Below are 57,671 nucleotides of genomic sequence, written 5' to 3'. Positions count from 1 at the left end.
GTTGGTTTGCCGTGAGATCAGCTTGTAAACGTGCTTGTTTGAGTGCAATACCAGCGACTGCAAGATCAGCATTTTTGGCAATGACTTGATCGACTAAGGCATTCAACTGTGCATCATTAAATAGTGTCCACCATTGGTCAGACCACTGTTCGGCAGTTAAACCATTTGACGTATTTTGATATGCAAAACTTGTCGGCACAGTGGTAGTCGGTGCTTGATAGGGCGTTTTTACTGTTGCGACACAGCCAGTAAATAAAATAGGCAGAATGATCAATGCACTAAGCTTTGGGAGTGCTTTGACTTGGAAAGTGTTCAACATAAAATTCAACCTTATTTATTCACGAGCAAGCGCATTGACAGGATCAAGCTGTGCGGCATTTTTCGCAGGGAGATAACCAAAAATAATCCCGATCATACTTGAGCAGACAAAGGCGGCGATCATCGAGGTGCTTGAATATGCCATTTGGAATGAGTCGCCTGCGATTTTATTAATGATCTGTCCGATGCCAAGTGCCATGAGTACACCCAAGATCCCACCCAAGATACAGACCAGAATCGCTTCGATGAGGAATTGTTGCAAAATATCACCTTGTCTTGCGCCAACTGCCATGCGGACACCAATCTCTTGAGTACGTTCAGTGACGGAAACGAGCATAATATTCATCACGCCAATACCGCCGACGATCAAAGAAATCACGGCAATGGACGACACGAGGAGCGTCATGGTTTGCGTGGTTTGTTCAATGGTTTCACGGATACTGTCAGAGTTCTGCGTAAATACATCTTCTGCACCGTGACGTTGTACGATCAATTTTAAGATGGCATTTTCCGCCGCAGCACTCGAATATTCGTCTTTGACACGGACAATGATGCTACGGACATTGGATTGTCCCATAAAACGACTAAGTACGGTCGAATACGGTAGGTAGACATTTAAGCTATCACTATTACCAAAGCTACTTTTCTCTTTGTCTAAAACGCCAATCACACGGCTCGGCACACTACCAAGTAAGATCACTTGACCAATCGGATCAGTACCATCACTAAAGAACGTGTCTTTGGTATTTTGATCAATGATCACATCTTGACTCATTTGCGTGGTACTACGTTCATCAAACGCCTGACCACTGGCAAAGGTTAAACCTTTGACATCGAAATAGCTTGCACCCACGCCATTGACCGTTGCTGAGGCTTCCGTTTCTTTAAAACGTGCAGTCACGGAGGTATTGACACTCGGACTCACCGCTTCGACATAAGGTTGTTCGGACAGTGCTGTTGCATCATCTGGGACAAGGGTTTTATTGGAGGCGGTTCGAGAGTTATCACCGAATCCCCGACCTTGATAGACGGTAATGGTATTGGTACCCAAACTGCTGATGTTTTCTAAAATTTGCTTTTGTGAACCATTACCGAGGGCAACGACGGATACCACCGAAGCAATACCGATGATAATACCAAGCATGGTTAAGAATGTACGCATACGATGCGCATTCATGGCGATCAGTGCCATGCGGAATGCTTCACCAAGACGATCTAAGAATGAACGTAGTGGCGAAGATTTCTTTTTCTTTTCACGAACTAAGGTTTGACGTTCAGTGATCGGTTGTTCATCGTCTTGATAAGTTGGCTCATTCGGTTGGTCGGAAATAATTTTTCCGTCACTGATTTCGATAATTCGTGTAGCGTTTTTCGCAACATTAATATCATGGGTGACTAAAATAACCGTGTGACCTTTGGCATTTAGCTCACGCAAAATACGCATCACTTCGAAGCCACTATTCTTATCCAATGCGCCTGTTGGTTCATCGGCGAGGATCACATCACCGCCATTCATCAAGGCACGAGCGATGGACACACGTTGCTGTTGACCACCAGATAATTGGCTAGGACGATGATCAAGACGTTCACCGAGCCCAAGTTCACTGAGAATCTTTGATGAGCGTTCGTGGCGTTCAGTCGGATTGACCCCCGCATAGACCGCAGGGACTTCGACGTTACCTGTTGCTGTCAAATCACCAAGCAGATGATAGCGCTGAAAAATAAAACCAAAATATTCACGACGAAGCTGTGCCAATTGATCAGGTTCAAGCTGACCAGTTTCTTGACCATTGACCTTATAGCTACCTGAGGTTGGTTTATCCAAGCAACCTAAGATATTCATCAAGGTAGATTTGCCTGAACCTGACTGACCAATAATGGCAACCAATTCGCCTGCATAGATTTTCAGATCAATGCTTTTGAGAATCTGTACCGAAGTTTCGCCTGCGGGAAATTCACGGATCAGATTGTTGACCTCAAGTAGAGGTTGTTGATTCTGACTCATGGATTACATTCTCATTGGACCACGGTTGTTACGTTTTGCAGCGTCATTCGAAGTATCTGCGCTGTCTGAGATCACCACCTCATCACCTTCTTTTAAGCCTTTGAGCACTTGTGCGGTGACACGGTTATTCAATCCGACCAGTACAGGGGTTGGCTTTGCAGTGCCGTCAGCTTGTAAGACACGTACCATTGCACGAGTCGCTTTGCCTTGATCAATGAGGGCTTGTTCAGCAGCGGTTAACTGTAATGTTGTCGGACGATTTGAGCCTTTGCCATCTTTACCAGTGTTTGAACCAGCGTCTTTTTGACTTGATGCAGATTGTTTATTAGTTGATGATGAAGTTTTGCTGCCAGAAGATTTTGTTTCAATCGCTGAAGATGGGATAGTCAGCACATTTTTAGCTTGATCAATAATGATAGACACCTGTGCAGTCATGTCGATACGCAATTTCCCATCTTCATTCGGAACATCGAAAAGTGCATTGTAGTAGATTGCTTCACTTGAGCTAGAACTTGAACTGCTTGAAGAATCATCGCTGATCGACTCAGGAGCAGGCTCAATCTGACGTAGTGTTGCGTAGTATTTTTTCTCGCTATCACCGAGTGTGGTGAAATAGACAGATTGACCTTTTTCCACTTTCATCACGTCGGCTTCAGAAATTTCTGCATTCACGGTCATGGTGTCAAGTTTTGCCAATTTGACAATGGTTGGTGCACTTTGATTGGCATTGACCGTTTGACCTTCTTCAGTCACGATTGCCACCACTGTGCCGTCCATCGGTGCAATAATGCGGGTATAGCCTAATTCTTCTTGTGCAGTTGCTAAGGTTAAGCGAGATTGTTCAATCTGCGCATTGAGTGCAACGATCTCCGCTTGAGCTGTTTTATAGCTTGCCAATGCAGATTCAAGCTCGGCTTTTGAAGTAGCATCTTGCGCATACATATTCTTTTGACGGTTATATTCTGCTTGCACTTGAGCTAAGGTCGCTTGTCGAACAGCCAGTTGCGCTTGTTGATTTTTGATACTCGCCTGTGCAGTTTGGATTTCGTTTTCTTGGGTCACCGAGTTGATTTGTGCGATCAATTGCCCTTGTTTGACTTCATCACCAAGCTCGACATACATTTTTTTCAGCTGACCAGACGCCTGTGCACCGACGCTGACGATTTTGGTTGCTTCGAGTAAGCCAGTTGCGATCACACTATTTTCAATATCGCCACGCTCGACTTGTGCGGTGATATAGCTTGGAAGCTCTTCTTTTGGTTTTAAAAGCCACCATGCCAATAAGGCAATGAATAAAATGGCAATAATCGTAAAAATAATCTTGGAGCGTTTGGACTTGGCAGGCATGATGAAACAGTCTAAATGAGAATATTTGCATCAGTATATGTTTGAATTAAGGATAAAACATGAATATTTATATTAAATTATCGTAACTTATCATGAGCTTATTTAGTAAAGTTTAACAATTTAAGTAATGCAAAAATAATCTTAATGTTCAAAAATCTTTTTACCACTCAGCGCACAAACCAATTGTAATAATAAATCATCAGGATTTTCATCGCCCAAACCCTTAATCGCTTGATCGGTGCGCAGTAATAAATCTGACCATGTTAATAGTTGTTGTGGTGTAAAACGTCGTAGCGCATTTTGGTAAAGTGACAGCTTATTTTTCCAAATGCCGAGTTGCAGTGCATTTTGCGGTTGTTCAAACAGTTGCAAGATCAAACGCATTTCTTTTTGTAATACCCAAAAAATCAATGGTGAAGCTTCGCCTGATTCAATGAGAAAATTCAGAATTTTTACCGCTTGTGCCAAATCACCTTTTAAGCAGGCATCGCCCAGATCAAAGGTGCTAAAGCGAGATTGATCCTGTACGCTTTGTTCAAGCTCGGGAATGTCAATTTGTGCAAGGTCAGAAAAGCTATCGGCTAATTCAAGCAGAGTATTGCGAGCAGAAAGTAAATTATTTTCATGATTAAAAATCAGCCATTGCCAAGCTTGCGTCGTCAGTCGAATACCGATTTTTTCTGCTTCAATTTGTAAGATGCGTTGTTGTTGCTGTGCGCCATAAGCACTTAGCGCAACCACAGCAGCATTGGCTTCGATGGCTTGAAAAAATGCAGATTTTAGGCTTTGACTTTCTTGCTTGGGAAAGACGATCAGCAAGAAATTATCCATCGGATCTTGTAGATAGCTTTTTAACAGTTTTAAGCTTTGCGCATCAGGTTTGATGTTGCCATGCACTTCGATGGCAAGCTGACTAGAGAATAACGATAAACTATTTAGCGCAGCAAAAACCTGCTTCCAATCTTGCACATTTTGCAATTCAAAACGTTGACGTTCGATGCCTTGTGATTGCCAATGTTCTCGAAATGCTGATAGCAGGTTTTGCTCAAGCAAAGGTTCGCCACCATGCACAAGCCAAGCACCTTGCGCCTCAGTAACACGGCTCAAAGCTTGTTGATAGTCGAGTTTCATCTAGGCAAAATCAAAATTAAATGAATGAATTATTCAGGTGCTTGATCAAGCACAGCCGTCGGCAAGCGATTGGTGTGCAACTGACGGATGATCTGTTGAGCGATATCTTCATTCATGACTTTGATAAAGAATTGCTCTTCTTGACGCTCGGTGTTGACAGTCGCAATATCATATTGATACGTGCGCTGTGAGATGACTGTGCGAGGTGCAGTCAGTGGCTCGCCTTGCATATTTTCGATTTGAAAAGTTGCAGACATGTGCAATTGAACTTCGGTGAGTTTGCCACGGAACTGACGACGCTTGAGTTCGTAATCGGTCACCTTGAGGCGAGTCAAAGCATGTGTTTGGTTGACCTGTGCGCCAAGATTACTGAGATAAACTTTTAATGGTTTTTCCAAATCTTGTGCATTTTCAGGCAACGTCAATTGTACCGACTGGTATTGCGTCGGTAGGGCTTTAATCTGTGCGCCACGGAGTTGAAAACCACAGCCGACAAAACTCGCACTTAATCCTAAGCTTAGAACAATGATTGCAAAACGTCGAATCAAGTGCATTATTTTTTCCTTATTCATTCATTAAAAATGATCATTCAAATCGTTAATTTATACGACATGATTTAAACCACAGCTTTAAACTACAAGGTTGACCAATTTATTTGGCACCACAATTTCTTTCTTGGTTGGGCCTGTTAAGAATTGTTGAACCTCAGGCAATGCCTTAGCTTGTGCAAGGAGATCCACTTTGGCAATGTCTACAGCAACTTCCAATTTACCACGCAGTTTACCATTGACTTGTACAACGATGGTTTGCGTATTGCGAGTCAATGCCGAAGCATCGACTTCAGGGAATGATGTCGCCGTGAGATCAATCTCAAACTGTGCTAACAACGTCTGGCTCAAATGTGGTGCAAATGGTGCAAGCATGGTGAGTAAGCTGATGATTGCCTCACGTTGTACAGCAGCATCGCTGTCATCTTTGGCCTCAAACTTGGTGATGCTGTTAAGTAATTCCATCTGTGCGGCAATGGCAGTATTAAAAGCATGACGACGTTCGATATCATCACCGACTTTGGCAATTGTTTCATGCACTTTACGACGTAAATCTTGCGCATCTTTAGAAAGATTTGCACCATCAATGTCTTTAGATGTATTACCTTTTTCCAAGAAGGTCGTGGTTAAACGCCACACTCGTTTTAAGAAACGGTTTGCGCCTTCTACACCTGCATCCGACCATTCTAAAGATTGATCAGGCGGTGCGGCAAACATCATAAATACACGTGCAGTATCAGCGCCATATTGATCAATAATCGACTGTGGATCGACACCGTTGTTTTTAGATTTGGACATTTTTTCTTGTCCACCAATTACCACGGCTTTACCATCGCCTTTATATGTTGCAGCGGTGATGCGACTTTTTTCATCACGCTCAAGCTCAACATCGGCAGGGTTAAACCATGTTTTCTTGCCACTGGCATCTTCACGGTAGAAGGTATCCGCCAAGACCATGCCTTGTGTTAATAGATTGGTAAATGGTTCGTTACCTTGCACTACGCCTTCGTCGCGCATCAGTTTGTGGAAGAAGCGCGCATATAAAAGATGCAAAATCGCATGTTCCACACCACCGATATATTGATTGACTGGCAACCATGATGCAGCGGCTTCAGGTTTGATCATGCCATCGGTGTAGTCAGGTGAAGCATACCGTGCGTAATACCATGAAGATTCGACAAACGTATCTAAGGTGTCAGTTTCACGTTTTGCATCTGTGCCACAGCTTGGGCAGGTAGTTTGATAAAACTCAGGCATTTTCGCCAATGGATTACCCGAACCATCAGGCACCACATCGGTCGGCAATACCACTGGTAACTGATCTTCAGGCACAGGCACTTGACCGCAAGACGCACAGTTGATCATTGGAATTGGACAACCCCAATAACGCTGACGTGATACGCCCCAATCTCGCAGACGGAATTGCACTTTTTTCAAAGCTTGACCTTGCGGTTCGAGCTTAGCAATTAACGCATCAAACGCTTCTTGGAAAGTTAAGCCATCAAATTCACCAGAATTGATCAATGTGCCATTTTTCGAGCCATACCATTCTTGCCATTGTGTGGTGTCAAAGTCGGCATCATCTGCGCCTTTGGCATCAATCACTTGTTTAATCGGTAAATTAAATTTATTGGCAAATTCAAAGTCACGCTCATCATGCGCAGGCACAGCCATCACAGCCCCTGAGCCGTAAGTCATTAACACATAGTTGGCAATCCACACTTCGACTTGCTCGCCAGTTACAGGATGCTTGACGAATAAGCCTGTCGGCTTGCCTTTTTTCTCGGCGGTAGCAAGATCGGCTTCGGCAACTGAACCATGACGACATTCTTCAATAAATGACACTAGTTCAGGACGAAGCTCAGCCGCTTTTTTCGCCAAAGGATGATCGGCAGCAACTGCTACATAAGTCACACCCATCAAGGTATCAGGACGAGTAGTGTAAACGGTTAAGCCATCAGCATAGATCGACGGATCAGCGGATGGGAATGTGATTTCCATACCTTCCGAGCGACCAATCCAGTTGCGTTGCATGGTCAAGACTTGCTGAGGCCAACCGTCTTGTAATTGGTCTAAATCGTCCAAAAGCTCTTGCGCATAGTCGGTGATGCGGAAGTAATACATTGGAATATCACGCTTTTCCACCAAGGCACCCGAACGCCAACCACGACCATCCTCCACTTGCTCATTGGCAAGTACAGTTTGATCAACAGGATCCCAGTTCACGGTTGAGAGCTTGCGGTAAATCAAACCTTTTTTATAAAGTTGAACAAAGAGCCATTGTTCCCAACGGTAATATTCAGGTGTACAAGTGGCAATCTCACGATCCCAATCCACAGATAAGCCAAGACTTTTGAGTTGATTACGCATGTAGTCAATATTTTCAAAAGTCCACTTCGCAGGGGCAACTTGATGGGCGATCGCTGCATTTTCCGCAGGCAAACCAAACGCATCCCAACCCATTGGTTGCAGTACCGTTTCACCTTTCAAACGATAAAAACGACTGATCACATCGCCAATGGTGTAATTGCGCACATGACCCATATGCAGTTTGCCACTTGGATATGGGAACATCGAGAGGATGTAGCGATGCTTGCCTTCGACTTGGTCGGCAACCTTAAAGACTTGGCGTGTTGCCCAGTCCTGTTGAATCTGTGGTTCAATGGTATTGGCTTGGTATTCAGCCTGAATCGGCGTAGAAGACATCATGGTCATGGCGTTAAATTAACTCAAAAACTCTAAATTCGCTGAGTGATAAAATAAGGGAAATTAATGTTGCACAGCATAGCGCAAATTGAAAAAAAAAGCGCAAATTTCGTGGATTGATTTGCGTAATTTCGGTGCTTTGATGGCATTTGTGGGGCAATTTATAACAAGTTGCGACCCGTATTTAAGATTTGTTCTTGTCCGCGTGTTGGGTCTTCACCAACTTGAGGTAATGTGATGCGCTCATTTGATTGTGATGGCGCACTATTGCTAGACGGTGGTACTTTTGGTAGGGTTTGATTCGTAGCGGCATCAGCTGCTGCTTCGGCCTCTTTTGCAGCTTGATTCGCATTGTTCGCAGCTTGAGTATTTTCTTGTGCGTTGCTTGCTTGAGGTGGTGGCGTGAGGTTACGACCACTCGGCGTATCATTGTAGGTGTTAATATTGCCTAGTTTTTTTGCATTTTTGGGTGGTGGTGTAGTGGTGTAGTGTGTTGAGCCGTTAGCATCGATCCATTTGTAAAATTTTTGCGCCTGAGCGATTTGCGGTGCGGTACTTGCAAGAGTTGTTGCAAGTAAGACTAGGCTTGTTTTCATCTTGATATTCATGTGTTTTTTAGCAATCAAAAAATTTGTATTTAAGAACATTTTGAGCTCCATGCGCTGTCTATTATCGACGATATAAGAGGACAGATATTTTCTTATCTTAAATCTAAATAGCATATTTGTGTGAAAAATTAACCAAAATGCAAATCAACTCATCACAAAATCTAGGCGCTAGAAAGATACTTTTGACGACGAAATGATGTTCCTGATAGAGGAAGCACCTTTTTGAAAAAAAGCTTTGAATAAAACACATAGAAAACTTGACTTTCAGGGCAATAGCATCAAAAATGCTCGCTTTAGTTTATGTATATTTATTCGATCACCCTTCGAATCCATATCATAGCCGTGATAAGCCTCTGAAACTCTAGACGAGCAGGGCGTCGAACTCGATCTTCTTCCACCCGAAGCGATCTTGTCATTGTTGGAAAAGTAGTCCATGCAATGTGTATTTTTACATCACGGTTAAGCTAATCCCATATCAGGCGACAATTTTATGTCGCCCGAATATTTTATGAATATTTGTTTTTTTAAATTTGATGTAGTCGATGCACGTATTTTTGGGATGAGAAGTTTCTCGAATATCTAAATACGTACGTGAGTACTGCATCCAGAAAGTCTAGGGTGAATACGTTGGAACTTTTATCAGGTGGTGAAATGCTCGTTCGCGCTTTGGCGGACGAAGGTGTTGAACACGTTTTTGGTTATCCGGGCGGCGCAGTTTTACATATTTATGATGCGCTTTTTCAGCAGGACAAGATTGAGCACTATCTCGTGCGTCACGAGCAAGCAGCAGGGCATATGGCCGATGCATATTCTCGTGTCACAGGGAAAACAGGTGTCGTCCTCGTCACAAGTGGTCCTGGTGCAACAAATACGGTCACACCGATTGCGACTGCCTATATGGATTCGATTCCAATGGTGATTTTATCTGGTCAGGTGGCAACCCACTTGATCGGTGAAGACGCATTCCAAGAAACGGACATGGTCGGTATCTCTCGTCCGATCGTGAAGCATAGTTTCCAAGTGCGTCATGCCAGTGAAATTCCCGCCATTATCAAAAAAGCATTTTATATCGCTGCCTCTGGTCGTCCAGGTCCAGTCGTTGTTGATATTCCAAAAGATGCAACCAATCCTGCTGAGAAATTTGCATACGAATATCCTGAAAAAGTGAAGATGCGTTCGTATCAACCACCAACACGTGGTCACTCAGGTCAGATTCGTAAGGCGATTGATGAGTTACTCACTGCAAAACGCCCTGTGATCTATACAGGTGGTGGCGTTGTACAAGGTAATGCATCTGAATATTTGACAGAAATTGCACATATTTTGAATTTCCCAGTGACCAATACATTGATGGGGCTTGGTGGCTTCCCGGGTGATGATCCGCAATTTGTCGGTATGCTAGGGATGCATGGTTGCTATGAAGCAAACATGGCGATGCACAATGCCGATGTGATTTTTGCGATTGGCGCACGTTTTGATGATCGTGTGACTAATAACCCTGCAAAATTCTGCCCGAATGCACGTGTCATTCATATTGATGTTGATCCTGCAACGATTTCAAAAACCATAACTGCGCAGATTCCAATCGTTGGTGCAGTCGAGCCTGTGCTTCAAGAAATGTTGGCACAAATGAAACAACTTAATGTGTCAAAACCAAATCCTGAAGCGATTGCTGAATGGTGGAAGCAGATTGACGGCTGGCGTGCTGTACACGGTTTACGCTACAAAGAAGCAACCGATAACAGCATGAAACCACAGCAAGTGATTGAAGCTTTGTATAAAGTCACGCATGGTGATGCGATCATTACTTCAGATGTGGGTCAGCACCAAATGTTTGCTGCTTTGTATTACAAATACAAGCACCCACGTCAATGGATCAACTCAGGTGGTCTAGGTACGATGGGTGTTGGTCTACCGTATGCGATGGCTTCAAAATTGGCTTTCCCAGACAAGCAAGTGGTCTGCGTGACAGGTGAAGCATCGATTCAGATGTGTATCCAAGAGCTGTCGACCTGTAAGCAATATGGGATGAATGTCAAAATCTTATGCTTGAATAACCGTGCATTAGGTATGGTGAAGCAGTGGCAAGACATGAACTACGAAGGTCGTCACTCAAGCTCGTATGTGGATTCATTGCCAGATTTTCCAAAGCTGATGGAAGCATACGGTCATGTTGGTATTCAAATCGACCATGCTGATGAGCTTGAAGCGAAGCTTGAAGAAGCGATGGCGATCAATGATAAGTGTGTATTTATCAATGTCATGGTCGATCGTTCAGAGCACGTTTATCCAATGTTGGTTGCAGGTCAGTCGATGCGTGATATGTGGTTATCAAAAGGGGAGCGTACCTAATGCGACATATTATTTCCGTACTCATTGAAAATGAGGCAGGTGCGCTATCACGTCTAGTTGGTTTGTTCAGCCAACGTGGTTATAACATCGAAACATTAAATGTTGCACCGACTGATGATGAAACCTTATCTCGTTTGACTTTGACGACTTATGGTGATGAGCACAAGATTGAGCAAATCACCAAGCAACTCAACAAATTGGTTGAAGTGGTGAAAGTAGTTGATCTATCCGATGGTGCGCATATCGAGCGTGAATTGATGTTGATCAAAGTGCGTGCACTAGGTGCATCTCGTGCCGAGATCAAACGTACAGCGGATATTTTCCGTGCGCAAATCGTTGATGTGACGCCGAATACCTATGTCATTCAAATCGCAGGTGCAACTGATAAGCTCGATGGTTTTATCGACGCATTGTCTGAAAATACCATCTTGGAAGTGGTGCGTTCGGGCGTTTCTGGTATTGCACGTGGTGAAAAAGTTTTAAGTATTTAACTCAATCCCCCCGAAGTTGAACGCATTGAAAGCGTATTCGGGGAGATTTTAAAAAAAGCATTTTAGCGGAGAACACAAATGCAAATTTTTTATGATAAAGACTGTGATTTATCAATTATCCAATCTAAGAAAGTTGCCATCGTTGGTTATGGTTCACAAGGTCATGCACACGCATTGAACTTGAAAGACTCAGGTGTTGACGTGACTGTTGGTCTACGTGCAGGTTCTGCATCGTGGAAAAAAGCTGAAAACTCAGGTCTTAAAGTTGCTGAAGTGCCAGAAGCTGTTGCACAAGCTGACTTGGTCATGATTTTGACTCCAGATGAGTTCCAATCTCAACTTTATCGTGATGTGATCGAGCCGAACATCAAAGAAGGCGCAACTTTAGCATTTGCGCATGGTTTCTCTGTACTTTATAACCAAGTTGTACCTCGTGCTGATCTTGACGTGATCATGGTTGCACCAAAAGCACCGGGTCATACAGTACGTTCTGAATACCAACGTGGTTCAGGTGTACCTGATTTGATCGCGATTCACCAAGATGCGTCTGGTAATGCACGTAATGTTGCATTGTCTTATGCTTCAGGTGTTGGTGGTGGTCGTACTGGTATCATCGAAACTTCATTCCGTGAAGAAACTGAAACGGACCTATTTGGTGAGCAAGCAGTGCTTTGTGGTGGTGCTGTAGAACTTGTAAAAATGGGCTTTGAAACTTTGGTTGAAGCGGGTTATGCACCAGAAATGGCTTATTTCGAATGCTTGCACGAGTTGAAATTGATCGTTGACTTGATGTTCGAAGGCGGTATCGCTGACATGAACTATTCAGTATCTAACAATGCTGAGTATGGCGAATATGTAACTGGCGTTGAAGTTATCAATGAACAATCTCGTGAAGCAATGCGTAATGCGCTTAAGCGTATCCAATCTGGTGAATATGCGAAGATGTTCATCCAAGAAGGTGCATTGAACTACCCATCTATGACTGCTCGTCGTCGTCAAAATGCGGCGCACGGTATCGAAGTGACTGGCGGTAAGTTGCGTGCAATGATGCCTTGGATCCAAGCAAACAAAATCGTAGACAAAGAAAAGAACTAAGTTACGCGCCTTAAGAAAAGTAAAGCAGTGCTTTACTTTTCTTTCGTACCTTGGATTCAAGCAAACAAAATCGTGGACAAAGAAAAGAACTAAGGGTGCGTTACGTGCCTTAAAAAATGGGAAAGCAGTGCTTTCCCATTTTTTTTTCGTGCCTTGGATTCAAGCGAACAAAATCGTAGACAAAGAAAAGAACTAAGTTTTAGTATACTCTTTCAAGAGCCCTTGTTTTTACAAGGGCTTTTTTAGCGCTGTGTGCGAGAAATCACTCAAATTGACCTAAATTTGTAAACTGAAGTCTAAAAAGTCATAAAAAGTAATGAGTGGGCTAGAGAGAATCTCTTTATCGTGCTATAACGCAAAATATAGGGGTTTTTAAAATTAAAATGTGAGCAATGCAACATGCATGCTGATTATAATGTCTTGCTGGTTTTATTGTCGATTGCGGTGGCGATCGGGGTAAGCTTTGCTGCTTTTAGCGTTGAAAATTTATCGTATTATAAAAAAAATACGCATCTCGTCGTACCAATCAATATCGCAACAGGCATGATTTTTGGCTTGGCGATTTGGCTCATGCACTTTGTCGGTATGTTGGCGTGTCATTTGCCACATGGTTATCGCTTTGATGTGACCTATACCACGTTGTCTTATGTCATCGCCGCCTTTGTTTCGATGTTTGCACTTTGGCTAAATACGCTCTCTAGCCTTCCTGTATCACGTGTGATTTTGGGTGCAGTGTTTATGGGGTTAGGCATTTCTGCAATGCATTATACAGGTATGGCTGGACTGATTTTTGAACAGCATGCCATGATTTATCAGCCGATGATTGTGTTGCTTTCTATTGCGATTGCGATTCTCGGCGCAGGGGTTACTTTTTATTTATCACATCGTTTTAAATCGACGTCTTCTTACCATATTTCATCGAGAATTTTCGTCGCTGTGATGATGGGCTTGAGTATTGCGGCAATGCATTACACAGGCATGGCAAGTGTGTATTTTGTTAGTGTCGATCAGGTGGAGCAGTATGAATTATTTCAATCCAATCATGCTTATTTCGTCTTGGGGATGCTATTTTTATTGGTTTTGGTGATTATTGTCGGTGCAAGCTTTTCATTGTTTGAAAAACAAATTGCGCTCAAGAAACAAGATGTGGATCGCCTGAATGTTGAGATTGTGAATTTAAATACCCACGATCAATTGACGCAATTGCCAAATCGATTGTTTGTTGAAAATCGTATCGGTGAAATATTGCAGCAACATCGTGCTGATAACCAGCAACTTGCCTTTTTGTATATTGATCTCGATCGGTTTCGGATGATCAATGAAATCTATGGGCACAAAATGGCAGATCAGCTCTTTATCGAGGTGGTAAAACGGGTGAAGCAAACCTTGTGGCGTAATGTCAGGTTGGCACGCTTTGGTAGTGATGAGTTGGTGATGATGGTGTCCAATGCGACGGGTGAGGAAGCCAAAGCTTTAGCCAAACAGGTGAATGCTAAGATTAAGCGCAACTATCGAATTGGTGATCAAACCATTGCACTGTCTGCAAGTATCGGGGTTGCGATGTTTCCTGAGCACGGCAATAGTTTTAAAGAACTGGTGATGAATGCCAATCTTGCGATGTTGCAAGCCAAGGCACAGGGTCGTAATGGATTTTACTATTTTGATGAAAACTTGGAAGCACAGCGTGTACGCCAAGAATATAATCTCATCAATGATTTAACGACTGCGATCACACATGATCAACTGGTTTTACATTATCAGCCAAAATACAACGCCAATTTGCAATGCTGTGGCGTGGAAGCGTTAATCCGTTGGCAACATCCCAAGCTTGGATTACTGATACCATATCAGTTTATTGATCTTGCGGAGAAGTCGGGTCTGATTGTGTCCATTGGCCATTGGGTACTTGAGCAAGCTTGTAAGCAAATTCAACTTTGGCAGACATCAGACTTTCCGTTAGTACCGATTGCGATAAATTTTTCTGCATCGCAGTTTGAGCATGATGAGTTGTTCGAAGTATTGGATGAGTTATTAGAAAAATACCAAATCAATGCCAAGTATCTCATCATTGAAGTGACTGAAACCACCGCCATGCGCAATGTGAAGCTGTGCGTACAAAAATTTGAGCGACTCAGACAGATTGGTTTGCAGATTGCAATTGATGATTTTGGTACGGGTTATTCGAGCTTTTCATATCTCAAAGATTTGCCGATCGATGAGTTGAAAATTGATAAAGTCTTTGTCAGTCATCTTGATGGTGAAAATAAAAAAGATGAAATTATCCTTGCAAGTATTATCAATCTTGCTTCACAGCTCGGGTTGATTGTCACTGCTGAAGGTGTAGAAACAGAGCAACAAGCGGAAATTTTAATTCGACTGGGCTGTCATCAGTTGCAGGGTTACTATTTTGCCAAGCCAATGCCGATTGAAGACTTGGCGCATTCGAAGTTTGATTTGCAGAAAGTTTAATTAAACACTCAAACGCCATGAGATTTGAGTAATGAGATTACTTATTTGGTCATGGCATTTGTGCGAGAGTGATGATTACGCGTCGTCGTCAATTTTTAAGGGTTGTACATCCATCTTCGAGTATGGAATCAGCTTGGTTTTATACTTCAATTTATAACCGAGCCAAATCGCTAAGAATAATGGAATGCTGATATAGGTAGAGAGTAAGCCGAGCCAATCGATTTTACCGCCTAGGAGTGCTTGATAATTCTGACCGAGAATAATCAAACTACATAAAATAAATGCAAACCACGGTGCAAATGGGAAGAATTTGGCACGATACGCCAGATCACTGAGTTGATGACCTTGTTTCAAATAGCCTTTACGGAAACGATAATGTGAAATCGCAATGCCGAGCCACACGATAAAGCCACACATGCCCGAGGTATTTAACAGCCAATTGAACACAGCTTCTTCACCAATAAATGTGGTGAGGAAACAGAGCGCAGCCACCGCAGTCGTCGCATAAAGTGCTTTCATCGGTACGCCACGACGATCAAGTTTGGCAAAGACTTTCGGTGCACGTCCTTCTCTTGCCATGTCATAGAGCATACGTGTTGAAGAATACATGCCTGAGTTACCCGCAGAGAGGATCGCAGATAAGATTACCGCATTCATGACACTGGCAGCGAAGGCAAAACCTGCTTTCTCGTACAGTAAGGTGAATGGTGATAAAGCCACATTTTCAGTCTTTGCGGCATGTAGGAGCATCGGATCGTTATACGCTACCAATGTACCGATGATGAAAATACACAGGGTATAAAACAGCAAAATTCGCCAAAAAATCTGTTTGATCGCTAGAGGAATGGTTTTATGTGGTTCTTTGGATTCACCTGCTGCCACACCGACCATTTCCGTACCTTGGAAAGAAAATCCTGCAATCATGGCAATCCCGATCATGGCTTGCAATCCACCGACAAAAGGCGCATCGCCTGTCACCCAGTTTTGGGTGATGCTTTGCATCGGATCGAGCATGATTTTGCCAATGGTAAATAAACCAATCGCAATAAATACAATGATGGCGATTACTTTGATCATAGAGAACCAGAATTCACTTTCTCCAAAGCCTTTGACCGTCAGCGCATTGATGCCAAAAATCACCGCTAAAAACAGCGCACTCTAGTAGAAGCCTTCGATTTCAGGAAACCAAAATTTCATGATGAACTGTACAGCGACTAACTCAAAAGCCACAGTGATCGCCCAGTTGTACCAGTAGTTCCAACCGAGGGCGAAACCAAAACCTTGATCGACATAACGACTACCATAGGTAAAAAATGCGCCTGAGCTTGGATAATGTGTTGCAAGCTCTCCTAGACTGGTCATCAGGAAGTAAATCATCACCCCAATGAGTGCATAAGCGACTAATGCACCACCCGGTCCTGCGGTAGCAATCGTTGCACCAGAAGCAAGGAACAGTCCCGTACCGATCGAACCGCCGATGGCGATCATATTCAGATGGCGCGCACTGAGCTTACGCTTTAGGTGCGGTGTTGCAGTGTTTACTGCTTGGTCATTTTGCATATGAAGTCCATCTTGCATGTGTGCTTTTTACATGAATGCTTTGCAGTCGCATACAAAGTTTAGCTTTGAGCATATAAAACTTTAAATCCCCGACTGTCGGCTTTTTGCACGCACTGTGCAAACTGAGCTTCGATCAAGGAAGGGTAATTCAAAAAACGATTGGCAACGATCCACAATTCCCCTTGAGGACGCAGTCGTTGTTTGGCAAATTTACACAGATTTTCGCTGGCTTGATAATTGGTCTTGATGCCTTGATGAAACGGTGGATTACTGACCACCACATCGAATTGATCTGAAATGTCTTGAATGTCGGTAATCGCAAGCGTCGTGAGTTGCTCACTTAGCTGATTCTCTGCAAAAGTGAGCTCGGTTGAACACAGTGCAAAAGCATCAATATCGACAGCAGTCATTTTTCTCGACGAATCTTGTTTTGCTAAAACGGCTGAAATGATGCCTGCACCACAGCCGAAATCTAAGACTGAGCCTGATTTGACGTGTTTAAGATAAGGTAAAAGTTGTGCTGTACCGACATCAAGATGGTCTTGGCTAAACACCCCAGGTAGGGCGCAAATTTGCAAAGTTTCATCATTTATTGAAATTGGATAACGCTTAATCCAAGTTTCTAAATGACTTGCTTTTTCAGTTGGCAGTTTGTCAATCACCAGTTGCCATAATTGGCAGTGTCGTGCGCTATCGAGTTTGATGGTTTTGCCAAAGCTTTGTAGTTGTTTGGCGCTACGCTCAATCCCCGCTTTCTTCTCACCGACTAGATAAATTGATTTGCCTATGCCGAGTAAGCGAATGCATTGCGCCAAAATATAGTCGAGTAAAGCCTTAGCTTTGGGGATAAAAATAATGATTTGATCATAATCATCTGCTTTTGGCTGAACATCAAAAGTGCTTTCGAGATGATTGTTAAAAAAGCTATGATCTGCAAAATTCCACGTCCATACCGATATTTGTGTCGCACCGACATTTTGTAATGATTGAAAAAGTTGATCTTGTGGTGGATTGACCAATAAGATACGACCCTGCCAATGGTCGTGGCGTAGAATCACTTCACTTTTTGCATCCATTGGCGATACTCATTTGCAAATATTGGGTTGTGCTAATCAGTTCCTTGAAATGAACAATTAACAATTTCAAAAAAGGCGACTATTTTAATCGACTCGACCAATAAGGCAAACAAAAAAAGATAAAGGGCTATTTTGCAGGGGTGTTTGATCGCTGTTAATCATATTGCTTTGCCTGATAAATAGCTTAAACCTAGATAAAATCTGTCATCTGATTGCAATAAAAAATCCAATCAATTTGCGTAATCGGATAACTTGAATTGTATAAAATTTAAGAAGTGTTTTGATTTTTAAAAAGAAATAAATAAAAAATCTTAGAGGATTTGTCGTCAAACTGTCACTACTCAATGTTAGGCTTTTGCTGTATAATTTGTCCTCAAATTTTTTAGTAGCATTTTTCCATGTCAGATATTAAAAATCTTCGCAACATCGCAATCATTGCGCACGTCGACCACGGTAAAACAACATTGGTTGATAAACTACTCCAACAATCAGGTGCTCTCGGTGATCGTGCAGGTGAGATTGAGCGTGTCATGGATTCAAATGCGCTAGAAAGCGAGCGTGGTATTACTATTCTTGCAAAGAATACAGCGATTTCATGGTTGGATAAACGTACTGATACCACATATCGTATCAACATCGTGGACACCCCAGGACACGCCGACTTCGGTGGTGAAGTGGAACGTGTAATGTCGATGGTAGACTGCGTATTACTTCTTGTTGATTCACAAGAAGGTCCAATGCCTCAAACTCGTTTTGTAACGCAAAAAGCCTTTGCACGTGGTTTGAAGCCAATCGTGATCATCAACAAAGTGGACAAGCCAAGTGCACGTCCAGACTGGGTAATCGATCAAGTATTTGATTTGTTTGATAACTTGGGTGCATCAGATGAGCAGTTAGACTTCCCAATCGTCTACGCATCAGGTCTTCGTGGTGTGGCAGGTCCTGCGCCCGATGAGCTTGCAGACGACATGACACCACTATTCCAAACCATCGTTGACATCGTTGAACCGCCTGCGGTCGATGTGGACGGTCCATTCCAAATGCAGATTTCATCACTTGACTACAACAGCTTCGTGGGTGTCATCGGTGTTGGTCGTATCCAACGTGGTTCAGTGAAGTTGAACACACCAGTCACTGTGATCGACAAAGAAGGCAAAACACGTAACGGTCGTATATTAAAGATCATGGGTTATCACGGTTTGGAGCGTATTGATGTGGAAGAAGCATCTGCAGGTGACATCGTATGTATCACTGGTATTGATGAACTGAATATCTCTGATACGATCTGTGACCCAAAAAATGTTGAAGCATTACCACCGCTATCTGTAGATGAGCCAACAGTTTCGATGACTTTCCAAGTGAACAATTCGCCGTTCGCTGGTAAAGAAGGTAAATTCGTGACTTCACGTAATATCCGTGAACGTCTTGACCGTGAATTGATCCACAACGTCGCACTTCGTGTAGAAGATACAGACAGTCCTGACCGTTTCAAAGTATCAGGTCGTGGTGAACTTCACCTTTCAGTATTGATCGAAAACATGCGCCGTGAAGGCTTCGAGATGGGTGTATCTCGTCCGCAAGTGATCATGAAAGAAGAAAATGGTGTTAAACAAGAGCCATATGAAAACGTGACTTTTGATGTGGAAGAGCAACATCAAGGTTCTGTCATGGAGCAAATGGGTCACCGTAAAGGCGAACTCACCAATATGGAAGTGGACGGTAAAGGTCGTATCCGTATCGAAGCAACTGTGCCATCTCGTGGTTTGATCGGCTTCCGTTCAGAGTTCTTGACTATGACTTCTGGTACAGGGATCATGACGTCAAGCTTCTCTCATTATGGTGATGCGAAGCAAGGTACTGTTGCAAAACGTCAAAATGGTGTATTGATCTCAATGGTACAAGGTACTTGCTTGGGTTATGCGCTATTTACGCTACAAGATCGTGGTCGTCTATTTGCTAAACCACAGCTTGAAGTGTATGAAGGCATGATCGTGGGTATCAACTCTCGCTCTGACGATATGGTTGTGAATCCAACGAAGGCAAAACAGCTGACTAACGTCCGTGCATCTGGTACAGATGATGCGTTGACTTTGACACCTGCGATTGAATATACACTTGAGCAAGCGCTTGAATTCATTGAAGATGATGAGCTAGTCGAAGTAACGCCAAAGTCGATCCGTATCCGTAAAAAATTCTTAACGGAAAACGAACGCAAACGTAACCGTGATAAGTAATTCATTTGCTAAGTAATGATGTTCTAAGTCTTTACTTGCTTGAGTCAACAAAAGCCGATTTCGAAAGAGGTCGGTTTTTTTATGATATTTTATGAGTGATCAAATGTAGAGCATTCATATGAAGCAACCGAATCAACCTTATAGTAAAGCTGGGCTATGGACAATTCGTGTGGTACAAGTCATTTTGGTCCTGACCGTACTATTTGCACCGTTGATGATTTGGGCGTTGATTCGAAGCGATCAAGAACCGAGTAGCTATCAGATTGATCAACATGGTCAAGATGTTGGTGGCGAGCGCTCCGCATTTAAAATTTATCAAGATAAATTGCTTGTTGCGGTGCCAAGCGGTGGCTATTACCCCTTAGCTCAGGCAGACATTTCGACAATCCGACTGCTCGGTAATGACTATAATGCACGGCATATCGCAGTCGATAAAAATCATCTGTATTGTGGCAATCACACGATTACTGAGCTAAATCCTGCAACCAGTAAAGTGATAGCTCAGGGCTATCTGACTGATGGTAAGCACAGCTATTATTGTGCGCCGATGACTGAGCAAAATCCAAATCTGAGTGCAGTACAAGAAGTTTGGCAAGAGGTTTTATACACTTTAGGGGCGGGGGACAAACCACTAGGATATTGGCATCCGATCGTCAAACTGAATCATACCAATGTCCCATATAAGATCACGCTAGATGGTATCGCCAGTAATGGTTCGAGTACCTACTATCAAGGGCAACTCATGCCACAGGCGAATGCAGATGAGTTGTACTATATCGCAGAGCGAGCCAATGGGCGTTCCTTGCCTCGAGTTAGTGAGCACTATTCCAGTGATGGTGAGCAGGTTTATTTTGATCAGCGCTTACTCGATTTAACATCAAATCCCGATTTACTTTCGATACGTTTTGGCATTCGTGATCATTATCTATTTGATCCCAAAACGCAGAATTATTATTTGGAAGATCAGGCATTTCCTGCAAAAAATACACCTTACAAAATGTTAAATCCAAGTGATGATCACGCTGACCATGCACTATTTCTCTCACCAAAAGGCATCTATTTTTATCATAAGCGCAATCAAAAGATTGAGCGTGCAGGCGATAATCCGTTTAATTCCAAGCTGATCCAAATTGCGCCAGACGTGTATAGCGATGGCAAGGATACTTATTTTTTAAGTCTAGCAAGAAAGACCGTGCGTAGTCGGCGAGGGCAACGGCTCTGTTGGTTTGCCACCAATCTTAATCGGCTTGAAAATACACCGCCAGTATCATGGCACAAGCTCGCAGATGTGAAATATGATATTTGGCAAAAGGGCACGTTGTGGCGAAATCAAGATCGAATCTATTATTTTGATGAGCTTGGACAAGGACAACTATTCAAGAGTGCAGTCTACCAAGTAATGGAAGCGCCAAGTGTGCAACGCCTACATGGAAGCGTGCGAGATGATGATATTCGCCGTATGATCTATGATGAAAAGCTCATCATTCCAAAAACTAAAAATCCGATTCAAGCCAAAGAGGAAGTGCGATTCTGCTTATCTTTTGGTGGGCTATACGCTTGAAATGTTTAGAAAATTTATAGAGATAATTATGGTTCTAATTTCAATACAATGTATACTGATTTTAATGTTTTAATTAATATTAATGAATATATACTTTAAGTTAGAAAAATTAATATTGGTGAATGATATGCAAGCCTATCTCCATCGCAGTGAAGATCGTGGTCATGTCCAAGCAGGTTGGTTAAACACACGACATAGCTTTTCTTTTGGCAGTTGGCACGACCCCAAATATATGGGTGTCAGCGCTCTTCGAGTCATTAATGATGACCATATCGCAGGCAATCAAGGCTTTGACACGCATCCGCATGACAATATGGAAATCCTGACCTGTGTGCTTTCAGGTACGATTTCGCATAAAGACAGCATGGGCAATGAGGGCGATATCAAAGCAGGCGAATGGCAACTGATGAGCGCAGGCACTGGTGTGCGCCACAGTGAAATGAACCGTTATGATGAAGCGGTGCATTTACTCCAGATTTGGGTAATTCCGAATGTACAAGATACCGAGCCGACGTATCAGCAAGTGGCGTGCGATCCGAATGATGCGCCCAACCAATGGCATCTCATCGCAGGGACTACCGATCAAGCCTTGATGCACATCCGCCAAAATGCGGAAATTCGCAGTGCTATGTTACACGCAGGGCAAAGTCTAACTGTGGATCAGGTAAAACGAGTGAACTATGTGCATCTGATCAAAGGTGAAGTGAACATCGGTGAGCATACGGTGAAAGCGGGTGATGCCTTAGTCTTTGAAGATAATGCAGTGATTGAAGCGAGTGAAGACAGTCAAATGATTTGGTTTAATTTGCCGTGACTTTCAAATCGAGCATCTTTTAAGAGAATGAAAAGCGAGCCGAGGCTCGCTTTTTTAACTGCTAGTCTGGTTTATTTGTATGCTGTTTAAACTTAAAATCCCCTACGATCATACCAAGTTTAGAATGCTTGATCTGCAATAAAATTTCAGTGGGTTGATCGCTTTGTTGAAACCGCTTGAACTGATGTTGAGTTAGGCAATATTCAAAAAGAAGATGATCGGACTGTTCAAGTTTGAGCTGATATTTGCAGAATGATCTCTTGGGCACTAAATCCCCAGTAGCGAAAGTATTTATTGTACTGTTCTGCCCAAAAGCATAAGTATAAAAGTGTGGAATATAGCCACAAAAAATAATCCAAAATAGTGCGGTATAGCAAAACGGCAGGAGAATCACCCAACAAAAAAACTGCATTGGACGTGAGAAATGGAATTTAGGATCAGGATTATTTAACCATTCACCGAAGTGTTTTAGATAAAATGCCCAGAAGAATAAGCAACACGACAGTATCGTGGATAGATAAAAACTCAACAAAGATACAGTTTTATTCGGAATAAACTGATTAAAAAAACATCATTTTAAATATTGCTAAGCACAATACTAACAGTAAAATTTTCAAAAAGCTCTTTTGTTTCGGTGTGGTTTTCCATACAGGCGTAGGTGCTTTTGATTCATGAAACACGAGACCAAAGCTCCTACACCTGATGAAACAATTTAATTATTCCTCTCTTGCCTTAGCATTCGACTTTTTGGATTTCTTGGTCGATTTCTTTGCTTTGGCTTTTTTCTTCGCTTTGGCTTTTGCTGCTTCGCCATCTGATTTTTTTGCCTTTTTCTTCTTCGGCTTTTTATCAGTTGGTTGCTCAAAGATTTGTTCTAAATCTTTTTCTGCTTTGTCGGTTGTTTCCAGATTTGGCAAGACTTCTGACACAGGTTTTTTACGGCGTGTAGTACTTGGTCTAGCACTTGTCGGATTGCTACCGTTTGCATTGCTACTGTTTACATTACTAGGTGATTTTGAACGTGTCGGACGCTTACTATTTTGATTTTCGCCAGTTGAGTGATTACTTGCATTATTAGTATCAGCACGATTGCTTCGTGGCGCACGGCTACGCACCGCACGACCTTCACTGGTCAGTTGTTTGACCAAATCAAAATCAATTTTGCGTTCTTCCAAATTCACCTGAGCGACTTTGATTTTAATGGTGTCACCCAATGCAAAAGTACGTCCATGATGTTGTCCGACTAAGCGTTGCAATGGCGCATCATAAACAAAATAATCATCGCCCAACTGACTGATATGGATCATGCCATCGACATACAAGTCTTTCAGCGTGATAAATAAACCAAAATCAGTCACAGTGGTGATCACGCCATCGAATTCTTCACCGATATGCTGTTGCATATAGTGGCATTTTAGCCAGCTGGTGACATCACGAGAGGCTTCATCGGCACGACGTTCAGTCTGTGAATAATGCTCGCCTGCGGCATCCAGTGATGCACCTTGTAGCGGATAGGGTTTGCTTGCGAGTTTGGCTTTGATCGCACGATGCAACAGTAAATCAGGATAACGACGAATCGGTGAAGTAAAGTGCGTGTATGCTTCATACGCCAAGCCGTAATGTCCTGCATTTTTCGGACTGTAATAGGCTTGCATCATCGAGCGAAGCAGCACCGAATGAATACTGGTGGCATCGACACGATCTTTAGTCGCTTCGATGACACGCTGATAATCGGCTTGGGTTGGTTGTTCTGGGAAACTTAAACCCAGCAATTTGACAAAATCACGGACTTTCTGAATCCGTGAAAACTCAGGTGGCTCATGCACACGATACAGTACAGGCACATCTTGTTTTAAAGCAAAATCTGCGGCGGCAACATTGGCAAGGAGCATACATTCTTCGATCAAGCGATGTGCATCGTTGCGTGTACGAGGCAAAATCTGCTGAATCGCACCTTTATCGTCAAAGGTCATATAGGTTTCAACTGTTTCAAACTCCATCGCATGACGCTCTTGGCGTAGATTGAGCAGAGTTTGATAGAGTTGGAACAGCGTATTTACTGATTTATGAATTGTCTTATCATCAGGAATGGCTTTTGTATTTCCTGATAAATAGTCAGCGACTTGAGTATAGGTCAGACGTGCTTTGGAGTGCATTACCGATGGATAGAACTCATAACCTGTGACCCGACCAGTACGGGAAAGCGTCAAATCGCAGACCATACATAGGCGATCGACGTGCGGATTCAGTGAGCATAATCCATTGGATAAGGCTTCAGGCAACATCGGCAAGACATAATGCGGGAAATACACCGACGTACCACGTTGCTGAGCTTCTTCATCGAGCGGTTGATCGACTTTGACATAGTGGCTGACATCGGCAATCGCCACCACCACACGGTAGCCACCGCCTGCACGTTTTTCTGCAAAAACGGCATCATCGAAATCTCGAGCGTCTTCACCATCAATGGTGACTAAGGGTAAATCTCGCAGGTCAATGCGACCTTTGCGATCTTTTGCAGAAGGTTCTTTGTAGCTTTCGGCTTCTTTTACCACTTCATCAGGGAATTCATAGGGCAAGCCATATTCCAATATGGTTGCAGGAATAATGATTTGCGTATCGGCGTGATCCGCCATCGACTTGATCACATGCCCTGTGGCGAATTCTTCACGGGTTGGATAATCATCAATGGCAATACGCACCGCATCGCCAATTTTTAGGCTGGCATGTTCTACCAATTCTTTTTCTAAGGTAATTGGTTGATGCGTATTTGGCGTATTCGGTTGAATAAAAAACTCACCTTCATGCTCGCACAGCTCACCGATGATTTGTTGCACTTGATGTTTAATGACTTCTGTAATAAAGCCTTGTTGCTTACCACGACGATCAATACTGGTCGGACGTACACGGATACGATCGCCATGAAACACGAGGCGAAGTTCACGCTCTGTCAGTACCAAATCATTATGATCTTTAATCACCGCAAAGCCTTGACCACGATGATTTATTTCCACGGTGGCATCAAACTCTTGATCATCATTGCATAGCTGATAAGTCTGACCGATACGTAGCAACTGCCCATCACGCACCATTGCGCCAAGACGGCGACGTAAGGCTTCGAGATTGTCATCATTATTTAAGGCGAATTTTTCTGCAAGATCGTCGTAGCTTAGACCTTGTTCTGCTTGCTCAATGTGTGAGGAGATCAGCGTTCGGCTTGGAATCGGGTTGTCATAACGCTGTGACTCGAGTAAGGCTTCGGGATCGTTCCATTTTTTTATCATGATTTATATACCCACGCATCTCATCAAAATCTGTATATCGAGCAATAGTTTAGCATATTGTCGGTTGCGCTTTGTGTGAAATTTGATTGCAAGATCATGACCAAACGGGTTTTATCACTTGGCGATGATTAATTGCGCAAAAAGCACGGCTTCCTTGCGCTAAACTCAAAAAAAAGCATTGCAACACTTGATGCGGGCGCATTTAATTTGTATTATGGCGACCTCGTTACGGTGAGATGTCCGAGTGGCCGAAGGTGCTTCCCTGCTAAGGAAGTGTGGGTTTTATAGCTCACCGAGGGTTCGAATCCCTCTCTCACCGCCAACGAGATAATGTTTTTGACATGACCTTATGCGCTCATAGCTCAGCTGGATAGAGCACTTGGCTACGAACTAAGGGGTCGGGAGTTCGAATCTCTCTGAGCGCACCATCAATCCTTGCATTGATCTAAGTCTGTCTACATTATTTTGAAATGCGCTCATAGCTCAGCTGGATAGAGCACTTGGCTACGAACTAAGGGGTCGGGAGTTCGAATCTCTCTGAGCGCACCATTCATATCGATGTTTAGATTTTCAAATTAAGACTTTTAAGTTAAAATTGATCGAAGATGAAACTGATTAAACCGCAATCGTTAGATGAGCGGTTTTTTTGTGCTTAAAATTTTTAAGTGATTAGCAAGAGATTGCTTTAATTGGTTGACCGAGGCGTCTAAAAAGCCAGCTTTTCAAAGGATGATAATCTATGCAAAATGTTTCATAACATGAAGAATCAAGCTTCTTATGAACATTACTGAATTTGAAATTCCAGTTTCTGATCCAAGACTCCCTGATCAAGAAGGCAGAGTCTTTGCAAAGTCCTGGCAATCTGCAGACTGCAAAGCTGAGCTTGCGCCTATTGTATTGATTCATGAATCTTTGGGTAGCGTGGCGCAGTGGCGTAATTTCCCAGAGCTTTTGGCAGAGCAGACCAAACGACAAGTAATTGCCTATGATCGCTTGGGTTTTGGACAGTCATCTGCGTTGAATCAGCCTTTAGATTTAGATTTTGTGATTGATGAAGCGAAAACGACTTTTACTACATTGGTTCAAGCGTTAAATATCCAGAAGTTTGTGGTTGCGGGGCATAGCGTCGGTGGCGGAATGGCAGTTGCTGTCGCAGAAAAGTTTCCATCACAATGTCTAGCAGTGATCACTATGTCTGCACAATCTCAAGTTGAGCAGATCACTTTAGATGGTATTCGTGAAGCTAAACAACTCTTTGCTGAACCAAAGATGCTTGCAAAACTGGCAAAATATCATGGGGATAAAGCGCAGTGGGTGCTCGATGCGTGGACGGAAACATGGCTTGATCCAAAGTTTGCCACGTGGAATTTGGATGCTTATCTTGCTCGGATACAGTCGCCAATTTTGGTGATTCATGGTGAGCACGATCAATATGCGACTTTGGCACAACCTAGACGTTTTATCCACTTGGCACAGGTTGAAAAGCAATTGGAGGTTTTACCAAACTGTGGGCATTTTCCCCATCAAGAGCAAACGCAGCAAGTCTTGGTAGCTATTGAAAAGTTTTTACAGCAGATGCAATAGGTGCGAAATTAATCATCGGCATGTTATGATGGATTGTATGTGAATTGAGCAATTAAATGGATTGATTCGAATAAAACTATGCAACCTCGAAAAAATCCGTATAATTCCCACACTTAATGCGCTCATAGCTCAGCTGGATAGAGCACTTGGCTACGAACTAAGGGGTCGGGAGTTCGAATCTCTCTGAGCGCACCATTCATCTCAATGTTCAGATTTTTAAATTAAGACTTTTAAGTCAAAACTGATCAAAGATAAAGTCGATTAAACCGCAATCACAAGATGAGCGGTTTTTTTGTGCCTAAAATTTATTGCTGTAGTCGTTTACAGTCCAAGTTTTGTTTCGGCTTTGGCGCTGACCACGCTTGCCATCGTTGCGGACGGCAACACATCATGATAAGGCAAGCTACGCATTGCTCGAAGTAAGAATGGCGCATCATCATCGATTTTCCCTGCGGCGGTGATTTTCCAGACTGAGCCTGACTCAAAGTCTTTGACCGACATGCGTGATTTCATAAACTTAACGTCACCACCCACCGCATACATATCGACTTGATTCTCCGCAAGATCAACAAAACGAATCCGTGAGCTAAATGGAATGCTAATCACACCCAATCCGACACGAATATCATAAATCGCATCTTGCGATTTCAATTGATCCTGATTTTGAATCAATTTGACACTTTTCACTTGATTACTAAAAAGGGTTTTAAAGACATTCGGTGAAAGCAGTTGTTTTGATTTTTCGCTTTTTGCCGAGAAATATTGATAGCTGGTACTAAAGCGCAAATCTTCCTTGCCATGTTTGTATGGTACGACATAAGGGCGATGAACAAAGGTAATTGGTTGTTTGGTCTTTTTACTCAGTTGTACCAAGTGCTTGTATTCTGCCAAGGTTGTGAGTTTTTCAGGTATTTTTCCTGCGCCGAGTTTAACTGCTTTGGCTTTACCGTTAAATTTTTCATTCAAAGCCTCTAAAGCAAAGGTGTTTGCAGCATATGGAATCCCTGTTTTGATCTCTGGCATGGCTTTGAGTAGAGTCGTGATGAGAAAACCTTTGGTCACATCGAGATCATTCCAATGCGTGAGCGTGACTAAAGTTTTGTTGTTACCTAGTGCGAACCATTCAAACTTGCCCATACCGTGCGGAAAAGAGGAGTCGATCACAAGTGAACTCATGCTGTTTTTCGTCAAGTGATGTTGTAGTGTCACATCTTCATTGAAATTCAAGACTTTGATTGGTGTCGGTACGCTGACACGATATTCCACTTGGCTGATTTCTTCTTGCGCTTTGGTATCGTCTTTATTGCTTTCTAAGACTTTGGCTTTTTTTAAAGTGGGAAAAAGTCCGACATAGCCTGAGTAATCTTTTAGAGTGTTATAGATCTGTTCAGGTGTGGCATTGACCACGAGTGCAGCCGAGCTATATTGCGCACTTTTGTAGCTACGAGTACCTGACTTATCGGTATATTTGATCGCTTGTGGCACATGGCTATAAATAAAAATATCGTCATTGGCGACATTTGCCACTTGTTTGGCGCTGTTATTGAAAGGTGTGAGTGCGCTCGGTGTCGGGTCTTGCCAATCGACTAATTTGGCATAAGTGCAGAGTGGCATCATTGCCATAGTGAAAATGAGGTACGTGCGGATATATTTCGGCATATAACGGTTTTGCATATGAACTCCATGTTCGCATTTTTTGTTTTACTGCAAATTTACTACACATCAATTTTGCTAGATTTGGGAATTTAAGTAAGTATTGAATCATAATCTACCTTTTTAATAATGCATAAAATGTAGACGAATGCAGTGTTGTTGTTAAATTTGTTTTGGCTTTTGTATTGTCTAGACTTCCTTGCTAAAGTAAGGTGACATTTTTTAATGATTTGCGATTATGACTGAACAAGCGAGTTTTAGTTGCCGTTATCACCTGACTTTGGAAGAGTCCAAAGAAGGCTTTGCTTTGGCGACATTTGGCAAAAAGAAATTTACCCGTTATCTGACACCACTACTGAGTGTGGGGATTATCATTTGGGGCTTTTATCTCGGATGGCAAGGCATTGGTCAGGTGTATATTATTTTAGGTTTTTCTTTTTTATTGCTCCAGTTACTGATGCGTTTTGTGATTTTACCGAAGCTGTTTTCACGACAATACGAACGTTATCAATATGGTCGAGTTGAGCAGGGTATCGATCTATATCAAGACTCGGCAGTATTGATTGCAGCCGATCGACAGCATCGTTTTGCCTATAGTGATGTGGTGCGATTGATCAAAGGTAAAATCAGTTATGTGATTGAGCTGAAAGATAAAACGGTGATTATTTTGTCGAAGTCAGCGATTGAGGCGACGGGTAAGCAGGATGTGTTTGAATCAGCTTTCCGTAAACATTAATTCGTCAGTTTTCAAATTCACGGCTTTTCAAGTTTAAAGCGCTTCTATTAAAAATCTTTAGCCTAAGGACACATCATGCAAAGCCCTTCAAAAATTATCTGTGTCGGTCGCAACTATGCCGATCACGCCAAAGAGCTCGGTAATGCTGTGCCTGATAGCCCTGTACTGTTCCTCAAGCCACCAAGTAGTCTGCGTACTTTGCAAGATGGTATTGTGTGGAATACCGATCTGGGTGAATGTCATTTTGAATGTGAGCTATGTTTGCAGATCGCTAAACCACTGTCACAGGTAACAGATAAAGATGAAGCTTTATCGGCGATCGGTGCGGTGACTTTGGGCTTGGATTTGACCTTGCGTGATGTACAAAATACATTGAAAAATAAAGGTCAACCGTGGGAACGTGCCAAAGCATTTGACGGTTCATGCGTACTTGCAGAGTGGGTGGATTATGATCCTGTGATTGATTTAGATCATTTGACATTTCGCTTTGCGCAAAATGGCGTGGTGAAACAGCAGGGCAATACGCAAGATATGATTTTTGATATTGCGACTTTACTGGTCGATATTAACCAAGTATTTCGCTTAGAAGTTGGTGATGTGATCATGACAGGGACACCAGCAGGCGTTGGTGCGTTATATGTCAAAGATCAGCTTGAGATGACGTTGAATTATGGTGATGTGCATCAGTGGACGACGTTTTGTCGATAATTGAAAGCTTTATCGTCATAGTATTTATGAGTTGTTCAAGCCAGTTAGTTTTTATTAAGACGAGAGCTAAAGAACACGATAATCATTACTAAAATAGGAATGTAGAGAAAATCTACAATTTGCTTAATGAAAGAATGTTGTAAGTCACTTTGATGGATAAAGTGTTTGAACAGAAGATAGATTGTCGTACATCCGAAAACTGCGCCTGAAAATTTCAAAGTATAGATAATTGACGGTTTTATCTGATCTTTTTCGATGATCAATCTGTTAAACAAAATATAAGCAATAAAAATCAAGAAGTAGCACAAGATTTTAAGTGAAATAAATCCCCATAAAATTTGGCGATCAGGAACTATTTTCGTCACAGTATAGATTGATGCTAAAAGTAACATCGGACTGACAATACTTAGGATCAATTTAAGGTTTATAGCTTTCAGCATCAAGTTCTCTTTATAAAAATGGCATCATCTAATCTAAGTAATTAATAATCGTTGACGCCAAGATGGTTTTTCTAAATTGTATGAATCCTAGATTTTTTGATCAAAAATAGTCGCTAAAGGAATCGCTAATTTCTGTGCGAGGTACGCATCAGATTCTGCCAAAGTTGAACCGACGACTTGCATTACATGATCATTTGGGGTGCTGTCATTCAGCTCACTGCGATGTGGTAGTGCATATGGTAGATTTTTCACAAATTGCCAAAGATCGACTTGTTCAAGATTGCGAATCAGTACAAATTCATTGCTATCTGTGCGTGTGATGAGATTTTGCTTTTCAAGTAATTCAATGAAATATGGCCATTTCCCAATCTCGCCACGCCCAAGAATATCCATCGCTTCACGATCGGATACTGTGCCACCACGTTTTTGCTTTTGATGAAAAAGTTCTAAGACATCAAGAAGCATTAATATCGGATGGCGCTTAGTCGTCTTGTCTGAATGAAAAGCCGTGATGGCATAGCTAATCTGTACACCAAGTAACACCACCAGCCATGAGGTATAAATCCACAATAAGAAAATAGGTAATGCTGCAAACGCACCATAGACCAATTGGTAACTGGTGAAGTTACTCATGATAAAGCCGAATAGATTTTTGAGTAGCTCAAACACCACACCACTAAAAATTCCTGCAATCACAGCAGACTTGATCGGCACACTACGGTTGGGGATCGTCCAGTACAGTAGGCTAAAACCTAAGCAGGTCAAGGCAAACGAGATAAAAAGTAAAACATACGCAAAATCAAACTGATAGCCTGCAACGGTATTGCTGAGCAAGTTCATCGAAGCAACAGTTGAAGATAATACAAATGCTGTTCCTAGAATGATCGGACCAAGAGAAATAATCGTCCAATAGCGCATAAAGCCGACAATGCCACCACGAGCCTGACGCACTCGCCAGATGCGATTAAACGCAAGCTCGATACTCGAAAGCATCATGACCGTAGTAAAGAATAAAAACAGAATACCGATAATGGTCAGGTTGCTTGAGTTTTCAGTAAAGGCGTTGAGGGCTTTATCAAAGGCAATAGAGGTTTTTGGCAGGAAGTTGCTATAAATCCATGTCTGCATCTGCTGTCGTGCAGGCTCTAAAGCCTTAATTGAGGACACAATCACTAAGAACACGGTGAGCATTGGCACAATGGCAAAGAGGGTAGTGTACGTCAGTGAGCCTGCACTTTCTCGACAACGATCTGCTTCAAAACGATACAAGACAAAACGGATAAATTGTATCCATTTTTGCTCAAGTATTCCTGAAGCTTTGAGTTTATCTAGCATGCTGTCTGGTCCTCACAGCGTGATATTGATCATGATTTTTTAAATGACGTCTTTTAAATCACATATTTTAATTAAACACGATAATCTATTTAAAAACATCAATATTTACATCGTATTACATTCAGCTCTGCAAATCTGTAGAGAAATTGCGTATCATGCTTACACTCGATTTGATGCCCAATACAAGGAAGCACGTTGCGATGCAATCTTATGTTTTAGTTCTTTATTATAGTAAATATGGTAGCACACGTGAAATGGCGCACTTGATTGCACAAGGTGTCGAGAATCAAGGACTGATTGCAAAAATCCGCACCGTTCCTGAGATATTTCCTGCGATCGCTACAGCTGAGCGTAGTATTCCTGAGCAGGGTGATGTGTACTGCACTTTAGATGATTTACAAAATTGTGCAGGCTTGGCATTGGGTAGCCCAACACGCTTTGGCAATATGGCAAGTCAGATGAAATATTTTTGGGATCAGACCACTAGTCTATGGCTCAGTGGTGCGTTGCATGACAAGCCTGCGTGTGTGTTTACGGCAACTGGTTCAATGCATGGTGGGCAAGAATCGACTTTGTTGAGTATGTATCTGCCACTTCTCCATCACGGTATGATGTTGCTTGGCTTAAAAAATAGCGAAGCAGCGTTGTCGAATACAAAATCAGGTGGCACGCCATACGGTGTAAGCCATGTTAGCGGCTCACGACATGATCAAGCGATTTCTCAAGATGAAAAACGCCTAGCGATCGTACAAGGTGAGCGTTTAGCTGAGATTGTAAAAAAGCTCAACGCTTAAAAGCTCGATGCTAAAAATTGGGTTGAAACTCAGAATTTAACGAATACAATTCCGTCCATCCGCTTTAGCTTGATACAGGCGTTGATCCGCTAATTGCAAAGTTTGATCAATGTTTTGATGGTGAGTCGGCCAATGCGCAATGCCGATAGACACTGTCACCTGACCGATGCCTGCGATCTTATCTTGTGTGCGATTTTGCAGGATTCTCGATGCGACTTTTTGAGCCAATGAGTAAGATGCATTGGGTAGCAAAACAATAAATTCTTCACCGCCAATACGACAGCAAATGTCCTGATCTCGACACTGTTCTTGGATTTGCCAAGCGATGTGTTGTAAAACGCGATCGCCCTCAGCGTGCCCATATTGATCATTAACCGTTTTAAAATGGTCGATATCGATTGCCAAGATGGCAAAATTAGTCTGTTGCTTTTCAAAGGTGTCGATATACAATTGCATACCACGACGGTTGTAAAACCCTGTCAACGGATCTGTTTTGACGATGGTGTTGAGCTCATCAACGGTTTGTTGAAAGTGATCTGCGCTGAACAGTAGGGCTTTTTGGAATTGTGCGACTTCAAAATACCAAGGACGAATTTTACGAATATTTTTCTCGGCATCGGGCTGATTGAGTTGACTTGCAGAGTCTGCCAAGTCTGAGAGTGGTTGTGCGATCACATAGGAAAAGCGCCAAATCACAAAGAACACAAACGCATAAAAGAACAACATGCCTAAGATGACTTTGTAGAGCAAATTGGATGCTTGGTCGAGGAGTTGTTTGGTGGGTTGCTGTGAAACCACGACCCAGTTTGGCGCACTTATTTTTGAGAAACCTGCAAGGCTATCAATGCCTTTAGTATCTACCAAACGCAGATTGCCGTAAGGTTCATTCATTAAGGTGTTTAAACCCGTATTTCCGACTGCAGAATCTCCAATACGACTTGGGTCGGGGTGGAAAATAATCCGTTGCTGACTATCCAGCACATACATATAATTGTCTTGATAGCCGTATTGGCTCGATAAGAGTTGGGAAATAAAGTTTTGTTCTTTTAGATAAATTGTACCGCCGACGTAGCCAAGATATTGTCCAGATGCATCGACAACAGGTTCAGAAATATAAATCAAAAAATTCTTTAAAGCAGAGTTATAAGGTGGTGTGATCAGCGATTCTTTATATTTTAAAGATAAGCGTGTGGCGGTGGTGTTCATAACTTGTCCCTTTTTGAAAGGGAGTGTAAGCGGGGCAAAGCCTGCCAAGTGACCATCTGCTTTAACAAAGCTAACACTATTAAAGTATTGAGATTGTTTAAGAATCCGTGTGAGTTCTTGGTCGATGATTTGATCATTATTTGGTGAAGTTGCCAGCACTGATGCGCTGTATTTAAGCTCAAGTTGAATACCGTGAAAATGCAAGTCGGTACTACTGGCAATTTTATGGGCATATTCTTCATGCACGGCAAGCGCACTATTTAACAACTGATTGCGCTGAATGATATAACTCACGACCAAAGAAATCACAAACAAAGTCGCAATACTAAATAGCACCAAAGATATAATGAGTTTCTTTAGGTTGAGTCGAGTTAAGCGATGTAAAGGCTTTAATGTCCTTATTGATATGAAAAAACTATTCAATTTATGAAAAAAAGCGCAGAAAAAATCTACAATTTTCAATCAATTTCATTTAAAGCCTGCGCAATGAGAATACTTAATGTCATTCGTCTAAAAGTGACAAAAATCTGCCAGCTTCTGTCAATTTTGGTTGGTATCTTTTCAATTTGATGTTAAATTGTTAAAATACGTAACCAGTACCATTTTATCAAATTAAATTCTATTTTTATTAGGTAAGGTCTTATGCCGGTTAGAGCGCCGATCTCAAGTTACACAGCGACACCCGCCCCTGCAAGTTTGCAGGCGGAGTTGTCTGAAATTGTGTCTGAGCATGTCGGTGCAACGGTTGACCTATTGTGTAAACTGAGTCGCTATAGTCACGCCATTTATTATTATCAATACAAAGACATGGTCGTGGCGAACTGCACCGTAGAAAACATTGCTCAAGAGATTGTTCAAGATATCTGTCAGCAAGTTGCCCATTTTGGCAAAGGTGAACAACTCGATAGCGAAAGCGCAATTTTTGAAACGATACAGGGTGTTTTTGAGGATTCACATGATTTTACGCCAGAGTCGATTTATGTGGTGGGTAATGCAACTATATCGACCGAGTCTAAGCTAACCATTATTCTTTGTGCGGATAAAACACAGCTCATATCAGTTCAAATGCAAAACTGTCTAAATGAATACATTCTACAGCGCGATTCATCACTGCAAATGATCATAGATAGTAAGACAGCGTATCGTCAGTTGGCTGACTTAGAAGAAATCAATGCTAGTCGTAGCAAGTATTTTTCGATTATTGCACATGATCTTCGTGCGCCATTTCACGGCATTTTAAGCTGTGCGGATATCTTGGTGCATGAGCGTGCCACGCTAGACGATGAGGCCTCACTGCGGTTGGTCGAGTATATTAATGATACTGCGCAGTCCACTTATAGTTTGTTAGAAAGCTTGTTGAATTGGGCAATGGCTGAAGGTGGTCGTTTTCACTTTAAGCCTGTGCATTTCAATGTCAATGATGTGGTGCAATCGGTATTCGATCTACTCAACTCATCTGCCTTTAAGAAAAAGATTAAGCTAAAATGTGATGTTGCAGGTCAGCTCTATGCTTTTGGTGATGTGCGGATGATGACTTCTGTGATTCAGAATCTGACCTCGAATGCACTCAAGTTTACCAATGCTAATGCAGATAAAGAGATTTTAATCTGCGCACATCAAGATCAAAATTGGGTCGAGATTCGTATTCAGGATCAGGGCGTAGGTATGACGGAAGTGCAATGTGAAAAGTTGTTTCAACAAGACACTATTCCAAGTACACAAGGCACTTCAGGCGAAAAAGGTACAGGGCTAGGCTTGGTGCTGTGTAAGCGATTTGTCGAAAATAATGGCGGGACGATCGCTGTAGAATCCATTGAAAATCAAGGCACACTATTTATTGTGCGTATCCCAGTGGGAAGTATTGATTTAGTCTAAATATTTTTTACCTTGAAGATTTAAAATTGAAAGCTTGACGTGTATTGGACATCAAGCTTTTTTATTGCGCATTGAGTATTTCACTTTTTTAAATTTGACCATTAAAGAAAGCATTGCAAGCTTATCAAATCTACGTAATTATGCGGATATAAACTTTTTTCGTATTATTTTAAATATTCGTAGGACAGGTCGGTTTCGCAATGGATCAACAACAACTAGAAAGAACACAATTCAGTAGCCTATACGCCACGCAAGTGATGCAAAACTTAGATGGCATTTGGCAATCAGATTATGAAATTGACCAATTTTCACAGCCGCTAACCCGACAGCAAATTGCCACATTTCTTAAAGATAATTTGGATGCGAATAGTGATGAAGCGACATGGATGCGTCAAATCCGTCAAATTCGTGCACGGCTGATGTTGCGCTGGATTTGGCAAGATTGTAATAATTTGACAGATGTGCGCACATTAACGCGTGAGCTTTCTGATTTTGCTGATCTTGCGGTGATTGTCGCAAAGGATTTTGCACGTCCTGCATTAATCGCCAAGTATGGTGAACCGATCGGTGAAGATGATGGCACAGTCCAAGATTTAATCGTGATCGCCATGGGCAAGCATGGCGCGCAAGAGTTGAATCTCTCCAGCGATATCGACCTGATTTTTGCCTTTGATGAAAATGGTGAAACCAATGGGCGAAAATGTGTAGATGTACAGCAATTTTGTATTGCTTGGGGGCAGAAGATTATTCAATTGCTCGAACAAGTCACGGCTGATGGATTTGTGTTTCGAGTGGATATGCGTCTACGTCCGTGGGGTGATGGTAGTGCGCTGGCACTCAGCCATGCTGCACTGGAGAAATACCTCATTCAACATGGGCGAGAATGGGAGCGATATGCATGGATCAAGGCACGTGCCATTACAGGCGGTAAAAAAGCGGAAAGCTTAATGCAAATGGCTCGACCTTTCGTGTTTCGGCGTTATGTCGATTACAGTGCTTTTGCTGCCTTGCGTGAAATGAAAGCCATGATCGAAAAAGAGGTCATGCGACGCAATATCGAAGAAGATGTCAAACTCGGTGCAGGCGGGATTCGAGAGATCGAGTTTATCGTGCAAGTGTTTCAGTTGATCTATGGCGGTTCACGTTTTGAGCTACAAGATCGACAGTGTTTGGTGGCACTGAAACACTTAATGGATGATAATTTTATAGATCAGCAGGCGTTTGATGAGCTCAAACATGCTTATTTGTTTCTACGTCGTGTTGAACATGGTATTCAAGCCCTCGAAGATAAACAAACGCAAAGCCTACCACAAGATGAACAGCTTCGAACACGCTTAATCTTTGCGTTAAATTTTGCAGACTGGGATAGTTTCCAAACCGAACTGAAACAAAAGCGCAGTCGAGTCAGCTACTATTTTGATGCACTGATTCAAGAGCGTATCAACGCAGGAGATGAGCCAACCGTTTCAGGGGAATTGCAAGAATTACAACCTTATCTCGATGAAAGCTCGTATCAACGTATCGAAGCATTCTGGCAAAGTAATGCCGTGCAACGTCTACCAAGTACAGCACTCAAACGCTTAAAGGATTTTTGGCCTTATCTGGTGCAAGCGGTGATAGATGTGGAGCAGACACAAACTGCTTTGATGCGTCTATTACCGCTGATTGAATCGATTCTACGGCGTAGCGTCTACATTGTGATGCTGATGGAAAATCGTGGTGCATTACAACGTCTAGTAAAAATGGCAAGTGTCAGTCCGTGGATCTGTGAAGAACTGAGTCGTTACCCTGTATTGCTTGATGAATTTCTGTCGATGGACTTTGAGTTGCCACAGCGTCAAGATTTGGAAAATGCCTTACGTCAACAGCTACTGCGCATTGAGCTTGATCAAGTGGAAGACTTGATGCGGGTGCTTCGCCTCTTTAAAAAATCCAATGTGCTTTCAGTGGCAGCCAGCGATGTGCTGGCAGAAAGTCCGTTAATGCGAGTCTCTGATGTGCTCACTGATATTGCGGAAATCACTGTGCATTCCGCATTGCAACTCGCTTATCAAATGGTGGCGAAGCGTCATGGTTATCCACTGGATGTCAATGATCAGCGTTGTGGTTTAGATCATCTCGGCTTTTCAGTGATTGGCTACGGCAAGCTCGGCGGTATTGAACTCGGCTATGGCTCGGATTTGGATTTAGTTTTTGTACACCATTATCAAGAACAAGCTGAAACTGACGGTACAAAACCAATTTCAGGGCTTGAGTTCGCCATGCGAGTGGCGCAGAAATTCCTGTCTTTAATGACCACACAAACCTTAGATGGTCGAGTGTATGAAGTCGATAGTCGCTTACGTCCAAATGGTGATGCAGGACTATTAGTGAGCAGTCTAAAAGCCTTTGAACATTATCAAAAACACAGTGCCTGGCTGTGGGAACATCAAGCCCTAGTCCGTGCTCGAACCATTGCAGGCGATGGTGATTTAAATCAACGCATCGAAGCAATCCGCCTTGAAGTGCTGACCACACCACGTGAAGAGTCGCATGTCCGTGAAGAAGTGATCAAAATGCGCCAAAAGATGAAAGACCATCTCGGCTCAAGTAAAGATCAGCAAAAAGATGGCATTTTTCACTTAAAACAGGATGCAGGTGGTATCGTTGACATTGAATTTATGGCACAGTATGCAGTGCTCGCGTGGAGTGGGTCGAATCCAGATCTCGCCCACTACTCAGATAATGTGCGCATTCTACAAGATGCCGCCAAAACAGGGTGTATTTCCAGTGTCGATGCCGAAACATTGACACAAGCCTATCTCAGTGAACGAATGATGAGCCACCGTCTTGCGCTTGCAAACCAATCTTTGCAAGTCGATGCAACAGCGTGGCGTGATATCCGATTCGGCGTTTGCAAGTTATGGCAAAGATTAATTGATCCAAGTTCAACACAGGATTTGGAAGGTATGTAATTTGACGTCAAATTTTTAAGCGCATAAAAATGAAAATTGACGTTGTAAAGATGAATGATATTTGGAGTGTGCGCCATGAATTTGGCTGATCGTGATGGTTTTATTTGGCAAGACGGCAAACTTATCGACTGGCGTGAGGCAAAAACCCACGTCTTAACCCATACCTTGCATTACAGTATGGGTGTGTTTGAAGGTGTCCGTGCTTATGAAACGCCAAATGGCACAGCGATATTCCGTTTACAAGAACACACCAAGCGTTTGCTCAATTCTGCAAAAATTTATCAAATGAAAGTCCCTTATGATCAAGCGACTTTAGAGCAAGCGCAGATTGATGTAATGCGTGAGAATAAATTGGTTTCAGCGTACTTGCGTCCAATTATTTTTATTGGTTCAGAGCGTTTAGGTATCGCAGCAACTGATAACACCATTCATGCAGTCGTAGCAGCATGGAGTTGGGGAGCGTATCTCGGTGAAGAGGCGATGGCAAAAGGTATCCGTGTCAAAACGTCATCATTTACCCATCACCATCCAAATGCAACGATGTGTAAAGCCAAAGCATCGGGCAACTACACCTTGTCGATTCTTGCGCATCAAGAAGTCGTGCATTCAGGTTATGACGAAGCGATGTTACTTGATCCGCAAGGCTACGTCTGTCAAGGCGCTGGTGAAAATGTCTTCTTAATCCAAGATGGTGTATTGCATACGCCCGATATTGCAGGTGGTGCGCTTGATGGGATTACTCGTCAAACAGTGATTACCATTGCCAAAGATTTGGGTTATGAAGTGGTTGAGCGTCGTATTACACGTGATGAGTTCTACATTGCGGATGAGGCATTCTTCACTGGTACTGCAGCAGAAGTGACGCCGATCCGTGAATATGATGATCGTCAAATCGGTGCAGGCGTACGTGGTCCAATCACCACGGAAATCCAAAAGACTTTCTTCGATGCGGTACAAGGTCGCAGTGAAAAGTATGCGCATTGGTTGACTTATGTAAAATAAGTGCCGTGTGTCAAAATATAAAAATTATATAAAAAATCAGGCAAAGCGCCTGATTTTTTATGTGCGACTTCTTTTTTCTTGTCAGAAAAATGAAAAGAAATTGTCAGAACAGTGAAAGCATAATGTAAAAAAACGATCATAAAATCATCATCGTCTCGAAATATTGTATTCATAAAGTATCTCTCTAAAAGCAATGAAATTAGAGATAGAATGAAAATTACGGTCGTCGGAACAGGTTATGTAGGTTTATCCAATGCGCTATTATTTGCTAAACAACATCAAGTCACAGCGTTGGATATTGATAAAAAGCGTGTAGAACAAATCAATCAGAAAATTTCACCAATCAGTGACTCTTGTATTCAAAACTATTTACTCGAAACAAGTCTTGAAGCAACGACAAGCGCAAAGAAAGCATATCAACATGCCAAGCTCATCATCATCGCCACGCCAACCAACTATGATCCCGAAACCAATTACTTTGATACCTCAAGTATTGAAACGGTTTTAGAAGACATTGTAAAAATTAATACCGATGCACTGATTATTATTAAATCAACCGTACCTGTGGGTTATACACAATCCATTGCCAAAAAGCTCAAACTGAAAAATTTGATTTTTTCTCCAGAGTTTTTGCGAGAAGGACAAGCGTTGCATGATAATTTATTTCCCTCACGTATTATCATGGGTGAGAAGTCTGAACGGGCTGAAAAAATTGCCAAATTGTATTTAAAGGCTTCGGTAAAAAAAGATGCGGTGATTTTATGTGTTAATCCAACTGAAGCGGAAGCGATTAAGCTATTTTCCAATACATATCTTGCCATGCGTGTCGCTTTCTTTAATGAGCTCGATACCTATTGCATGAAAAACCACCTCAGTGCATTGGATATCATCAGTGGTGTAGGCTTAGATCAACGGATTGGTGAGCATTATAATAATCCATCATTTGGCTATGGTGGCTACTGTCTACCTAAAGATACCAAGCAACTGTTGGCGAACTATCAAGATATTCCTCAAGAGTTGATCTCGGCAATTATTCGCTCGAATGACACTAGAAAACGAGCAATCATTGATGATATTTTGGCAAAAAAAGTGAAAACCGTGGGTATCTATCGACTGACCATGAAAGCCGATTCGGACAATTTTCGAGAGTCTGCGGTGCATGATGTGATCCGTGGGTTAAAGGCAGAAGGCGTAGAAGTCATCATCTATGAGCCAACGTTAAAAGCCACTGAATACATGGGGATTCGTGTTGAAGAAAGCCTGAAAAAATTCAAACATCAGAATGACTTAATCGTGGTCAATCGCATGGCGCCGATGTTCAATGATGTGATGGAAAAAATCTATACACGTGATTTGTTTGGGGTAAATTAAAACTTTTCAAGAATATGGATAAGTGTTTATAAATCACAGCACAATCAAAGGCATAAATTCGTACAAACAAATAAACAAGACATTTTCGTCTATGATAAGATAAGTCCCATAAATTACCTGAAAATGCTTCAGGGTATTGGCTTGCTCATTCAAGGCGACGTTATGGATAATCAGCAACAATCTGATAAAACGCATGATTTTCAACAAGACAGTTTACAACTAGATGGTTTACAACCAGATGTTTTACAACCAGATTTAGAACCAATAGACGCTCAAGAAAATATCGTTCTGTGTATGAAGTGGGGCACAAAATACGGTGCAGAATACGTTAATCGTCTGTATAACATGGTACAGCGCCATACCACTTTACCCTTTAAAATGGTCTGTCTGACCGATCGGACTGAAGGTATTGATCCGAATGTACAATGTTTCCCGATTCCGCCTTTAGATTTACCTGAAGGAAGTCCAGAGCGTGGTTGGAATAAGCTTTCGACTTTTGAGCCTGATTTATATGGACTCAAAGGCAATGCGCTGTTTTTAGATTTGGATGTGGTGATTGTTGATAATATTGATGCGTTTTTCCAAGAGAAAGGTGAGTTTCTGATTATTCACGATTGGAAACGTCCGTGGCGAGTGACAGGGAACAGCTCGGTGTATCGCTTTCAATTGGGTGCATTTCCTGAGATTTTGCCGTATTTTCGTGAGAACTTTGATGAGATTCGTCAGAAATTCCGTAATGAACAAGCCTACCTCTCGTGGTTTGTGCACAAAGAAGGCAAGCTGAGCTATTGGAATGATACGTGGTGTAAAAGCTATAAATACCATTGCTTACAGAAGATTCCACTGGCGTATTTCAAGCCACCTGTAAAACCTGAAGGCGTAAAAATTATCATTTTCCACGGCGAGATTAATCCACCTGATGCGATTAATGGTGGTGGTGGTAAGTGGTATCGTTATGTATTGCCGTCGGATTGGATCAAAGAAGCATGGCAATAAATTTGGATCATGCTCCTGCGATGAATCATCAAGCTAAACCACATCGCCTAAGTGTGGTGATGATCGTCAAAAATGAAGCTGATAACTTGGCATTGTCCTTGCCGAGCGTGGTGGATATTGCTGATGAAATCATTATTTTAGATTCAGGCAGTACCGATCGCAGTCAGCAGATTGCTGAAAGTTTTGGGGCGAAATGGTATATCAATACCGACTGGCAAGGCTTTGGCAAACAGCGTCAAATTGCACAAAGCCATGCAACAGGCGATTGGATACTCGCTTTAGATGCTGATGAAGTGGTTAGTGAACAACTCAAACAAAGTATTTTGATTGCGATTCAAGATGCACCCTCGAATATTGTCTATGGCATAAAACGCTTAGATTTTGTTTTTGGCAAACAGATTGATAATCCGTATTGGGGAGTCAAAGCACATTGGCGGTTATATCCCAAAGCCTTTCAGTATGACAGTAACTTGGTACATGAATCCGTGGTTTTAGGTGATGCAATCACCAAGAAATTAAAAGGTTTTTTACATCATCATACTGCACCGACACCGTATTTTTGGATTCAGAAACGCTTAGACTATTCTAAAGCTTGGGCGGTCGATCGTCATCAGCAAGGCAAAAAAGCCAGTTTTTTTAAAGTTATCGCCAACCCTTTGTGGGCGCTTATTAAGCAATATGTGATGGATGGACGGTTTTTACAAGGTCGCTATGGACTGATTTATTCCTTGTTATTTTGTCAGTATACCTTTAATAAATATGCGATTTTATATGATCTACAACATAATCGTGCTAAACACGCTTTCCAAGAATCACTTGATCTTTCTAAGACATTACAGCCAATTAGCAAAGCCCAAAAACAAAGTACTTTGTCTTTGGTGATGATTGTAAAAAATGAGTCAAAACATCTCGGCGCATGTTTAGATACTGTACATGATATTGTTGATGAGATTGTGCTTTTAGACTCAGGCAGTACCGACAATACACAACAAATTGCCGAGCGGTACGGCGCAAAGTGGTATTCCAATACTAATTGGCAAGGCTTTGGAAAACAGCGCCAAATCGCACAAAGTTATGCAACGGGTGATTATGTTCTGGTACTTGATGCAGATGAGCGCTTAGATCAGGACTTGCGTCAGGCAATCGTTGAGTTATTGGTGCAACCCGTGCAGACAGATAAGGTATTTAGCCTCGCTCGGATCAATTACTTCTCAGGGGTGCCGACACATTTAAGAGGTTGGTATCGTGACTGGGAGCATCGCCTGTATGCAAGAACCCAATTTGGTTATTCCGACCTCGAAGTCCATGAGTCTGTGGAAACCAAAGATGCAAAAATCGTCAAAATGAATGGCTTGCATCTACACTTTACCAGTGAAGATTTATATCATTACTTGGTCAAGCGTGTGCGATATAGCCATGATTGGGCGGTGGATAAACATAAGCATCACAAGAAAGTCAGCCTTATCGGTTTATTATTTCGTACATGGTTTTCCTTTGTCCGTGAATATTTAATCCGTGGTGCGTTTTTATATACTGCTTATGGTTTCATCTCGTCAGTGGTTTTGATGTGGTATACCTTTGATAAATATTTAATTTTGTGGCAGTTTGCGCAACAAGATCAATCCGATTAATTGACCGTGGTGGAATATGCCTGCAAGACAAAAATCAAAATTTGAGCAGTGGTTTTCTTTCAGTCGTCATCAACGTCGTTTTGGCGCAGAGAAAGTCTATGCAGGTGATCAACAGCTTGAACAGCTCAAGCAGAATATGATTCAAGGCGAGCGGATTACCTACACTTATGGTTCTGAAAAAGATTTAAATGCGCATATCGAAAACTTAAAAGCTGAATTTATTGGTCAGTCTGAGTTGAATCATTATCATGCTAGCCTCATTGTGTTAATCCGTCGGGATGTTGATGCAACGCAAAATTATCAGAAATTTAAAACCTTGTGGTTGGCGGAACAGCAGTTTTTATTAAAGTCTTTAAATACACGATGGCTCATTTCAGCCTGTGATACGTTTATTGATTGTGATCAAGATGCAACCTTGCAAGCCATCATGATGAATGCCGTGGTGCTAATTAATACCATTAAGGCACAAGAAACCGAAGCCTTATTGTGCGAACATCACTATCAAGAAAATGAAGCGATAAAGCAGAAGCTTCAAACTGAGCGAGTTGCTTTATTTGATGGGACTTCTGCGTTGGCGGTTGGGACAGATGATAGTCTTCGAAATATGCGTTGGCGTTTAGACAAAGTATGCGGACAACATGAATTGGGTCAGATTGTGATTGAAATATTTGACCGTCTACAACAGTCTGAAAATGATAATATTTATTCACGCTCTAAAGCACGTCACACCCGTGAAAAAACACGTTGGTGGTAATATTCTGCAAGGTCATTCACTATGGAAAAGAAAAAAGTTGTATTGGCGATTTTTACCTTGCAAGGTAATGGTGCAGAGCGTTTTGCATTGACGTTGGCGAAAGGTTTGGTTGATGCAGGGCATGAGGCGCATATCGTTTATTTTAAAAACATCATAGACTTGCCAGTTCCTGAAAATATCAAACTACACTTTTTTGATTATCAAAAGTATCGTGCCATTCCCAAATTTATGCGCGCGAAATTTGCTGCAAAGGCATTTGATAAATTCGTGCGCAAAACGGTTGGTGAGCCTGATATGGTTTTATCCAACCTCTATCCTGTTGATTTTATTCTTGCACATAGCCAGTTGCCGAATGTGCATATGGTGATTCACAACACCACCAGTCAAGAGTATGCGGAACAACTCAAGGATTCAGCATTCTTAGATACGCTGAAAAAAACATATTTAGCAAAGCCGTGCGTGGGTGTTAGTCAGGGTGTAACCGATGATTTTAAATTGCTATTTGGGCAAGATGCGCCAATCACCACCATTTATAATCCAATTGATGTCGAAAGTATTGAAGAAACAGCTGATGATTTTGTTCCTGAATATCAAGATTACATCGTGCATGTTGGCAAGTTTAAACCACAAAAACGCCATGATATTTTGATCAAAGCATATGCGCAGGCAAACGTTCCTCAAACACTGGTATTGGTTGGTACTGGCGAGTTGATGAATGAATCCAAACAGCTTGTACAAGACTTGGGTATTGAAAATAAAGTGATTTTTGCAGGGTTTCAAAAGAATCCTTATCCTTTTATCAAACATGCCAAGCTAATGGTGGTTTCTTCGGATTTTGAGGGTTTTAGTATTGCGATTCTAGAGGCACTGGCGTTAAATACCTCGATTATCAGCACGGATTGTCCATCGGGGCCAAATGAAGTGTTGTCACCTGAACAGCTTGTTGCTGTGGGTGATGTTAATGCACTTGCATTCAAGATGTCACAAACATTATCGAACTCTCATGAGTGCGAGATAGGCTTGGATAAGAAGTTTTATCCTCAAAAGGCAGCATCCCATTACCTTCAACTAATCAATAAGTTTTAGAAAGGCTTGGGTCATTTTGTCCATGCTATAGCGTTCAGAAATATTGCTTGGGATATGATAAGGATCGTGGATAATATCTTCTAATGCATTTTTTAATGCATTAATATCATTCGTTGGCACTAAACCACGTTGCATATCTGTAGTATATAGTTGGTGTGAAATACCTTGAGTACATTTGTAGGCAACAACAGGAGTCTGATTTATTAATGCTTCACCGATAACAGTTGGGTAACCCTCAGTACTAGACGGTAAGACTAATACTTTGCTTTGTTGAATGTATTTTTGTGGATCTTCTACCCAACCAATAAATACAATGCGGTTTTCTAAGTTTAATTTTTTTGTCAATTTTAACAGCTTATTTTTTCTCATACCGTCACCGACAATAACCATCCGACCTTTGAGTTGTGATTGATGAAAGGCAATAATCGCATGTTCGACTTGCTTTGAAGGTGATAATCTACCTACGTAGCAAATATCCCAAATTTTTTCATTTAAGCTAATGTTAAATTGGTCAATATTTGCCAGTCCATTATAGATAACGTGGATATTGATGTTATCCAAGAGCTTTTTATACTTCTCTTCTATGTCTGTATTCAGTGTAATAATATTTTTATGAGAAAATAATTGTTTAAAGTTTCGAGTGAAAATAATTTTCTTATAGATATTGCGTAAAAACTTGATTGGGTTGAGCGTTTTTCCAAATTCCGGGAGAATATCACTTTGAGACCATATCCATAGGTTTTCGTGGCTTATATAAGGTGTAATTAGATATGAGTACCAAATCGTGACAATAATCGCATCAGGTTTAATGTGGTTGATCATGGATGTAAGTTTGGCATATTCGGAGGTACTAAGTTGCTTTTCGACTAATAGTTTCCCACCAACAAATTGTGTAGATAGATCGGCAGAATGTAGTGTAAAGTTTTTGGTTCGTTTTTCATAATTGTTAATATTTAATAAAGTAAGTATATGAATTTCATAACATCTATCGTAAAGTTGCTCAGCGAGGTTAAGGAGCATATTTTCTGCACCACCGCCTTTGAGATGGTCAGCAATGAATAATATCTTTTTGGGGGTAGTTAACGACATTTAAATTCTTTCCTCTTTTTTGTTAGGCATTGTCCACCGCCATAAATCCTCAATCATTTGTTCTAAACTAAAGTGAGCCTGCCAATCTAATTCATGTTTGGATTTCTCAGGATTTGCCCAACACGCAGTAATATCACCTGCTCGGCGAGGAGCGATTTGATAGGGTACTTTTTGCCCAGTCACCTTTTCAAAATTTTCAATAATTTCTAGGACAGATGAGCCTTTTCCTGTGCCGAGATTCCAAATAAAGCACCCACTTTTATTTTGAATATAATCAAGTGCTTTAATATGACCATCGACCAAATCCATGACATGAATATAGTCGCGTATAGCGGTGCCATCAGGGGTTGGGTAGTCATCTCCAAAAACATTTAAAATAGGAAGTTCACCCGTAGCGACTTTGGCGACAAATGGTAACAGATTGTTTGGAATGCCTTGCGGATCTTCACCAATTAAGCCTGATGGGTGAGCACCTATTGGATTGAAGTAACGTAAAATAGCGATAGACCATCTGGAGTTGGCGATAGCTAGTTTCTCTAGCATCTGTTCAATGACAAGTTTGGTATAGCCATAGTTGTTGGTTGGCATCGCAGTAGGCATGGTTTCGACAAGTTCGGGGTTATCATTTTCACCATAGACTGTAGCAGATGAACTAAATACAAGTTTATGAATGCTTGCTTCAGCCATTGCCTCAAAAAGCGTAATGCTACCGTGAATGTTGCAGTCGAAATATTCGAGTGGCTTCTCCATACTTTCGCCAACAGCCTTCAGCCCTGCAAAATGTATGACTGCTTGAATTGGGTTGTTTTTAAATAATTGATCTAAAAGCGCTCGATCACGAATATCCCCATGAATAAATTGAATTGGTTTCCCTGTAATTTTTTCTAACCGTGTTAATACATCAATCTTAGAATTGGATAGATTGTCTAAAATAATAAAGTCTAGCCCTTGTTTCGCTAATAAAGTTGCTGCATGAGAGCCTATATAGCCAAGTCCGCCGGTCAAAAGAATCATAATTGCTCAAAGATTTGATTGTGGGTATTTACCATTCAATGTTAAACGAAAAAGTTATAATTAGGAATAAAAGTTGGGTAAATCAGGCACCCCTTTAAACCGCTTATATCCCCACATATATTCTTCAGGAAAGCGATTGATCATTTGTTCAATTGCTTGATTTAATGCGGTCGTTGCAATATGGATATCTGGACTATAAAGATTTGGGTCTTCTAGATCGTCACAATATACGTCGAATCCTTCTTCATCATCCGCACGGCGGAAACAACTTAGCCCAACGAGTTTGCAGCCTGTTTTTTGCGCCATTTTACTGGCTAAGGTGCTGGTTAAACAATTAATCCCAAAAAATGGCACAATCACACCACCTGAGGGTTGTGGGACATGATCGGGGAGTATTACGCTAAAACCGCCTTGCTTTAATGTTTTGAAGAGAGCTTTTACACCATTCGCATCAGTCGGAACAAGCGTGCCATTCAGTCGTTGTCTTGCATCGAGTACAAACTGATTGAGTGTTGGATTCTTACTCGGTTTATACATGATGGTTGGTGTGCCATATTGGTGTAACCACGCATTCATCATTTCCCATGTGCCGAGATGAGGTGTGATAATTAACGCACCTTTGGGATTGGCTAAAGCATCTGTCAGGATATTTAATTGATGTGCTTGTTTGATTTGATTAAAACTCCACTCAGGTGGCATTGCCCAACATTTTGCGGATTCTGCATAAGATAGACATTGTTTTTGCACACTCGATTTGCTCATGCGCTCGATTTGCTTTTCATCTAACTTTGGATAAGCCAAAGTCAAGTTGATCTTAGTTTTCCAATACATGCCTTTGCGGTCATTTTGACATAGAAACCACGCAACCATTTTTGCAAATATGCGAAGTAGTCGAAGTGGAATAAATCTTATAAAGCTAGGTTTGAACATTTCAATATGAGGTCGTAAAAATAGGGTGTGAGTCGCTTGCAAAACACTAAAATAATATGAGGTAGAGCACTACTATAGTCTAATTTTCTGTAATTTGTGTATTTTATCTTGAAAGCAAACACTTTGGGAATTGATTCAAGATGCTTGCTCGATATACACTAGCAAGGTTTTAAAAAATAAGTGATGATTTCGTTTTTAAAATGCAAAAAAATGACATAGCGTGGAATCGCGCTGAAGATTTAAGCTTGCTTAAATTTTAATTTTTAGCTTTTAAAAACTTCTAATGTATTGGAGTGTTACATGAGTTCAGCACAGTTTGATCATGTGTCTGTGATTAAAAAATCAAATGTGTATTTCGATGGCAAATGCGTAAGTCATGTTGTTCAGTTTGAAGATGGGACACGAAAGACGCTTGGCGTGATTATGCCAACGGATCAACCGCTTACTTTTGAAACGCATGTCGCTGAACGGATGGAAATTATTTCTGGCGAATGCCGTGTTTTGATCGCAGATAGTGAAGAAAGTGAGTTGTTCCGTGCAGGGCAATCATTCTATATTGGCGCCAACAGTATGTTTAAGGTCGAAACCAGTGTGGTCGTAGATTATGTCTGCCACTTTGAGGGCTAAGCATAGCGCAACTGATCGGGTCGATTAGTATCACAATCCTGTAAGTCGCTTACAGGATTTTTCTTTTTCGTAAGAATCAAATTTCTCAATGATTTTTCAAAAATTAGTAAATATTAGGTGAAGAACATGGCAAAGGCAGAACATTATTATGGCGTGCATGCTGTTGAGAGCTTGCTAGAGCTAGAGCCTGAGCGTGTCTTGACGCTATTTACCTTGAAAGGGCGTGATGATCAACGCTTGCAAAAAATCCGTACACTTGCTGAGCCGTTTGGTATCAGTGTTCAAAAAGCAAGCCGAGATACCTTAGAGAAATTGGCAGGATTGCCGTTTCATCAAGGTGTGGTCGCTGCTGTGAGGCCTCAACCGACATTGAATGAAGATGATTTAGAGCAACTCCTGACACAAAAAAAAGACGTTTTAATTTTGGCATTAGATCAAGTGACAGACCCGCATAATCTTGGTGCATGTATTCGAACAGCTGCTGCAATGGGTGTGGATGCAGTGGTTGTGCCAAGAGATCGTTCAGCAAGTTTGACACCAACAGCTCGTAAGGTTGCCGCAGGCGGTGCTGAAAAAGTGAAGTTCATACAAGTGACAAATCTCGGAAAGACACTTGCGGCGATGAAGCTACAAGATGTCAAAGTCGTCGGGACTTTGCTAGATGAAACAGCGAAACCGATTCAATCGTCTGATTTAACAGGACGTTTAGTAATCGTCATGGGAGCGGAAGACACTGGTATTCGCCCGATCAACCAAGCCCAGTGTGATGAAAAAGTGTATATCCCAATGGCAGGTGATCTACAAAGTTTAAATGTCAGTGTTGCAACAGGTATGGCATTATATGAAGCAAGCCGACAACGTCTAGCAAGGGTCTAATGCCTTTTTTTAATTTGAAAGCTAACTTTTTAACGATGACTATTAAATCCGCCGATTGAATTAACTATTGAAAGTCATTATTGAAGAAAAGTTGCTTTAAATATTTCTCCTATACTCCGTAAAAGGACACGCTGATGAATCGTGTGAAATTGCAGGGCTATATTTTTGTCTTGATCACCATGTGTATTTGGGGTGGATTTACGATTCTTTCAAGATTGAGTGCGAAGTGGGGTATTGTGGCGTGGGATTTGACAGCGTTACGTTTCGCTTTTGCATTTTCTATTTTAGTGCCTATTTTGCTCTATCAGCGTAATTATCAATTTTTATTTAAAAAACAGGCAATTATCTTGGCATTGGTTGGTGGTATTGGTTATTGCGTCACGGTTTATAGTGGTTTTTATTTTTCTCCAGCGGCGCATGCGGCGATCTTTTTAAATGGTTTTATTCCTGTCTGTACAGCTTTAGCTGCGTTTGTTATTTATAAGCAACCGTTTGATCGACATGTTTGCACAAGTATCGCCATTATGTCGATATCGCTCATTTTGATGACGTATTTACTGTCAATGAATAGTCATCAACCTTTTGGTGTAGGTGATGTGTTATTTGTGCTTGGTGCAGTGTGTTGGGGGATATTTACCGTCTTACTTCGTGAGTCGAATATGACTGCCTGGCAAGCGATGAGTAGTGTAGCGATTTGGTCGGCTGTCATGTATATACCAGTATATTTGTTCTTTCTGCCGAAGCATCTTACCGAAGCTGAGCCTATACATATCGCAATCCAAACGCTATTTCATGGCGTGTTGGTGGTCATTGTCGCAACCATTACATATGTTGAAGCCATCAAACGACTTGGTGCATTTCAAGCAGGAAGCATCGTGACTTTGGCACCGTTTATTGCTGCAGTTATCGCTATTCCGCTCCTTAATGAGCCTGTATCGCCTGCGATTATTTGTGGGTTAATTGGAATTGGAATTGGTGCACTACAACCGTGGCGGTGGATTGCTCATCTTAAAAGCACATCGCAAATTTGAAAGTTTTTGAAACTAGATTGATGTGGCGAGCTGAAGGTAATGCTTATGTAGTGGTTGTAGTTGTTGGTACAAGTCTTCAAGCGTGCCTGAATTATCTACAATGTCATGAGCACGTTTTTGCTTTTCTAAACGTGGCATTTGTACGGCGATAATACGTTTAATCTGTTCACGGCTTTGATCATCCCGTTGGCTAGCACGTACAAGTTGTAGTTCTACAGGCACATCAATGAGTAAGTTTCTTTGACACAGTAAATGCTGATCAGTTTCTAAAAGGAGTGGCGAAGCTAATATCGCGTATGGACTTGAAGCTTGGTTTAATTGTTGAATGATGGAGTTTCTAATCACGGGGTGGGTGATAGCTTCTAACTGTTGTCGAGCTTCAGGATGCTTGAAAATATAGTCACGAAGCGCACTTCGATTTAAACACCCTTGCTCATCCAGTACCCAATCGCCAAAGTGCTTTTGAATTTCGATCAGCGCAGGTTGTCCAACTTCAACGACTTCACGTGCAACAATATCTGCATCAACAACCAAAATCTCTTGTTGCTCAAACCATGCACTGGCAGCAGATTTTCCGCTACCAATACCACCTGTGAGTCCAACAATATAAGTCATTGATTAATGCCGTTGATCTTGATACTTAGCTTAAACTACCTAAGTATACTTTCATGATTTGTTCGCCATAAAGAAAAGCAATCCATCCCGCAATGGCTAAGTAAGGACCAAATGCAAATGGTTTATTTTCTTTGGTGACTTTAAGTAAGATGATGCCAATAATCGCACCAACTAATGAGGAAAGCAGAATAATTAAAGGAAGCTGTAATGGGCCAAGCCATGCCCCTAAGGCTGCTAGAAGTTTGAAGTCACCATGCCCCATGCCTACTTTGCCCGTGATCAGCTTGAAAATGATATATACCGACCACAATGATAAAAAACCGAGCAAACAGCCCCATATCGCCTGAGTTGGAGTAGAAAATAGGCTATAACTATTCACCGCTAAACCCAGTCCTATCAAAGGGTAAGTTAGTCGGTCAGGCAGAAGTTGCGTATCAAAATCAATACCTGTTAATGCAATCAAAATCCAAGTAAAGATTAAGCCAAATAGTGTTTCAACGCTTACGCCGAACTTGAATGCAACAAGCACAGAGCAGAGCATAGTTGAAATTTCAACAAATGGATAGCGAAAAGAAATCGGCGTTTTACATTGACTACATTTGCCACGGAGTAAAATCAACCAACTCACAACTGGAATATTTTCGTACCATCGAATGCGCTTCTGGCAATGAGGACAAGTCGATGCAGGTTGACTGAGCGTCAACTTGTCTTGATCAATTATGGGTTGTTCAGGATGTAAGAAAAGTTGACATTCGTGTCGCCATTCTTGCGCCATCATCTTGGGTAGACGAAGAATGACCACATTGAGGAAGCTACCGATACATAGCCCCAATATTGCAACAGTACAATAGAACAATGCAAGATTGGTTGATAGAAACAAAATAAAATTATACATATAGTTGAATCTTATAATTTAACCAACCACATTACCAATTTGGAATATAGGTAAATACATTGCGATCACTAGACCGCCAACAAGCACACCAAGTATAGCCATAATCAGAGGTTCCATCATGCTGGTTAAGCCATCGACAGCATTATCGACTTCATTTTCAAAATGTGTTGCTACCTTGTCTAGCATTGCATCTAATGCGCCTGATTCTTCGCCAATAGCAACCATTTGCACTGCCATACTTGGGAAAAGCTGAGTTTGACGCATAGAAAATTGTAATTGTTGACCAGTCGCAACATCATCTCGTATGCGCATTACTGCTTTTTCATAAATAACATTATTTGTCGCTCCAGCAGTGGATTCAAGCGCATCAATCAATGGAACACCAGCAGCAAATGTGGTGGCAAGCGTGCGACTATAACGAGCGATGATCGCTTTATAGACTAAATCACCAAAAATGGGTAATTTTAATGATAAGCGGTCTAAGAAATCACTAAATTTTTTACTACGCTGTTTAGCTTCCAAAAATCCAAATACGGTTGCTCCAATACCAAGTAAAAGGAAAAACCAGTAATTTTGAACCCATCCTGACATGTTGACTACTAGCTTGGTGAATGCGGGTAAATCTGCACCAAAAGAGCTAAATAGCTCTTCAAAAACAGGAACGACCTTAACCATTAATATAATTGTAACTATGATTGCAACGACGATGACTGAAATCGGATATTTCATTGCTTTTTTGATTTTTTGCTTAAGAAGTTCGCTTTTTTCTTTGTAGATTGCAACGCGATCAAGCATGGTTTCCAGTGCGCCAGATTGCTCACCCGATTCAACTAAAGAGCAAAATAGATTGTCAAAATATTTTGGATATTTACGTAATGCACCCGCAAAAGTGTTACCACCTTCCACTTCCCCTTTGATACCAAGGACAACTTCACGGATTGCAGGATTCTCTAAACCTTCAGCAACAATCTCAAAAGATTGCACCAGTGGGACACCTGCCTTCATCATGGTTGCAAGCTGACGCGTAAAAATAGTGATATCAAGCGTGGTCACTTTTTTCTTAAACATTTTATTTAAGAATTCAATTTCACGCTTTTGCACGATTTTACGGACAGTAATACCCTGTTTTCTTAGGGTGACTTTTGCAAGAGCTATATTCTTAGCAGGTAAATCCCCTTTTATTTTTAACCCCTTACGATCCACCCCTTCATAGGTAAATGTCGGCATCATTTGTGCTTTTTTTACTGCCATGACGATTCCTTATATAACATTTTTCAAAATTTATTCACTGGTTACACGGTTCACTTCTTGTAAGGTAGTAATCCCTTGCATGACTTTTAGTAATCCTGAACGCCTTAAGTTGTTGAAGCCAGCGCGTAAGGAAGCGTCTGCGATTTCTAGGGCATTACCATCTTCCATAATGATTTTGGAAATTTCAGCATTAACTTTCATGACCTCATAAATACCTACACGACCTTTATAGCCTTCTCGACATTCAGGGCAACCCACTGCTTCGAAAATGTGGCATTCAGGATTGGCTAAATCGGCTTCTGTAAAGCCCATCTCTAATAGACTCGGTTTTGGAATATCTGCAGGCTTTTTGCATTGACTGCACAAGCGCCTTGCTAGGCGTTGTGCGATCACAAGGTTCACAGAGGTTGCAATATTAAATGATGGCACACCCATATTGCGTAAACGTGTTAGCGTTTCGGGTGCACTATTGGTGTGTAATGTTGACATCACCATATGGCCTGTTTGTGCAGCTTTGATGGCAATTTCAGCTGTTTCAAGGTCACGAATCTCACCGACCATAATAATGTCTGGATCTTGGCGTAAGAATGATTTCAATGCGGCAGAAAATGTGAGTCCAACTTTATTGTTGACGTTGACCTGATTAATGCCTTGTAAGTTAATCTCAACCGGGTCTTCTGCTGTCGAAATATTCGAGTCTTCGGTATTCAGTATATTCAAACCGGTATATAGAGAAACCGTTTTACCAGAACCTGTCGGCCCTGTGATGAGAAGCATGCCTTGCGGTTTTTCTAAGGCTTCAATGAATAGCGCCTTCTGATCAGGTTCATAGCCAAGTGCGTCAATGCCGAGCATGGCACTGGATGGGTCGAGAATACGGAGGACGATTTTCTCACCAAATAAGGTCGGTAGTGAGTTGACACGAAAGTCAATGGCTTTGGTTTTGGAGAGTTTAAGTTTAATACGACCGTCTTGCGGGACTCTTTTTTCTGAGATGTCCATTTGTGACATCACTTTTAGACGTGATGCTAGTCTATTCGCTAATTGCATTGGTGGTCGGGCAGTTTCACGTAGTACACCATCTACACGATAGCGCACCCTATACATTTTTTCGTAGGGTTCAAAGTGTAAATCTGAGGCGCCCATGCGGATCGCATCAACCAAAAGCTTATTAATATATTTAACAATAGGCGCTTCTTCTTGGCTTTCGTTTTTATCTGTGTCGTCAAGTGAAGCATTGTCATCTGCAACTTCAAGTTCAAAATCATCATCACCAAAATCAAAATTTTCCTCTTCTTGATAGTGAGTGGCGATAAACTTAGTGAGCTTCTGTTGTTCTACAATAACGTTTTGTAGGTTGAGTTTACTGTTAAAGCGAATGGCTTCCAATGCTTCAATACGTGTTGGATCACTAGTTGCAACAACCAAAATTCCACTTCGTTGCATAAGTGGGATAACTTGATGTTGAGTGATTAGCTTTTCATTTACAACGTCTTTTGGTAAAGCTGAAGGGTCATATACGTCCAAGTCAAAGATTGGCTCGGCAAATTCCTCTGAAATCGCTGTCGCTATTTTTAAACCAGACACATTAAATTCATCAACCAAAACAAAGGTTAAAGGTTGTTTATTTCGCTTCGCTTGGTCTTGAGCCTTTTGCATAGACTCTGCACTGATCACCCCATCAGCGACTAAGCGTTTTATAAAACCGGTAAAGGTTGGTGCTTGACTTGTTGCTAGCATAATTTCAATTCAACTCATCCATAGTTCATTATGTTTTGCAGTTTTTTCTAATTTAACAATATATCACAATTTTATAACCGTCCAACAAAAAACGAAATTTATGACAGGAATTTCAAATGCTTTAAATAGAAATAATGACAAAATGATGATCCGGCTTATCATTATGCTGAAAAACGTATAAAATTACGCGATTTTAAAATTTGAGTAGATTGACATGCGTCAGCAGTGGGTGATTGGAAACTGGAAATTGAATCCACGTTTTCTCGATGCCAAAACCTTATTCGAAACGGTTCAAACGCAATTCGGCGAGAAAAAAACATCATGTCAGGTTGCGATTGCACCACCTGCACCATATTTAGGTATGTTTGTCGAACAGGTTGAACAGTTGTCTGTCGTCGCACAAGATGTATCGACTGTATCTGGTTTTGGTGCGTATACAGGAGAGGTAAGCGCAGACTTGTTGCAAAATATGGGTGTGCGTTCGGTGATTATTGGGCATTCAGAACGTCGTGAATTGTTTGCTGATGATACGCCGTCTTTACAACAAAAAATTAAACAAGCTCGCCAAGCTGATCTACAAGTGGTTTATTGTGTTGGGGAAAGTTTATCGCAACGTGAAGCTAGTCAAGCAGAATCAATCGTCGTCGGGCAATTGAACGATTTAAAAGATGTTTTGACAGCAGATGATTGGCAACACCTTATTATTGCTTATGAGCCGATTTGGGCGATTGGCACGGGTAAAACAGCATCCCCTGAAGATGCGCAGCAGATGCATGCAACTATTCGTCAGTATCTAAAAGAACATACGGCTTATGCTGAACAGTTGAGTTTGCTCTATGGTGGTAGTGTAAAACCTGAAAATGCTGTACAGTTAGCGGCCTGTCAAGATGTTGATGGTGCATTGGTGGGTGGTGCTTCTTTAGAAGCGAACAGTTTTATGGCAATTGTTGATGCGTTTTCGCAATACAACGTTTAAGTCACGTTGATATAGTCATTTGTTGAATCAGTTTTAGGTAATATTATGTATAGCTTCGTACTCGTCGTGCATATTCTATTGGCAATATTAATGATTGCGTTGATCTTGGTACAGCATGGCAAGGGTGCTGATGCAGGTGCTTCGTTTGGTGGCGGTGGTGCGGCAACGGTATTTGGCGCATCAGGTTCGGGTAATTTTATGACTCGATTAACTGCGATTTTGACGGCATTATTCTTTGTGACCAGTTTGACGTTGGCGGTTTATGCCAAAAAGCAAACACAAGGCGTCAATGTCTTGCCGGGTGCAGAGCAGGTTGAGCAAGCTCCTGCGCCGTTGTCGAATAGCACACCTGCAGCAGTAACGACGACACCGGCTACTACTGCGTCTCAAACAACGACTACTTCTCAAGCGCCTGAAACTTCATCAAACACACCTGCAAATCCGTAATAAAGCGAAATTGGGCTTTTCTTTTGAGAAAGAAAGGTCTATTATGCACGCCTGCTTGCGGTGGTGGTGGAATTGGTAGACACGCTACCTTGAGGTGGTAGTGCTTTCGGGCGTGGGGGTTCAAGTCCCCCCTTCCGCACCAAAAAAGCCTTATGGTTTTATTTTGGTGTAAGCAAGCAGAATGGTTGATGCGGGATGGAGCAGTCTGGTAGCTCGTCGGGCTCATAACCCGAAGGTCGTTGGTTCAAATCCAGCTCCCGCTACCAAAACCAGAATAGCAATTTTTCCATAGATTATTTTTTGTTTAAATCGTTGGATAATTGCTCGAACAGAAGAGTTTACATTGACTTTTGTTCGAATCGCACTATAATTTGTGCACGTTGATGCGGGATGGAGCAGTCTGGTAGCTCGTCGGGCTCATAACCCGAAGGTCGTTGGTTCAAATCCAGCTCCCGC

The 57,671-nt window shown here is 41.8% G+C and carries 42 protein-coding genes, 6 tRNA genes and 2 pseudogenes (1 of these 50 running past the window's edge); 30 read left to right on the top strand and 20 right to left on the bottom strand.

The window, feature by feature from the left end; genetic code table 11:
- The 7 genes from MKI79_RS01395 to MKI79_RS01365 form a co-directional block, all read right to left on the bottom strand.
- Positions 1–319: the start of an efflux transporter outer membrane subunit gene (locus MKI79_RS01395; protein ID WP_241570287.1), read on the bottom strand. The gene continues 1,100 nt to the left of window position 1, outside the view; the window shows 319 of its 1,419 coding nt (coding positions 1–319); it begins with the start codon at positions 317–319; the stop codon falls past the left edge of the window.
- 15 nt (positions 320–334) lie between these two features.
- Positions 335–2,323, bottom strand: a complete 1,989-nt coding sequence (locus MKI79_RS01390) for a MacB family efflux pump subunit (protein ID WP_241570286.1) — start codon at positions 2,321–2,323, stop codon at positions 335–337.
- Between the two features lie 3 nt (positions 2,324–2,326).
- Positions 2,327–3,670, bottom strand: coding sequence for a MacA family efflux pump subunit (locus MKI79_RS01385; RefSeq protein WP_241570285.1), 1,344 nt, complete (start codon positions 3,668–3,670; stop codon positions 2,327–2,329).
- Positions 3,671–3,811: 141 nt separating this feature from the next.
- Complete coding sequence (gene holA / locus MKI79_RS01380) at positions 3,812–4,801, bottom strand: DNA polymerase III subunit delta (RefSeq protein WP_241570284.1); 990 nt, start codon at positions 4,799–4,801, stop codon at positions 3,812–3,814.
- 29 nt (positions 4,802–4,830) lie between these two features.
- A complete protein-coding gene (locus MKI79_RS01375) occupies positions 4,831–5,355 on the bottom strand; it encodes an LPS-assembly lipoprotein LptE (RefSeq protein WP_241570283.1) in 525 nt (174 codons plus the stop codon).
- 75 nt (positions 5,356–5,430) lie between these two features.
- Positions 5,431–8,055 (bottom strand): leucine--tRNA ligase, encoded by a 2,625-nt coding sequence (leuS, locus tag MKI79_RS01370; RefSeq protein WP_241570397.1) that lies wholly within the window; start codon positions 8,053–8,055, stop codon positions 5,431–5,433.
- A gap of 161 nt (positions 8,056–8,216) precedes the next feature.
- The gene (locus MKI79_RS01365; RefSeq protein ID WP_241570282.1) at positions 8,217–8,651 is read right to left on the bottom strand and encodes a DUF4124 domain-containing protein; all 435 of its coding nucleotides are present in this window, start codon (positions 8,649–8,651) and stop codon (positions 8,217–8,219) included.
- A gap of 639 nt (positions 8,652–9,290) precedes the next feature.
- On the opposite strand from MKI79_RS01365, the gene MKI79_RS01360 reads away from it, so the two are divergent.
- The 4 genes from MKI79_RS01360 to MKI79_RS01345 all read left to right on the top strand — a co-directional run bounded on the left by MKI79_RS01360 (position 9,291) and on the right by MKI79_RS01345 (position 15,070).
- Positions 9,291–11,015: an acetolactate synthase 3 large subunit gene (locus tag MKI79_RS01360; protein WP_241570281.1), complete on the top strand. Its 1,725-nt coding sequence runs from the start codon at positions 9,291–9,293 to the stop codon at positions 11,013–11,015.
- Entirely contained in the window at positions 11,015–11,506 is a 492-nt protein-coding gene (gene ilvN / locus MKI79_RS01355; RefSeq protein ID WP_241570280.1) for an acetolactate synthase small subunit, read from the top strand. The genes MKI79_RS01360 and ilvN overlap by 1 nt, the downstream gene beginning before the upstream one ends.
- 78 nt (positions 11,507–11,584) lie before the next feature.
- Positions 11,585–12,601, top strand: a complete 1,017-nt coding sequence (gene ilvC, locus MKI79_RS01350; protein WP_092616551.1) for a ketol-acid reductoisomerase — start codon at positions 11,585–11,587, stop codon at positions 12,599–12,601.
- 399 nt (positions 12,602–13,000) lie between these two features.
- Positions 13,001–15,070, top strand: coding sequence for a putative bifunctional diguanylate cyclase/phosphodiesterase (locus MKI79_RS01345; protein ID WP_241570279.1), 2,070 nt, complete (start codon positions 13,001–13,003; stop codon positions 15,068–15,070).
- 75 nt (positions 15,071–15,145) lie between these two features.
- On the opposite strand, the pseudogene MKI79_RS01340 reads toward MKI79_RS01345, so the two are convergent.
- Together MKI79_RS01340 and MKI79_RS01335 are read right to left on the bottom strand one after the other, a co-directional pair.
- Positions 15,146–16,630, bottom strand: a pseudogene (locus tag MKI79_RS01340) (amino acid permease).
- Between the two features lie 59 nt (positions 16,631–16,689).
- Complete coding sequence (locus MKI79_RS01335) at positions 16,690–17,706, bottom strand: methyltransferase (protein WP_241570278.1); 1,017 nt, start codon at positions 17,704–17,706, stop codon at positions 16,690–16,692.
- 398 nt (positions 17,707–18,104) lie between these two features.
- Here MKI79_RS01335 and typA point away from each other — a divergent pair, with 398 nt between their 5' ends.
- The 3 genes from typA to MKI79_RS01320 all read left to right on the top strand — a co-directional run bounded on the left by typA (position 18,105) and on the right by MKI79_RS01320 (position 22,315).
- A complete protein-coding gene (gene typA / locus MKI79_RS01330; protein ID WP_241570277.1) occupies positions 18,105–19,940 on the top strand; it encodes a translational GTPase TypA in 1,836 nt (611 codons plus the stop codon).
- Positions 19,941–20,058: 118 nt separating this feature from the next.
- Positions 20,059–21,501 carry a DKNYY domain-containing protein gene (locus MKI79_RS01325; RefSeq protein WP_241570276.1) on the top strand — a complete coding sequence of 481 codons (1,443 nt, stop codon included), beginning with the start codon at positions 20,059–20,061 and terminating at the stop codon, positions 21,499–21,501.
- Positions 21,502–21,628: 127 nt separating this feature from the next.
- Positions 21,629–22,315: a pirin family protein gene (locus MKI79_RS01320; RefSeq protein ID WP_241570275.1), complete on the top strand. Its 687-nt coding sequence runs from the start codon at positions 21,629–21,631 to the stop codon at positions 22,313–22,315.
- A gap of 716 nt (positions 22,316–23,031) precedes the next feature.
- Here the strand turns inward: MKI79_RS01320 and rnr are convergent.
- The gene (rnr, locus tag MKI79_RS01315; protein ID WP_241570274.1) at positions 23,032–25,599 is read right to left on the bottom strand and encodes a ribonuclease R; all 2,568 of its coding nucleotides are present in this window, start codon (positions 25,597–25,599) and stop codon (positions 23,032–23,034) included.
- Between the two features lie 230 nt (positions 25,600–25,829).
- Here rnr and MKI79_RS01310 point away from each other — a divergent pair.
- The 5 genes from MKI79_RS01310 (at position 25,830) to MKI79_RS01290 (ending at position 27,378) form a co-directional block, all read left to right on the top strand.
- Positions 25,830–25,921, top strand: a tRNA-Ser gene (locus MKI79_RS01310).
- Between the two features lie 29 nt (positions 25,922–25,950).
- A tRNA-Arg gene (locus tag MKI79_RS01305) sits at positions 25,951–26,027 on the top strand.
- A gap of 44 nt (positions 26,028–26,071) precedes the next feature.
- A tRNA-Arg gene (locus MKI79_RS01300) sits at positions 26,072–26,148 on the top strand.
- A 228-nt stretch (positions 26,149–26,376) separates the two neighbouring features.
- The gene (locus tag MKI79_RS01295; protein ID WP_241570273.1) at positions 26,377–27,183 is read left to right on the top strand and encodes an alpha/beta fold hydrolase; all 807 of its coding nucleotides are present in this window, start codon (positions 26,377–26,379) and stop codon (positions 27,181–27,183) included.
- Positions 27,184–27,301: 118 nt separating this feature from the next.
- A tRNA-Arg gene (locus MKI79_RS01290) sits at positions 27,302–27,378 on the top strand.
- A 126-nt stretch (positions 27,379–27,504) separates the two neighbouring features.
- Here MKI79_RS01290 and MKI79_RS01285 read toward each other — a convergent pair.
- A complete protein-coding gene (locus MKI79_RS01285; RefSeq protein WP_241570272.1) occupies positions 27,505–28,857 on the bottom strand; it encodes an SRPBCC family protein in 1,353 nt (450 codons plus the stop codon).
- Between the two features lie 217 nt (positions 28,858–29,074).
- Here MKI79_RS01285 and MKI79_RS01280 point away from each other — a divergent pair, with 217 nt between their 5' ends.
- Both MKI79_RS01280 and MKI79_RS01275 read left to right on the top strand, forming a co-directional pair.
- Positions 29,075–29,572 (top strand): hypothetical protein, encoded by a 498-nt coding sequence (locus MKI79_RS01280; RefSeq protein WP_241570271.1) that lies wholly within the window; start codon positions 29,075–29,077, stop codon positions 29,570–29,572.
- Between the two features lie 72 nt (positions 29,573–29,644).
- Positions 29,645–30,280, top strand: a complete 636-nt coding sequence (locus MKI79_RS01275; protein WP_241570396.1) for a fumarylacetoacetate hydrolase family protein — start codon at positions 29,645–29,647, stop codon at positions 30,278–30,280.
- A gap of 527 nt (positions 30,281–30,807) precedes the next feature.
- Here MKI79_RS01275 and MKI79_RS01270 read toward each other — a convergent pair.
- The gene (locus tag MKI79_RS01270) at positions 30,808–32,055 is read right to left on the bottom strand and encodes a YihY family inner membrane protein (RefSeq protein ID WP_241570270.1); all 1,248 of its coding nucleotides are present in this window, start codon (positions 32,053–32,055) and stop codon (positions 30,808–30,810) included.
- Between the two features lie 200 nt (positions 32,056–32,255).
- Between MKI79_RS01270 and wrbA the strand changes: the two genes are divergently transcribed.
- Complete coding sequence (gene wrbA, locus MKI79_RS01265; protein WP_241570269.1) at positions 32,256–32,849, top strand: NAD(P)H:quinone oxidoreductase; 594 nt, start codon at positions 32,256–32,258, stop codon at positions 32,847–32,849.
- A 36-nt stretch (positions 32,850–32,885) separates the two neighbouring features.
- On the opposite strand, the gene MKI79_RS01260 is transcribed toward wrbA, so the two are convergent.
- On the bottom strand, positions 32,886–34,349 hold the full coding sequence (locus MKI79_RS01260; RefSeq protein WP_241570268.1) for a sensor domain-containing diguanylate cyclase: 1,464 nt from the start codon (positions 34,347–34,349) through the stop codon (positions 32,886–32,888).
- A 348-nt stretch (positions 34,350–34,697) separates the two neighbouring features.
- On the opposite strand from MKI79_RS01260, the gene MKI79_RS01255 reads away from it, so the two are divergent.
- The 8 genes from MKI79_RS01255 (at position 34,698) to MKI79_RS01220 (ending at position 45,724) form a co-directional block, all read left to right on the top strand.
- Complete coding sequence (locus tag MKI79_RS01255; protein WP_241570267.1) at positions 34,698–35,930, top strand: sensor histidine kinase; 1,233 nt, start codon at positions 34,698–34,700, stop codon at positions 35,928–35,930.
- A gap of 200 nt (positions 35,931–36,130) precedes the next feature.
- The gene (gene glnE / locus MKI79_RS01250) at positions 36,131–38,884 is read left to right on the top strand and encodes a bifunctional [glutamate--ammonia ligase]-adenylyl-L-tyrosine phosphorylase/[glutamate--ammonia-ligase] adenylyltransferase (RefSeq protein WP_241570266.1); all 2,754 of its coding nucleotides are present in this window, start codon (positions 36,131–36,133) and stop codon (positions 38,882–38,884) included.
- A 75-nt stretch (positions 38,885–38,959) separates the two neighbouring features.
- Positions 38,960–39,886, top strand: a complete 927-nt coding sequence (locus MKI79_RS01245; RefSeq protein WP_241570265.1) for a branched-chain amino acid transaminase — start codon at positions 38,960–38,962, stop codon at positions 39,884–39,886.
- A gap of 210 nt (positions 39,887–40,096) precedes the next feature.
- Entirely contained in the window at positions 40,097–41,257 is a 1,161-nt protein-coding gene (locus MKI79_RS01240; protein WP_241570264.1) for a nucleotide sugar dehydrogenase, read from the top strand.
- A 294-nt stretch (positions 41,258–41,551) separates the two neighbouring features.
- Positions 41,552–42,253 (top strand): glycosyltransferase, encoded by a 702-nt coding sequence (locus MKI79_RS01235; protein ID WP_241570395.1) that lies wholly within the window; start codon positions 41,552–41,554, stop codon positions 42,251–42,253.
- Positions 42,254–42,273: 20 nt separating this feature from the next.
- Positions 42,274–43,884, top strand: a complete 1,611-nt coding sequence (locus tag MKI79_RS01230; protein WP_241570394.1) for a glycosyltransferase family 2 protein — start codon at positions 42,274–42,276, stop codon at positions 43,882–43,884.
- A 16-nt stretch (positions 43,885–43,900) separates the two neighbouring features.
- Entirely contained in the window at positions 43,901–44,638 is a 738-nt protein-coding gene (locus tag MKI79_RS01225; protein ID WP_241570263.1) for a hypothetical protein, read from the top strand.
- 21 nt (positions 44,639–44,659) lie between these two features.
- Positions 44,660–45,724, top strand: a complete 1,065-nt coding sequence (locus MKI79_RS01220; RefSeq protein WP_241570262.1) for a glycosyltransferase — start codon at positions 44,660–44,662, stop codon at positions 45,722–45,724.
- Here MKI79_RS01220 and MKI79_RS01215 read toward each other — a convergent pair.
- The 3 genes from MKI79_RS01215 to MKI79_RS01205 are packed head-to-tail and all read right to left on the bottom strand — an operon-like array spanning position 45,707 to position 48,757.
- Positions 45,707–46,813 carry a glycosyltransferase gene (locus tag MKI79_RS01215; protein ID WP_241570261.1) on the bottom strand — a complete coding sequence of 369 codons (1,107 nt, stop codon included), beginning with the start codon at positions 46,811–46,813 and terminating at the stop codon, positions 45,707–45,709. The two genes, MKI79_RS01220 and MKI79_RS01215, sit on opposite strands and share 18 nt — an antisense overlap.
- Positions 46,814–47,827, bottom strand: coding sequence for a UDP-glucose 4-epimerase GalE (galE, locus tag MKI79_RS01210; RefSeq protein ID WP_241570260.1), 1,014 nt, complete (start codon positions 47,825–47,827; stop codon positions 46,814–46,816).
- 60 nt (positions 47,828–47,887) lie between these two features.
- Positions 47,888–48,757 carry a lysophospholipid acyltransferase family protein gene (locus tag MKI79_RS01205; protein WP_241570259.1) on the bottom strand — a complete coding sequence of 290 codons (870 nt, stop codon included), beginning with the start codon at positions 48,755–48,757 and terminating at the stop codon, positions 47,888–47,890.
- Between the two features lie 300 nt (positions 48,758–49,057).
- On the opposite strand from MKI79_RS01205, the gene ppnP reads away from it, so the two are divergent.
- The 3 genes from ppnP to MKI79_RS01190 all read left to right on the top strand — a co-directional run bounded on the left by ppnP (position 49,058) and on the right by MKI79_RS01190 (position 51,291).
- Positions 49,058–49,384 (top strand): pyrimidine/purine nucleoside phosphorylase, encoded by a 327-nt coding sequence (ppnP, locus tag MKI79_RS01200; protein ID WP_241570258.1) that lies wholly within the window; start codon positions 49,058–49,060, stop codon positions 49,382–49,384.
- Positions 49,385–49,510: 126 nt separating this feature from the next.
- Positions 49,511–50,260 carry a 23S rRNA (guanosine(2251)-2'-O)-methyltransferase RlmB gene (rlmB, locus tag MKI79_RS01195; RefSeq protein ID WP_241570257.1) on the top strand — a complete coding sequence of 250 codons (750 nt, stop codon included), beginning with the start codon at positions 49,511–49,513 and terminating at the stop codon, positions 50,258–50,260.
- A gap of 134 nt (positions 50,261–50,394) precedes the next feature.
- On the top strand, positions 50,395–51,291 hold the full coding sequence (locus tag MKI79_RS01190) for a DMT family transporter (RefSeq protein WP_241570256.1): 897 nt from the start codon (positions 50,395–50,397) through the stop codon (positions 51,289–51,291).
- A gap of 12 nt (positions 51,292–51,303) precedes the next feature.
- Here the strand turns inward: MKI79_RS01190 and coaE are convergent, their stop codons facing one another.
- Genes coaE through pilB form a run of 4 tightly spaced genes read right to left on the bottom strand, consistent with a single transcriptional unit; the run spans position 51,304 to position 55,792 of the window.
- Positions 51,304–51,906 (bottom strand): dephospho-CoA kinase, encoded by a 603-nt coding sequence (gene coaE / locus MKI79_RS01185; protein WP_241570255.1) that lies wholly within the window; start codon positions 51,904–51,906, stop codon positions 51,304–51,306.
- Positions 51,907–51,931: 25 nt separating this feature from the next.
- Positions 51,932–52,801, bottom strand: coding sequence for a prepilin peptidase (locus MKI79_RS01180; protein ID WP_241570254.1), 870 nt, complete (start codon positions 52,799–52,801; stop codon positions 51,932–51,934).
- A gap of 18 nt (positions 52,802–52,819) precedes the next feature.
- Positions 52,820–54,052: a type II secretion system F family protein gene (locus MKI79_RS01175; RefSeq protein ID WP_241570253.1), complete on the bottom strand. Its 1,233-nt coding sequence runs from the start codon at positions 54,050–54,052 to the stop codon at positions 52,820–52,822.
- 30 nt (positions 54,053–54,082) lie between these two features.
- Positions 54,083–55,792, bottom strand: coding sequence for a type IV-A pilus assembly ATPase PilB (pilB, locus tag MKI79_RS01170; protein ID WP_241570252.1), 1,710 nt, complete (start codon positions 55,790–55,792; stop codon positions 54,083–54,085).
- Positions 55,793–56,006: 214 nt separating this feature from the next.
- Here pilB and tpiA point away from each other — a divergent pair, with 214 nt between their 5' ends.
- The 4 genes and pseudogenes from tpiA to MKI79_RS01150 all read left to right on the top strand — a co-directional run bounded on the left by tpiA (position 56,007) and on the right by MKI79_RS01150 (position 57,481).
- Positions 56,007–56,768, top strand: a complete 762-nt coding sequence (gene tpiA / locus MKI79_RS01165) for a triose-phosphate isomerase (RefSeq protein WP_241570251.1) — start codon at positions 56,007–56,009, stop codon at positions 56,766–56,768.
- Between the two features lie 45 nt (positions 56,769–56,813).
- A pseudogene (secG, locus tag MKI79_RS01160) lies at positions 56,814–57,051 on the top strand (preprotein translocase subunit SecG); the annotation flags it as partial.
- A 221-nt stretch (positions 57,052–57,272) separates the two neighbouring features.
- Positions 57,273–57,357, top strand: a tRNA-Leu gene (locus MKI79_RS01155).
- 47 nt (positions 57,358–57,404) lie between these two features.
- Positions 57,405–57,481 (top strand) — tRNA-Met (locus MKI79_RS01150).
- Positions 57,482–57,671: the final 190 nt, after the last annotated feature.

It is taken from the genome of Acinetobacter sedimenti, from assembly GCF_022601685.1.
In the GTDB taxonomy this organism is placed as follows: Bacteria; Pseudomonadota; Gammaproteobacteria; order Pseudomonadales; family Moraxellaceae; genus Acinetobacter; species Acinetobacter sedimenti.
The sequence above is the reverse complement of the archived record's forward strand: the minus strand, read 5'-3'. Positions and strand labels throughout refer to the sequence as shown.

What these genes read in the sequence shown, in the direction of transcription:
- MKI79_RS01390 (WP_241570286.1), bottom strand. Translation starts at nt 2,323, where the DNA reads ATGAGTCAGAATCAACAACCTCTACTTGAGGTCAACAATCTGATCCGT.
- MKI79_RS01190 (WP_241570256.1), top strand. Translation starts at nt 50,395, where the DNA reads ATGAATCGTGTGAAATTGCAGGGCTATATTTTTGTCTTGATCACCATG.
- MKI79_RS01180 (WP_241570254.1), bottom strand. Translation starts at nt 52,801, where the DNA reads ATGTATAATTTTATTTTGTTTCTATCAACCAATCTTGCATTGTTCTAT.
- MKI79_RS01215 (WP_241570261.1), bottom strand. Translation starts at nt 46,813, where the DNA reads ATGTCGTTAACTACCCCCAAAAAGATATTATTCATTGCTGACCATCTC.
- ilvC (WP_092616551.1), top strand. Translation starts at nt 11,585, where the DNA reads ATGCAAATTTTTTATGATAAAGACTGTGATTTATCAATTATCCAATCT.
- MKI79_RS01285 (WP_241570272.1), bottom strand. Translation starts at nt 28,857, where the DNA reads ATGCAAAACCGTTATATGCCGAAATATATCCGCACGTACCTCATTTTC.
- MKI79_RS01365 (WP_241570282.1), bottom strand. Translation starts at nt 8,651, where the DNA reads ATGAAAACAAGCCTAGTCTTACTTGCAACAACTCTTGCAAGTACCGCA.
- pilB (WP_241570252.1), bottom strand. Translation starts at nt 55,792, where the DNA reads ATGCTAGCAACAAGTCAAGCACCAACCTTTACCGGTTTTATAAAACGC.
- MKI79_RS01240 (WP_241570264.1), top strand. Translation starts at nt 40,097, where the DNA reads ATGAAAATTACGGTCGTCGGAACAGGTTATGTAGGTTTATCCAATGCG.
- MKI79_RS01270 (WP_241570270.1), bottom strand. Translation starts at nt 32,055, where the DNA reads ATGCTAGATAAACTCAAAGCTTCAGGAATACTTGAGCAAAAATGGATA.
- holA (WP_241570284.1), bottom strand. Translation starts at nt 4,801, where the DNA reads ATGAAACTCGACTATCAACAAGCTTTGAGCCGTGTTACTGAGGCGCAA.
- glnE (WP_241570266.1), top strand. Translation starts at nt 36,131, where the DNA reads ATGGATCAACAACAACTAGAAAGAACACAATTCAGTAGCCTATACGCC.
- MKI79_RS01220 (WP_241570262.1), top strand. Translation starts at nt 44,660, where the DNA reads ATGGAAAAGAAAAAAGTTGTATTGGCGATTTTTACCTTGCAAGGTAAT.
- MKI79_RS01335 (WP_241570278.1), bottom strand. Translation starts at nt 17,706, where the DNA reads ATGGATGCAAAAAGTGAAGTGATTCTACGCCACGACCATTGGCAGGGT.
- ilvN (WP_241570280.1), top strand. Translation starts at nt 11,015, where the DNA reads ATGCGACATATTATTTCCGTACTCATTGAAAATGAGGCAGGTGCGCTA.
- galE (WP_241570260.1), bottom strand. Translation starts at nt 47,827, where the DNA reads ATGATTCTTTTGACCGGCGGACTTGGCTATATAGGCTCTCATGCAGCA.
- tpiA (WP_241570251.1), top strand. Translation starts at nt 56,007, where the DNA reads ATGCGTCAGCAGTGGGTGATTGGAAACTGGAAATTGAATCCACGTTTT.
- rlmB (WP_241570257.1), top strand. Translation starts at nt 49,511, where the DNA reads ATGGCAAAGGCAGAACATTATTATGGCGTGCATGCTGTTGAGAGCTTG.
- MKI79_RS01375 (WP_241570283.1), bottom strand. Translation starts at nt 5,355, where the DNA reads ATGCACTTGATTCGACGTTTTGCAATCATTGTTCTAAGCTTAGGATTA.
- rnr (WP_241570274.1), bottom strand. Translation starts at nt 25,599, where the DNA reads ATGATAAAAAAATGGAACGATCCCGAAGCCTTACTCGAGTCACAGCGT.
- MKI79_RS01325 (WP_241570276.1), top strand. Translation starts at nt 20,059, where the DNA reads ATGAAGCAACCGAATCAACCTTATAGTAAAGCTGGGCTATGGACAATT.
- coaE (WP_241570255.1), bottom strand. Translation starts at nt 51,906, where the DNA reads ATGACTTATATTGTTGGACTCACAGGTGGTATTGGTAGCGGAAAATCT.
- typA (WP_241570277.1), top strand. Translation starts at nt 18,105, where the DNA reads ATGTCAGATATTAAAAATCTTCGCAACATCGCAATCATTGCGCACGTC.
- MKI79_RS01320 (WP_241570275.1), top strand. Translation starts at nt 21,629, where the DNA reads ATGCAAGCCTATCTCCATCGCAGTGAAGATCGTGGTCATGTCCAAGCA.
- MKI79_RS01280 (WP_241570271.1), top strand. Translation starts at nt 29,075, where the DNA reads ATGACTGAACAAGCGAGTTTTAGTTGCCGTTATCACCTGACTTTGGAA.
- wrbA (WP_241570269.1), top strand. Translation starts at nt 32,256, where the DNA reads ATGCAATCTTATGTTTTAGTTCTTTATTATAGTAAATATGGTAGCACA.
- leuS (WP_241570397.1), bottom strand. Translation starts at nt 8,055, where the DNA reads ATGTCTTCTACGCCGATTCAGGCTGAATACCAAGCCAATACCATTGAA.
- MKI79_RS01205 (WP_241570259.1), bottom strand. Translation starts at nt 48,757, where the DNA reads ATGTTCAAACCTAGCTTTATAAGATTTATTCCACTTCGACTACTTCGC.
- ppnP (WP_241570258.1), top strand. Translation starts at nt 49,058, where the DNA reads ATGAGTTCAGCACAGTTTGATCATGTGTCTGTGATTAAAAAATCAAAT.
- MKI79_RS01225 (WP_241570263.1), top strand. Translation starts at nt 43,901, where the DNA reads ATGCCTGCAAGACAAAAATCAAAATTTGAGCAGTGGTTTTCTTTCAGT.
- MKI79_RS01385 (WP_241570285.1), bottom strand. Translation starts at nt 3,670, where the DNA reads ATGCCTGCCAAGTCCAAACGCTCCAAGATTATTTTTACGATTATTGCC.
- MKI79_RS01235 (WP_241570395.1), top strand. Translation starts at nt 41,552, where the DNA reads ATGAAGTGGGGCACAAAATACGGTGCAGAATACGTTAATCGTCTGTAT.
- MKI79_RS01345 (WP_241570279.1), top strand. Translation starts at nt 13,001, where the DNA reads ATGCATGCTGATTATAATGTCTTGCTGGTTTTATTGTCGATTGCGGTG.
- MKI79_RS01175 (WP_241570253.1), bottom strand. Translation starts at nt 54,052, where the DNA reads ATGGCAGTAAAAAAAGCACAAATGATGCCGACATTTACCTATGAAGGG.
- MKI79_RS01245 (WP_241570265.1), top strand. Translation starts at nt 38,960, where the DNA reads ATGAATTTGGCTGATCGTGATGGTTTTATTTGGCAAGACGGCAAACTT.
- MKI79_RS01230 (WP_241570394.1), top strand. Translation starts at nt 42,274, where the DNA reads ATGAATCATCAAGCTAAACCACATCGCCTAAGTGTGGTGATGATCGTC.
- MKI79_RS01255 (WP_241570267.1), top strand. Translation starts at nt 34,698, where the DNA reads ATGCCGGTTAGAGCGCCGATCTCAAGTTACACAGCGACACCCGCCCCT.
- MKI79_RS01295 (WP_241570273.1), top strand. Translation starts at nt 26,377, where the DNA reads ATGAACATTACTGAATTTGAAATTCCAGTTTCTGATCCAAGACTCCCT.